The sequence below is a fragment of the Paenibacillus vortex V453 genome (assembly GCF_000193415.1).
GTDB classification, from domain to species: Bacteria; Bacillota; Bacilli; order Paenibacillales; family Paenibacillaceae; genus Paenibacillus_AQ; species Paenibacillus_AQ glucanolyticus.
Genome location: NZ_ADHJ01000025.1, coordinates 173,015 through 230,685, shown reverse-complemented (window position 1 = coordinate 230,685; position 57,671 = coordinate 173,015). Strand labels below are relative to the sequence as shown.

Here is a 57,671-nt window from a genome sequence, read left to right as displayed (position 1 = left end):
GCTTTCCATGACATCGCTGGATACATGTTCAATGCTTATTGTTACGCCATCTTCCTGATCCTGTCAACGATTTATCGTTAACTTATACTTAACGTTCCGGTAATGTCGACTGCATTGATGAAGTGTTGCATGGGACCTATACTGGGGACATATCAAGCGGTTCCCATAACAAAGGAGGAAACGAATATGTCTGGAATGATCATCAGCACTGCAAAAATAGTACGCCAAGTGGTGCTGCAGCAGGTGCAAACGATCCCCGAGGAGTTGTTCGACATCCAAGCGGCAGGGTTTAACAATACAATTCGTTGGAATGTCGGTCATATCATTTATTGGATGGATCAGTATTCTATCCTAAGCCTCGGCTTTCCATCGGTTATACCGGACTCATATGTTACGCTGTTTAGCTCTGGAACCAAGCCCTCGGATTGGACGTCTGCTCCTCCATCGAAGGAGGAACTGGTCGAGATGTTGAAGGCACAGCTTTCCCGACTATCTGAATTGACCCCTGAATTGCTGGAGAAGGAGCTTTCAACACCATATGCCTTTGGACCGTTTGAATTCAACACCGCCGGCGAGCTGTTTAACTTCGCCCTGATTCATGAATCTATTCACCTGGGAACGATATCGAGTCAGCTAAAGGTGGTTTCGTGCTAATTAAAGTTTGAATGCCGAGAGATAAAAGACGTAAGGAAAACTTGAGACTCAATTAATCGACGAATAACCATAATGAGGAGGGTAGTCATGGAAAAATCCCTAGACGCAGTCACATCTCGAACCAGCGAATGTTTTGATGCCTTCAGGCAGGCTTTAGAAACAGGGAATACCGAGAATTTTCTGCAGAAGGTTGCAGAAGGTTTTCATTTCTTCGTCCCGCTTCCGCTGGAGGGATGGAATCACAAGCAGCAAGGCAAAGAGCGGTTCGAGGAATTGATCAGATTCGAGCGCTCGGTGTTTCAGATGTTGCTCACTCCGCTCCTCTTGCTTGAGGATCAAGATCACGGAATGGTGGTATTTCGCTCGGAAGGTCCCCTCAATGGGCGGCCTTTCTCCAACGAACTTACGATTATCTTCGAGTTCGAGGGAGATCGGATCCGCTCTTTCCGCGAATATGTAGGCATGCCGTTGAATAACTACGAGAACCCGTAAAGCGATACGAGAAAAGTACGCTCGAACTTTATGAAGTAGTATGACAGACCGTTGTCATATTACTTTTTTTATTATAACAACAGATACAACAACCAAATTCATTGCACGTCAAAAGGAGACGATACGAATGACAAATCATCCAGTTGAAATGTTCGACTATCACGCATGGGCTATTCAAACCCTCTTGGGAAGAATCAAGGAACTGCCGTCCTCGGTGCTGCAGCAAGAAGTAAACACCTCGTTTTCCACCATTGGCGAAGTGTTCGCGCATGTCTATGCGCTCGACAAGTGCTGGCTTCAGGTTCTGAGTGGAACCAGTATGCCCCAAGCGCTGGAAGCGTGCCTTCCGCTGCAACAAGAAATCCTTGGGTACGCTGTCGATGAATTCGCAATTGCCTTTCGTGAGTTAGCCGAAGAATACAGAGCATGGTTCCGAAGCCAAAACGACTTGGAGCAAAGCATTGTGCTCGACAATCCCTACGCCGGAACGCGCAGCACGCGATTATCGGAAATTGTGCTTCAAGCGGTCAACCACGGCACCTACCACCGGGGCAATATTTTAACTATGCTGCGTCAGCTGGGCCATGCGTCTATCATGAACGATTATTCTCTTTACTGGTACCGGCAGCCTGCGAGATCTCATGAAGTAGAGGAGTCCGCTAAATAAGCTAACAAATGAAAGAATAAGAGGTTATTTATCATTGGAGGAACTATATGTTTAACGTCATGCAGAATTTAAATTGGATTTCGATCGTGCTCGCTACATTGTCTCTTTCTTTGCTGGGCGGCGTTTGGTTTACTGTTTTATTTGGGAAGGCGTATGCTCTGGCATTAGGCAAGGAGGGTTCGTCAAAAGTAAAACCGGCTCCTATTTATATTCTGGGACCCTTGATATGTGGACTGGTAACTACTATCGCAATGGCGATTCTGATCTATGCTTTCGAGATCGAATCTTATGTTGACGCTATTGTTTTTGGTGGAATCGTTGGACTAGGCTTATTAGCCTCAACCACCATCAATACGGGGATAAATCCTAACATCCCACGGCCGCTTGTATACGGACTTGTCAGCGGAAGCTATTTTTTGCTCTCAGGATTAATTGCTAGTATTATTCTTGTAGCTATGAAATAATCGTTGCCAAGCAGCCATGCTTTTGTAGAAAAAATCTTCTCTTCAACGATCATGGAATAGTATATAATCGACTTGATTCGAGAAGGGAGAGGTATCCATGAAGAGCGAGACAGTCGTGTTCAAAGGCTCCAAACATTTCGTGCTGAATGATGTTGCTGAGGGCGTATTTGCAGCGATTTCAGTTCCCGGTACGGGCTCATTAGGCAATGCAGCAATCATTGATCTGGGTGATTCTACGCTAGTTGTGGACACATTCACGACAATAGAGGCTGCCGAGGATTTGCAGGCAGCCGCAGAGTTTCTCACGGGAAGAACAGCTTCCTACGTAATCAACACGCATTGGCATAGTGACCATACGTTTGGCAATCAAGTGTTTGCCTCTACGGCTCAAATCATATCTACGTCAACCACTCGTAGGATCATGGATAGTTTTGCGAGAAAGCGGTTGGAACAACAGCTGGCAAATCCCGAAGCGATTTATCAGGCAATCGATGAGCTCGAAGTGAAAATACAACAAGAATTAGACGGCAAGTTAAAAAAGGAAATGGAATGGGACAATGCGACGGATCGTGAATATATAAAAATGCTTCCGGACCTGGTATATTCACTGCCTACCGTAACGTTTGATCATCAAATAACCATTCATGGCAGTCGTCGCAGCGTTGAAGTCCTAACCTATGGCGGCGGTCACACGCAAAGCGATGCCTTCGTTTACATTCCGGAAGACAAAATTGCCGTAACCGGCGATCTGGTGTTATCTAAACATCACCCATACATGACATATGCTAATCCTCAGGAATGGCTGAATATTTTGGAGAAACTCGAACAACTAGGCATAGAAACCATCATTCCGGGGCATGGGGAAGTAAGCTCCTTGAAGGAACTGCATGAAGTCAAAGGATACATAACGGATATACTGAACATCGTGACAGATGCTAATCATAACAAGGAAAGCATCGATAGGATTTCCGTACCTGAAGCCTATCAGGACTGGTACTTTACTGGATATTTTAAAACCAACTTGAAAGCTGTAGAAGACAAAATAAAGTTGGGATAACGTATGCAATGCTAACGTCCTGAAGGACGGTAAGAATCGTTGATTTGTATTGTAGAAGAGGAAACCCGGAAATAACGAAATCCTCGTTTTAAGAGACCCATGTTGTAAAAGAAAGCATCGAACCCCCAGATTCGATGCTTTCTTTTTTATTACCCATTACGCGATCTCTACTTACCGACAATCGGCACAGAAAATGAAACAAAGCAGAGCGTTCGATGGGGTGTCCGGCCATTCGTTCATAATGCTCACGTTGCTGCTCAGCAACTCCAGCCGAACAAGCAGCAACCAACTACCGTTGCCACTATTAGTAGCATCTTCAATGCTTCAGCATTGTTTTCATTGTCAACCAAAAATAATAGTTTTTATGTTTACAATTAGAAACTTGCACATTATAATTCAATTCATTAGACGTCGACGCTAATCAAATATCTTGTTATTGGTTCCCGATGGAGGTTACTACTTTGAAAACAAAAGAACTCGTATATGCTGCATTATTCGCTGCATTCATTGCGGTATTGGGTTTGATTCCGCCACTTCCTCTAGCTTTCATACCTGTTCCGATCACGGCACAGACTCTGGGCGTCATGCTGGCAGGATGCTTCCTGGGCAAACGCATGGCAGCGTTCAGTCTCATCATCTTCATCATTCTGGCAGCGATTGGTCTGCCTGTATTGGCAGGTGGTCGCGGCGGTCTCGCCGTTCTGGTTGGGCCCTCTGCAGGATACATATTTAGCTGGCCGATCGCAGCCTTTTGTATTGGGTGGGCTTCGGAGAAGCTATGGCCGCAAGTCAAGACATGGAAGCTGCTCCTCATCAATATCGTGTTTGGCGTGATTCTCGTGAGCCTGATCGGTGCTCCGGTTATGGCGCTGATTACGAATACGTCCATCTGGGCAGGACTGCTTGGTGCCGTATCATATCTTCCGGGAGACTTGATCAAAGCCATTATTGCAGCCATCGTTGCCATGCAGCTTAAAGCCATCAGTCCGATCGAAGAAAAGATGCACAATTCCTGACTCTATACGACGCTGCTAGAAGCGGAAATGCGAAGGAAAATCTGTCATATAGGTGTGATAACAAATGAATCTGATACAGCCCATCCTAAACCGCGCGGTAGAGACACCCGGCCGAATCGCCATCTCTAGCGGTCGGAAACAGCTTACCTATGCGAGCCTCATGGAGCGGGTCAAACGAATTGCACAAGGGTTCCGGCAGTCTGGCTATGTGCATGACAAGATGGCTATGCTGTCCGCGAACCGTATCGAGTTTGTCGAGGTATTTCTGGGTGCGGTGTATGCAGGATGCGTGCCTGTGCTGCTTGACCCGAAATGGAGTGTTGCCGAATTGCAAAGGGTGATCCAGCAGTGCAAGCCTCGGGTCATCGTTGGTGAGAGACGTTATGTGAAAAAAATAAACGAACAGCACGCTGCCATCCCGTGGTTAACTTTTGCTGAACATGAACACCTGGGAACCTACGATACATGGCTGTCGTCATTTCAGCCAGCAGGAGATGCGGATCTAACTAACGAGTTGCTGTTTATCGGCTATACTTCAGGAACAACCGGTCGTCCCAGGGGATATATGCGCACCCATGTCTCCTGGCTTCGAAGCTTTGAAGCAACGGGCGAGGCCTTCCAATTAAACCGGATGGAGCAGGTGCTTGCTCCAGGTCCGTTTGTGCATTCCTTGTCCCTATTTGCTCTTATGCAGTCGCTCTACAGCGGGGCGACCTTTCATATTCTGGAGCAGTTTGCTGCCCGTGAGGTCCTGAACCTGTGCTCCAAAGTACCCGATATGACTTTATTTGTCGTACCAACGATGATTGATTCCTTGTTACAATACGCTGCAGTGGATTCGGGCAAAGTATCCATTCAGGCGATGATCAGTTCAGGAGGTGCATGGTCCGAGTCATCCAAACAACGGTGTCGCGAGATGTTTCCCGATACCCAATTGTATGAATATTATGGCTCTTCGGAAGCGAGTTATATCAGTTACATAGATGTAGGCAAAGAAGACAAGCCCGGTTCTCTCGGAAGACCGTTTGACGGTGTGCAGATATCGATTCGAGACGAGTTTTTTCGGGAGGTGCCTGTGGGTGAGATCGGCCAGTTGTACATTCGCAGCGAGATGATGTTCACGGGTTACTATCAGCTTCATGAAGATACAATTGATGTTTTTCGCGATGGCTGGCTTCAGACAGGCGACTACGTGTATGTCGATCTGAACAACGATCTTTATCTCGCAGGACGTTCCCAGAATATGATTAAAAGCGGCGGCTTGAAGGTATTCCCGGAAGAAGTGGAGGCTGTGCTTGGGCGAATTCCGTCCGTACAGGAGGTTATGGTATTCGGCAAACCGAATGATCGATGGGGGGAGCAGGTAACCGCTCTGATTCAGTGGCAGGCTGGCGAGCGCCAGTGGACACTGGATGAGGTCAAGCAGTTTTGTCTGAAGTTTCTGGCCAGCTATAAGATACCCAAAGAACTGATCGACATCGATCGGTTCCAGTATACGAGCAGCGGGAAAATTGCCCGCAAAGTGATGAAGGATAATGTGGAAAGGGTGATCCTGTGACAGATGCAGTCATTGTGATGGCAAAACGTACACCGATTGGCCGCATTGGCGGAGCATTAAGCTCGCTGGAGCCGGAGGCTCTGCTGGCACCCCTGATTCGCCACATCTTAGCGGAAACCAACGTTCCGCATCACATGATAGATGATGTGGTGATCGGAAATGTGGTTGGACCGGGCGGTAACATCGGCCGCGTGGCCGCCCTTGAGGCCGGTCTTCCCGTCACGGTGCCCGGCGTAACCATTGACCGTCAATGCGGTTCGGGGCTGGAGGCCATCAATATGGCTGCGAGGCTCATTCAGAGCGGTGCAGGCGAGATATATCTGGCTGGAGGTGTGGAGAGCACGAGTCGGGCACCCTGGAGAATGTTCAAGCCGAAGACGCTGACGGGGACGCCTGAGCTGTATAAGCGTGCCCGTTTTACGCCGAACGCTTATGGTGATCCGGACATGGGGGTGGCCGCAGAAAACGTGGCCCATGTCTACGGGATATCCAGGGCAGCGCAGGATCGTTATGCGCTGGACAGTCATGAAAAGGCTGTTCGCTCCCGGCAAACCGGGCGATTCCAGCAGGAGATCATTCCACTTGAAGTACAGGGGAGCTTGGTAGATACAGATGAATGCCCGAGAGCGGATACAAGTCTCGAAAAGCTGCAGCGGCTGAAGCCTGTTTTTGCCGATAACGGCACCGTGACGGCTGGCAATGCATGCCCCATGAATGATGGGGCGGCGCTTGTGCTCATGATGTCCCGAGACAAGTGCAGGGAGCTGAACCTTCGGCCCGTGCTGCGCATCGTGGATGCAAGGGTGGCCGGAGTCGATCCGCATGTGCTGGGCATAGGCCCTGTTCCGGCAATTCGCAGCCTGTTAAGCCGCCAGCAGTTGACGGCGGATGACCTGGACGTCATCGAATTCAACGAGGCCTTCGCTTCCCAGGTGCTTGCATCATTGCAGGAGCTTCAAATCCCCTTGCACAAGGTCAATCCTGGCGGAGGAGCCCTTGCTTTGGGACATCCTTACGGAGCATCCGGTGCAATTCTAATGACGCGTTTATGCGCCGAAATGCAACATCAGCCATTTCGACGCGGATTGGCTGCGCTTGGAATTGGAGGAGGCATGGGTCTTGCCACTCTGGTGGAGGCAGCCGAATGAACAAGCTTGAATTTGCATATCACCTTACGCCAGAAGCGATTCTTGCGTATGCGCACAGCATTGAAACTCCCTTGCAGAAGATCGATGGGACATGGCTTGCTCCGCCTACGATGCCGGTTACGTTTTGGACCTTAGCCGATGTTCCGTGGCTGGACAAGGAGCGTACGTTCATCCATGGCAGCCAGTCGTTTGCTTATGAGAAACCGCTCTTAGCCGGCGCTCATCTTGACTGTGTGCTGACCCTCACTCGAATGGAACAGAAAACGGGCCACAGTGGAGCGCTCACCTTGTATACCCACTTGCTGGAATGCAGATGCAAGGGAGAGCTGGTTGTGAGTGCAGAGACGGTATTAATATCGCTGGAGGATCACGCATGGAAAAAAAGATAACAATGGAAGCGATCAGGCTGTTCGCTGCTGCTTCCGGGGATGCGGCTGCCTTTCACACCGATCCCGAAGCGGCGAAGGCCGCCGGATTCAAAGGCCCTGTTGCCCATGGCATGTACATCATGGGAATTGCCCATTCCATGTATTTGAGCCAGCACTCGGAGCAATGGATCAAGTCTTCCCGAATGAGGTTTATGAAGCCTGCATGGGCGGATACGGTGGCGCGATTTGATTATGATTGCGCAAACCATGAGATTCAGGTCACCGTGACAGGGGAGAATGGTGAAACGCTGGCGAATGGTTCGTTTTCCGTTGGCGGAAAGGTGGATGATCTTTGAATAAAACGGTTTTGATTACAGGTGCCACAAGAGGGATCGGGCGTTGTCTTGCTCTCCGATTGGCCCGTCACGGCTACCGCGTGGCTGTTAATGGAACCCGGCAGCCAGGCATCGATTGTGTAGTAGAGGACATCCGCCAGCATGGGGGAGAGGCATCGGGTTATTGTGCAGATGTTGCCAACCCTGATGAAGTAACAGCCATGGTCAACGCCATTGTGACGAAATATGGAAACATCGATGTTTTGATTCATAATGCAGGCAATTTGCGGGACCGCAAATGTATGAACATGACCGATGAGGAATGGAATTCGGTGATTGATGTGCACCTGAATGGCGCCTTTTATTGCATTCGGCGTGTGCTGCCACACATGACTGAACACGGAGGGGACATTGTACTGATGACCTCAACAGCCGGATTGAAAGGCTCTGTGGGACAAGTGAACTACAGCGCAGCCAAGGCAGGCATGCTCGGCATGGTATGGACGCTGTCAGAGGAACTGCGGCGATACCGTATTCGCATCAATGCGATTACGCCAGCAGCCCTGACCGATATGACCCGTCCTGTAATCGAGTTTTTGACCGAAAAATATGCCCAGCGCAATGAGCCATTTCCCGAGCACTGGAAGGTGGGTGAAAGTGATGATGTTGCTTGTTTCGTGAAGCTTTTGCTGGAACAGCCCGATATGGATCTTACAGGGGAGACGTTTGGTGTCAATGGCCCTGACGTGACCTTGTGGCAGAAGCCCTCGATCATTCAAAAAAGCGGCGATGCAGCAGCCATTTTCGACAGCTGGAGAAACAGGAGAGGAGGCGGGACATGTTAACGTTAAATCAGGTTCAATTTTATTATCGGAAAGGACAGTCGGTTCTTGATGAGATTAGCTTTGCCGTGAAGAAGAGAGAGTTTCTTGCCATCGTCGGCGGGAATGGTTCCGGTAAATCCACCCTGGCCAAGTTAATGAAAGGCTTGCTGCTGCCGAAGAAGGGCAGCGTCCAATTCAACAAGCTGGACACCACAGAGCCCGAAGTGGCAGCAGATATTCACCGTCGTATCGGCATCGTTTTTCAAAATCCCGATGATCAGTTCATTACAACAACAGTGACGGATGAGATTGTGTTCGGCATGGAGAACCTCCGTATTCCGCGGGATGAAATGCATGCTCGCCTGAATCTGGTTCTGAAGGCTGTTGGATTGGAGAATGAAGCGGAAGCCATGCCGCATCAGTTGTCCGGTGGACAGAAGCAGCGTGCTGCCATTGCAGCCGTCCTTGCCATGCAGCCTGACATGATCATTCTGGATGAGGCGACCTCCATGCTTGATCCAGAGGGAAGACAGCAGATGCTGCTGATCATGCAGGAGCTTCATCGTCAGGGTGTGACGATTGTACACATCACGCATCACATGGATGAGGTCCTGCATGCCGAACGTGTTCTGCTGCTGCATGAAGGACATATTGCGTATGATGGAACGCCGGCAGTACTGTTTGAAACGGTGGCATTGGCCGATTACGGACTTCATGCGCCGTTTGCCGTAAGGCTGCGGCAATCGCTTAGTAAAGCTGGTCCGACAGCTCCATTAATACCGGATTGGAAGGAGTGGACCCGATCGCAATGGTCTATGCGTTGAATCAGGCAAATGTACGCTTCGCGGATCGGGTTGCACTGCGAGATGTGAGCTGCACCCTTGGGGAGGGGAAGTGGATTTCGGTTGTTGGACCGAGCGGTGCCGGAAAGTCTACCTTCGCCCATGTACTGAAGGGGCTGCTTCCGTTATGTGAAGGTGAGTATTTCATTAATCAGAGCCCTGCACCGAAGGACGCCAAGGGACATTGCAGCGTTATAACCGATATAGGCTTTGTATTCCAGTATCCGGAGCATCAAATATTCGAAAGCACCGTATACAAGGAACTTGCATTCGCACCTCGTATGCAGGGTTGGTCATCCGTTCGAATCGAAGAGGCTATCGAGCAGATCCTGCCACTGGTGGGTATGGGGAGGGAGCTGCTGCCTTGGGTTCCCCTTCAATTAAGTGGTGGGCAAAAACGGCGGGTGGCTCTTGCCTCGGTGCTGCTCATGAATCCGAGACTGCTCATTCTGGATGAGCCGACGGCTGGATTGGACCCGGCGGGCAGGTTTGCACTCCTGCGCATGCTGCAGGCATGGCAGAAGGCAGAGAACCGAACGATCGTGTTCATTTCGCATCAGATGGAGGATGTTGCCGAATTTTCGGACGAGGTCATGGTGTTCCATCAGGGGCAACTTCTGGGACATGAGGATACCCATACGCTTTTTTTTGAGCGATCCGACCTTCTGGAGCAAGCAGGACTTCCTCTGCCTGAAGCTGTACAGCTTATGAGATTGGTGGAGGAGCTGTCTGGCCGAAGCATCGGAGTGAGCAGCTGCAGAGAGAAGGATATTCTGGACGCGGTGCTGCCGTTCTGGGAAGTTAGAGGGCAATAAATATGCAGAAAAATATACTGTTTGGACAATTCATCGAACAAGATTCCCTGATTCATCGATTGGACCCTCGAACGAAACTGCTTGGCATGGTTCTGATGATGGTTAGTTTTTTGGCACTACGGACTTGGGTCGATTACGCTGCTGCCACAGCTTTTGTTCTGATCGTCATGGGGCTGTCTCATATATCCATATGGATGTATTTGCGGACATTAAAGCCGGTCTGGTTCATTTTAGTGTTTACCTGGACATATAACGCCATTCTTACTCCGGGTACAACGATATTGTGGTCCTGGTCGTTCATATCTTTGACAGCGGAAGGCATCGAGACGGGAACGGTTGTCGTCTGGCGTATCGGCTTGATGATCCTTCTTGCCTCAATCCTTACCCTGACCACCAAGCCGTTGGCATTGGCTCTGGGATTGGAAAAGCTGCTGTCGCCGCTGTCCAGATTACATGTACCCGTTGAACAGATTTCCTTGATGGTGGTGATTGCCATACGCTTTATTCCCACCATTATGGAAGAACTGGAACGCATTATGCTCGCCCAAAAGGCAAGGGGATATGATATCACCGCCCTCAAGCTGCCCAAGCGGCTGCTCGCCTACATTCCCATTGTAGTGCCGCTCTTCATGACGACCATTCAACGCGCGGAGCAGTTATCGCTGGCCATAGACGCCAGAGCTTACGGTAACGGGAAGGGCAGGAGCTCTTACCGAGTATTGAGATTGACGACTACGGACTTTAGGGCAGGAGGATGCACGATCGGTTTCATCTTCGTGCTGCTTCTGCTCTCAGGAGGATAATAGATATGGAATGGAGCACACGTCTTACGGATCTTCTGAACATTCAGTATCCTATCATTCAAGGGGGATTGGCTTACCTTGGCTATGCCGATCTGGCAGCAGCCGTATCCAATGCCGGCGGACTTGGGCAGATTACGGCCATGAGTCTTCCTGATGCGAATTCCCTGCGCTGCGAAATTCAGCGGATTCATGCCTTAACGGACAAGCCGTTCGGGGTCAATCTTGCTCTGGGCATGCAGCGAGCGGATCTTGCAGACCGTCTGCAGGTCATCAAGGAAGAGAACGTTTCGGTGGTATCCATTACAGGAGGCAACCCGACTGACATGCTGAATGAGCTGCGGAGAACGGATATAATCACGCTGGTGCTTGTCTCATCACGCAGACAGGCGCAAAAAGCGGAGGCGCTTGGCGCATCCGCAGTCATTGTTGTGGGCAATGAAGGCGGAGGGCATCTTGGACGCGACGGAGTCGGCACCATGGTACTGGTGCCCAGCATTGCGGATGGGGTGCAAATCCCCGTCATTGCTTCAGGTGGAATTGGAGACGGCCGAGGCTGGATGGCTGCTCAGGCTCTGGGCGCGGAAGGAATCGTCATGGGTACCCGTTTTATTGCCACACAGGAATGCGTGCATGCCTCCGAATCCTATAAACGGGCGCTGGTCAGCAGCTCAGAGACGGACACAACGATCATTAAAGCGTCCATCGGTTCTCCGGGGAGGGTGCTGCGCAATGCTTTTGCCCAGCATATTGTCGATACCGAGCAAAGGACACCCGGTTATGAGCAGATCCAACACTTGATTCGCGGTCAGGTAAACCGACGCTGGATTCACGACGGTTATGAAGAGGAGGGGTTCGGCTGGGCTGGGCAGGTGACTGGATTGATTGAAGATATCCCTACCGTTTCCGAACTGATCAACCGAATGATTGCGGAGGCAGGGCGTATCCGTCATGCGTGGGGAAGTTCTTAACACTTCGTTTGAAAGTTTGCTTTTCCTTCCAGGATAGTGTTCAAAAATTTCTTTGACTTTCTTAATCGCTTCTGGATAACTTCGATTTCTTTGATTTTTTGTTCAACGATCATTTTCTTATCCTCGTATGCTAAGTCAATTTGTTGGTTAACTAGCGAACTTAATTCTTCTATAGAAAAGTCTACGGATAGGAGTACCTTCACATCATCCAGGAATTCAACAATCTCTTCTGAATAAATACGGTAATTGTTTTCATCTCTTGCAACAAACCTGTCGGGGATCAGGTTTTTGCGTTCATAGAATCTCAATGTTGATATAGGCAGACCTGTTAATTTTGAAACCTCATTTATTTTCATATTGCGGCCCCTTCTCTCTCTTGCTATAAACTTAGGTTTATAGTTCATAATACGATTATGATAACGAACGACATACACCATGTCAAAAAAATGAATGTTATCAAAAGGAGAGATTCGATGTTTAACCATATTCTGAATAACGATTTTGCCAATGTAGTTAAGGGGCGACGTTCTGTCCGCAAGTATGATGAGAGTATCAAAATATCGAGAGAAGAAATGAGCGAAATGATTACGGAAGCCAGCTTGGCTCCATCCTCCGCAAATATGCAGCCTTGGCGTGTTATCGTGGTTGATACTCCGGAAGGAAAAGAAAAACTAAGACCTCTTGTACGTTTTAATACATTACAAAACGATACTTCCTCGGCCATGTTATTAATTTTTGGCGATACTCAAAGCTATTTGAATGCCGAGGATATTTACAATACAGCTGTGGAGCAAGGGAAAATGCCAGCCGAAGTACGAGATCGTCAGCTGGAAACCATTCTGTCGATGTTTCCGACACTTCCAAAAGAAGTGAAGGTTGAAGTTGCCAAAGTCGACAGCAGCCTTTTTGCGATGCAGTTCATGTTAATAGCTCGTGCACATGGGTATGATACGAATCCAATGGCGGGCTTCGAAGTTGATCAACTGGCAAAAGCATTTGATCTAGATGAAGAACGCTATGTTCCCGTAATGATGATCTCAATAGGAAAAGCCAAAGAAGAAGGTTATGAATCAGTTCGATTAGGTTCCGATAGAATTACTTTTTGGAAGTAACCTGGCGGTGGAGATGAGGTCACATTTGATTATGGCATAATCGGATGGAGTAAATTTACGTGTTTGGCTGGGGGACAATGAGCGAGTGTTGTATGAAACTTCTAGTATACGGCAATCTTTTGGCTGGTGGAAGGCCTTACTGGGTTTCCTTGGCTGCTAGATCCTATTAAAGTTTTGGAGCTTCACCGCCAGTCATAACCCAATAACAAGAAGGGGACTCGAGTCGAGTGCCCTTCTTGTTGTCTCTAAGCAAAATTAACTTGGAAAAATTAGCACATTTACGAATGCTGTTGGATACCCAACACACCGGGCATATCTGATCGTTGTTGAATGTGTGAACTATTTCTATAATAGAAGCTCTAGAATAAAAATAACGCGTTGTTGGTTTTTTTCTATGCAAGGAGAACATAGTGGGTAACATGAACAGAGAGGATAGGGAACCTAATACGGGTTTGCCTCTTCTGGAATTTAATTATGAAGGGAGTTCTTTTTATGAGTGATTTTTCATTATCGATTCCTACACCTGTACCGTTTGATCGTATGTTATCGCTAGAGGGTAAGTGTGCAGTAGTTACAGGCGGCAGCCGCGGAATTGGCGAGGCGATTGTCACACGAATGGTTAAGGCTGGTGCCTTCGTTGTGCTGACAGGCAGAGGACAAGAGGCTCTGACACGTGTCGAGGCAAAAATCGCCGCAATGGGAGGAAAGGTTGTTGCCGTTCAGGCAGATTCCAGCAGCGTGGAAGATTCTAAAAAGTGGGTTTTCTCTATTCTCTAATTCTTCAATCCGGCCGCCGTGAATGGACCTTTCACCGTAATTGTTGCAAGAATACGAGCCATCTCTTCAGGAGATTCGGTTCCGTTGCCATTCAGCCACTGCTCAATGACACCGATATGGGCCGAAACCAAATAGGCAATTAAGTACTCGCTGGGAACAAGCAATTTCTCTTGCTTTACCAGAGGGAACTCTTTTCTAACAAACAATGTATTCCACAAGAACTCCTTCATTTTTGTTTGGAAGGATAGGCCACCTTTGGGACCGGATACGGCCCTCATAAACTTTCGGTTCTGATCCAAATACTCAAACATGGAAACCATGACATTAAGGGGCAGCGTTGGGGGTACATTCGAATCTGCATCTACATTAACGTCCGTAACTTTTTGTTTAACGATGTCCCTCATTTTGTCCATAAACTCTTCTTGGCATCGGGCCATTAAATCAAATTTATCCTGATAATGCGCATAGAAGGTTCCGCGATTAATTCTGGCCCTCGTTGTAATATCCTTAACTGTAATGGCTTCGAATCCTTTTTCCTCAATTAAATCAATCAAGGCTTCACGGATGAACTCTTTCGTTCGAATAATTCGCAAATCTTTGCTCGGTTCTCGCATTCTTAAGCCAACTCCTTTTTAAAAAATGTATACACAGACAAATAGTGCCGATACCTGGCACAGGAACGATTCGAACATGGTTGACTGTTACATGATATTATAATAAAAATCGCATAGTTAAACAACACGTTGTTTGATTTTGTGAGAAACGAAGGCTTGTCCTAATCATATAATCCAAAATCAAACCCGCCTTACAAGGCAGGTGCCGTTACCGGGTCAAGTGTCCCCACATAGGAATAAGCAGATAAGAACGGTTTATTACATGTACGAGGATGGTGAGATTCAATGGCACTGAAGCCAATAAAAGCAGGTACGAGGTTGACCGGAAGGGTTGTGGTCCCGGGCAGCCCGTCGTACCGTGCGGCCAGAATGGAATACAACAGGCGCATTTCCAAGTTTCCACGGGTCATCGTTTTTTGCAGACGAACACAGGATGTGATCAATGCCGTCAAATGGGCTCGTGAACGGGGCGTACGTCTGCGAGTGCGCAGCGGGCGGCACAGTTATGAAGGATTTTCGACAATCAATGGCGGGATTGTTATCGATGTGAGTGCAATGAATAAGGTGAAGGTGGATCGCAAGAACAGGGTGGCCCACGTGCAGACAGGCAATCCGCTTGCCCGTGTATACAGGAAGCTGTGGGATAAGGGCGTAGCGCTCCCGGCAGGGACGGCACCTGATGTGGGTGTTGCAGGGCTTACCCTGGGAGGCGGGATTGGACTGTTGTCTCGTAAATATGGACTTACCTGCGATAACCTGAAACAGGTGAAGATGGTTGTAGCTTCGGGAAGGTATGGGGCGAAGACGATCATCGCGAATAAGAAAAAAAATTCCGATCTTTTCTGGGCATCAAGAGGTGGCGGGGGAGGCAGCTTCGGCATTGCTACCCGCTATACGTTTCGGGTACGGCCTATCCGGACAGTCTCCATCTACAGCATAACCTGGAAATGGCGCGACCTGGAGAAGGTATTTCCGGCTTGGCAGCGCTGGGCACCTTCGGTCACAAACCGCTTAACCTCAACCATCGAGGTGGCTGCCAAGCAGGTGGGGACGATCGTCTCGACGGGGCAATTGCTGGGCGGTGCAGAGGAGCTGCGTCGACTGATCCGACCTTTGCTACAAGTAGGAACTCCGGTGAAAGTGATGGTGCGAACGGTACCTTTTATTGAAGCGACCCAATTTTTTGCCGCTGGAGATCTGAATTTGGAACCGAAGTTTAAAATAACCGGGGCTTTCGGATATAAGCCTCTACCTCCTGAAGGGGTACGGATGATTCGCGATTTCCTCTCGAAAGCACCTAATAAGCATGCTACCGTGTGGTGTCAAAGTTTAGGGGGTGCCGGGAGCGCGGTAAGCCGGGTATCTCCGACTGCAACAGCCTATCCTCATCGGAAGGCAGAAACGGTTTATGAACTGTCGGCGCGGTGGAGGAATGACAAAGAGCAGCAGCGGAATATTCAGTGGGTGAAAAGGTTCCGTAAAGCGTTACGTCCCTATGTAGTAGGAGACTATGTGAACTTCCCGGATCTGGGGATCAAGAATTGGCCGAAGTCGTATTACGGCGTGAACTTTGCCCGTTTGAAGCGTGTGAAACAAAAGTATGATCCGTTAAATGTATTTCGTTTTGCCCAGAGTATTCCGGTGGGGAAGCGATCCGTTCGCAGATTAGACAAAAAAGAAAAGTTAGGATATATAGGTTACAAATAAAATTAAAGTAAAAAAATGTAATAACATTGGAGTTTACTCCAATGTTATTTTTTGTATGGAAAAACAATATTCTATTAAAGAGGTTTCACGGCTGCTAATATTCCGAAGGATACGCTTCGGTATTATGACCGTAACGGAGTTGTATCCATCCCGGGAACACAATTCCTACCGTATGTATTCTAAGGAGGACCTCATCGCCAGCATTTATGGGAACATTAATCGATTCATAATACTCACTTAAGATGATAGATAATATCCTTATTTTCTTATTAATTCAGAAAAATCAGCTTTTAGAGAAGAAATAATGAAATATATATTGACATTTAGTGGGCGTTAATCAGTATAATAGTAGAAAAATATCCATAATCATATAAATATGTAATGAAACCTATCATTGAATTGGATATTTAAAGACGATTGATTTTGATTCAAGGCGGTGATGTTTAAAGAGGGACCTTGAATATACCTCATGCGTTTACACTACATGATATTCATTTATCTTAATGAGACCAGAATTTGAATCTTAGGAGGCAGAGGATGGAGACCGTAGTCAATTGGCTAAACGGAATTATCTGGAGTAACGCTTTGATTTATCTATGTTTAGCAACAGGCTTGTTCTTTACGATTGCAACCCGATTTTTGCAAGTTAGACACATCAAGGATATGCTCAAACTGATGTTTCAAGGTAAAGGTTCCGAAGCTGGCATATCATCCTTTCAGGCGCTGTCAATGGCTCTTGCCGGAAGAATTGGGGTCGGAAATATCGCCGGTGTGGCAACAGCAATCGCATATGGCGGACCAGGAGCTGTATTCTGGATGTGGTTGATTGCATTTCTGGGTGCGGGCTCTGCATTTGTTGAAGCTGCACTCGGTCAGGTCTATAAGACCAAACAAAATGGTCAGTACCGCGGGGGACCAGCATATTACATCGAAAAAGGCTTGAATATGAAGTGGTACGCAGTCCTATTTGCGATTGTAACGGTCATTGCAACGGGGATGCTGCTTCCCGGAGTGCAAGCCAATAGTATTGCAGTAAGTATGGAATCGGCCTTTAACATTAACCCTGCCATCATCGGCGCGGTGCTTGTACTGATTCTGGGTGCCATTATTTTCGGTGGCGTTAAACGCATTGCTATGGTTGCCCAGGTCGCTGTGCCCTTTATGGCCGTTGGTTATATCATTATTGCACTTATTATAGTTATTAGTAATATTAATGAGCTTCCAGCTATGATCAGCCTGATCTTCTCCAGCGCCTTCGGTGCAAATGCCTCTTTCGGTGGAATTTTGGGGGCAGCTATCAGTTGGGGAGTGAAACGGGGCATTTATTCCAATGAAGCGGGACAGGGGACAGCTCCTCATGCAGCGGCGGCCAGTGAAGTGTCACATCCCGCCAAGCAAGGGCTAGTCCAATCGTTCTCGATCTATATCGATACCTTATTCGTCTGTTCAGCTACCGCATTCATGATTCTGATCACCGGAATGTACAATGTAACGCCAGAAGGAGCCGGCGCTATTGTGAATAATCTGGGAGACGTTGGACCGGGGCCTGTGTATACGACACGGGCAGTTGAGACGCTGCTTCCTGGCTTTGGCTCTGCGTTTGTTGCTATTGCGCTATTCTTTTTCGCCTTTACGACGATCATGGCTTATTACTATATGGCGGAGACGAATCTGGCCTACATTAACCAAAAATTCAGACGGGTTTGGATGGAATATGTATTGAAAGCGGCTATTTTGTATTGTCACCTTCTATGGCTGCATCAGAACAGCCGACTTGGCATGGGGACTTGGTGATATTGGCGTAGGAAGTATGGCCTGGCTGAACATTATAGCTATACTGTTATTGACTAAGCCGGCGTTGAAAATCCTTCGCGATTACGAGCGGCAGAAGAAGGAGGGCAAGGATCCGGTATTCGATCCTGTCAAGCTGGGGATTAAAAATGCAGACTTTTGGGAGAAGGAATACACTCCAATCGATTCTCCATCACAGCAGCACAAGAACAATTCGGTGCATATGTAAGTGTCTGGTTCATATGATTGGATCAGCAAAAAGATCAGCAAAAAGAAGCTGCGTCCATCGCAGTTTCTTTTGCTTTTATGATGAGGCGGCTCTGCCAAGAAGATTAGGGTTTGGGGATGTTGAGGTTGAGCTGACATCTTCGCCATTTGCACCTGTACGATAATCGTCATTGTTTTGACATTGAAGGTTATATTTTTTCTATCAAGAGCATGGATTGCGTCTTTTTATGTTTTGTGAATAAAACCGATTTGCGGATTGCATTCTACCCTTAAGCTAAATAGAGTATTATGATAATGAATGTAAGTAAAAACAGCATGGTTGGGTGGCTGAATAAATGAAAAAGATTCTCTTCACTGGCGGAGGTTCGGCAGGGCATGTAACGGTTAATCTTGCGTTGATTCCAAAGTTTATGGATGCAGGCTGGTCAATGGATTACATAGGTTCAATAAATGGCATCGAGAGACAACTTATTACCGCTATTCCTAATGTAAAATACCACTCGATTTCAACGGGCAAGCTTAGACGATATGTAGATTTGAAAAACGTAAAGGATCCCTTCCATGTAGTCAAAGGGGTTGTCCAAGCGTATCAACTGATAAAAAAACTAAAACCAGCCGTAGTCTTTTCCAAAGGCGGCTTTGTATCCGTCCCTGTTGTTATTGGAGCATGGTTGAATAAAGTACCTGTAATTGTACACGAATCAGATTTGACCCCAGGGTTAGCCAACAGGATAACTAGCAGGTTCTCAACTGTAATATGCACCACCTTTCCGGAGACTGCTGCGGCCTTCAAAAATAATAACGGCCATCATGTAGGCCCGGTTATTAGAGAAGAAATGAAACAAGGCAAGGCAGAACGAGGTCGTGAGTTTGTTGGATTTTCCAAAATGACGAAACCTACCATTCTCGTAATGGGTGGTAGTTTAGGAGCCAGGAAAATCAACGAAGTACTTCGGGAGTCGTTAAATGAGCTAACAAAGCAATTTGGAATCATTCATCTTTGTGGAAAAGGGAACCTTGACTCTTCGATATCGAATCCGGATTATAAACAATTTGAATACATTGATCAAGAGCTGCCCGATATACTAGCTTACTGTGATTTCGTTATTTCTAGGGCAGGCTCCAATTCGATCTTTGAATTCCTGTTCCTGAAGAAACCGATGCTTTTGATTCCTCTAACTAAACAACAGAGCAGAGGGGACCAGCTTTTAAATGCCGCCTCTTTCGAACGTGAGGGTTATTGCAAGGTTCTGCATGAGGAACTGCTGGATTCTAAAAGCTTGATAACGAGTGTTAGGGAATTGGCTGAAGAAAAAGAGGTCTACATAAAAAACATGAATGGTTTCAAACATCATGATGCCTTAGGCCTTCTCTATAATCTCATTATTGAAATAGCTAAATGAAGCAAAATTATCGTTATTTATCTGTTCATGAAACCACATCACGTGCTTTCAGTATAATTAATAGATTCATATCTTGATGAGGGAGTGTGAGGACGTAATGAATGAAATCATCAATATGATTATGTCTCTGTTTGAAAAGCTAACTGATGAAGAGAAGGCATCCATAAACAGTGCCCTTTCCGGGTTGTTTGAGAGACCCATTCCATGTTTCATTTCAGAGCTCTCTACGTTTAATGAAGAGGAACTAGTTGTCACTAAGAACACAATAAACGGGTTGATTCTCACTAGAGAGAATGTACCTGACCTTTTAGAAGCGTACGAACGATTAAAGAACAAAGATCTACCTCAAAAAGTCTCCTTTGGGCACTTGACAGTAGATTAAGTTAACGGGAAAACACTCTATCTTGATAAAAAATGAAGGCAACCAATCATAATGATCGGCTGCCTTGCTATGGCTAACTCGAATGGGGTTAACTGCAACTCACTAAAGAGAGACGCTAGCCACAAATTGATCTACATGGCAAAAATGAGAGAAATTAATCCCAAACCTCAGAATGATCGTGCAATCTGCGCAGGCGGTAGGCGTTCATGGCAAACTCGCGCACCTCTTCAAGAATGGTGTAATTTGCCCATGCGCCTGCGAAAGCACCAATCCCAGGCACCATCTGTAACATTTTCCGGAAGTCAATGGCATCGCGGTACTCGATCTGAAATGTCTCCCAGTCCATATTCCGGGAGTATTCGGCGTCGGAGAGCCACTGTTCCTTTTCCATATGCCAATGCTTAATGGAATGCAATAACCTTGCACGGTTCTCCGGCCCCGAAAACGTCATTTGAAATACTTTGAGAATGAATACCCGCTCGGAGAAGTGTTTGGTGTCATAACCATAAACATGCGCCAGCTCGAACAAAAATTTCATTTTGATCGCAATTAAAGCCGGAAAGTCTACCATACTAAACATAATGCCACCGGCTCCCGTTCCAGCGCCTTCGGCAACCGCGATTTTTTGGTACAGGGCAAACAACTCTTTCGCTTCTTGATCGGCAGGCTCCAGTTCCAAAGTGCGCTGCACCGGTCGGCCGGGTGTATATTCCGCACCGAACAGTGCAGTGCGCACGATCGATCGGATGGTGGTGGTCATGATGCTGTGCATCTTCGGGGGAATCAAATGATTGATTCGAGTGCCGATGGTTTTCGATGTTTTTTCGAGCCAACCGGGCGGTTTGAATATTTTTCGCTCCCACTCGGCAACTTCCCTCTGTACTTTATGTTCGTAATTCATGCTTAACCGCTCCTCCAAAACATTTGGTTATATTGTAGCGAATAACTCCGTACTACGGAATAGACCGTAGCAGGATGCGGACCTCGACTAAAGTCCAGCGCCAGCTTACATAAAAGGATAGGCAAGATGAAAATGCTCCAAGGCCGCTTGTGTTTTTATGGCTCTGTCAATATAGAACTGCAGTTGATCTGAAATGACCTAACTTGATGGGCTGACCGACAAGAGGAAATCAACACAGGGTGAATTGAAGAGGAGGGATATTATAATTTATAACGAGGTTGTTAACATCAGTAATGCCTATTTTCCTCCAGTCATATAAATTTGCTGGAAGAGATCACGTATCATAAGCACACCTTTTATATCTGCCTGTTTGAAAAGGCCATTTTGCAGAGTCTTCGATTTTTTTGTAACTATAGAAAACAGACAACCAGTCCCCTAAGAGGCTGGTCGTCTGTGTTTACACCATGGTTTACTTGAACCGAATTGCTTTTTGTGCAGTTTCATTCGTGATTTGTGTCATAGGTAGACGAAGTCGATCTGATCGAATAAGCCTGTTTTGAGCCAGCAGCCATTTGAGCGGAGCCGGATTAGGCTCAGAAAAGAGAAATTGAATAAGTGGTGTAAGGCTATCAAATTGTTCTCTGGCCTCTTGATTTTTTCCATTACGGAACGATTCATATACTTGTACAAATTGTTGGGTTTCTAAATTGGCACTAGCCAGGATTCCTCCTTTGCTGCCGCAACATAACGAGGCATAAAACAAATCGTCTTCGCCGCACAAAATCGGTTTGGATTGGGTTCTGGTAAGTTGGAATAGACGTTTTATGTCGCCTGTGCTATCTTTCATTCCGATGACATGATCCATCTTCAATATGGTCTTCACTGTGTGCAAATCCAGCGTTGCGGCTGTACGATGCGGGATGTCGTAGAGAATAATGGGCAACCCTGTTTCGGCCAGGGCTAGAAAATGATACACGATTCCCTGCTGTGAAGGACGATTGTAGTAGGGGGTGGCGACCAATGCGGCATCGGCCCCAAGTTCTTTTGCCCGGGCTGTTTTTTTGATGGCAGCGGCCGTATTGTTAGATCCAGTACCTACAATCAAGGAAAGCTCTTCAAGTATAATGCGGGCCTCGTAAATCATCCTTTCAAGCTCTGAATCCCCTACTGTAGGCGATTCCCCGGTTGTTCCGTTGACGACCAGCCCGTGAATTCCGCTATTTCTCAAACGTGTAACGAGCCTCTTAAAAGATTTGATGTCAAGATATCCTTGTTCATCAAACGGCGTGACAATAGGAACCATGACTCCGCGCAATGACTCTTCATTTAGCATCATTTTGATTTCTCCTCTCTCAAGTCATCTCTGTGATGGACAATTGTTGTTATTCGCATGCAAGAATATCGGAGATGGCTCGAATGAGTACTGAGTTTTCTTCTATATTTCCAATTGAAATACGAAGGTGGCCGGGCAGGTTCCATATACCTCCGTATCTCACGATGATCCCATGGGCCATGAGGGCTTCGTATATATCTTTTGCTGCAGCCCCTAACTCAACTAACAGAAAATTACTTGTACTTTCCACATAAGGCAGTCCCATTTGTTGAAAAGCGTGATAAAGCTGCAGCTTCCCTTCATGATTTGATTTCAGTGTCAGACGGACATGCTCAACGTCTTGAAGAGCAGCAGTTGCTGCGATTTGAGCTAGTGTGTTCACATTAAACGGTTCCTTGACTTTGACTATTTGATGAACAAGCGTCTCATGGCCCACACCATAACCGACTCTAAGTCCAGCCAGGCCATACAGCTTTGAAAAAGTTTGCAATACAATCACCGGGTATCCGGATCGAACAAATTCAAGGCCATCGGTATAATCGGATTCATGTGCGAACGGACTATATGCGGCATCCAACAGAACAAGGACATGCTTGGGAAGTGTATCCAAGATATAGCGTAGATCTTCCCTCGGAAGGTACGTGCCAGTCGGATTGTTTGGCGAACAAAGGCAAAGCCAGCGGGTTCGGTTGGTCACTGCATTGACGATGGCCTCCCTGTCAAACTTGAACGAAGGACTTAAAGGAACCGGAACGACGGTCGCTCCCATCAGATGCGCGCCAAATTCGTACTCGCTGAACGAAGGCGAACATATAATCACTTCATCTTCTGGTTCCAGGAAAGTTTCGGCAATGAGTGTGATCAGTTCATCACCGCCGTTACTTATGATGAATTGTTCAGGAGCCATCTGATGGTGAGCTGCCAGTGCTTGCCGCAATTGGACGGTGCTCGCATCCGGATATCGATGTAAATCGGATAAGGAATCCGCAATCGCTTCAAGCGCTTTGGGCGATGGACCCAACGGATTTTCGTTAGAAGCTAATTTGATGATATCGGACAGCCCCAGCTCTTGTTGGAGTTCCCGGATCGGTTTTCCCGGCGAATAAGGCGACAAGTTACCCAGTGCGCTCCGCAATGGAATCGTGAATGAATGGTTCATGCTGGTTCCTCCTTCCTGTGAAAATGGGCCATATGGCATGAATATAAACCGTCCCATCTGAAAAGTAACCATCCAATTGGGTCCCTTTTCATCAAGCCGATTGGGAAAACGGAGCGGTTGGTACCGGAAAAATACGAAAGTGGATGGTTACGCCATGCTGGATTGCCGTTATATTCAGATTAATTTTACGTTAAGGGGTGAAGAGACAGTATGACTGTATTGGAACAACTCAACAAGGAAAAAATAATGGCGATGATTCGAGGCGTACATCCAGATGCAGCGGACCGGACCGTCGAAGCGCTGGCCCAAGGCGGTATTCGTTTCATCGAAGTGACAACCAACACCGAGGGCGTATATGCTTTGATTGAACGATGGAGAAAAACGTATGACCACGATTTAATTGTTGGTGCCGGAACCGTATTGGATGTGGAAATGGCGAAACAAGCCATAGCTTCAGGTGCGCAATTTATGGTGTCACCCAATCTGGATGAAGAGGTAATTGTCTACGGTGCCATGCATCACATCGATGTGTATCCCGGTGTCATGACGCCAACGGAAATCGTACGAGCGATCAAGTTTGGGGCAAAAGCCGTCAAAGTATTTCCGACTGGCTCGCTTGGAGGCGCTTCCTATTTAAAGGAAATCCGTGGGCCGCTCAATAATATTCCTATGATCGCGTCTGGCAGTGTTGGGCTGAATAATATACGGGAGATTCTCCACACTGGCGCGTTTGCGGTAGGGATGGGAGGAAGTCTGGTAAAACGGGATTGGATTGAATCAGGCAATTTTTCCGCTATCCAGAGATTGGCAAAAGAGTTAGTCCGTGTTGTAGCCGAGGAGCGGGCGACACACTAAATCCTGGGAAACACGCTTCAGTATTCGTGTCTGAGCGCACATCAGAGGACAACAACATGTACACCATATCTAATTTGGAAGCCGCATTCAATGCGGCTTTTTTTATCTAAGTACAAACAAACCGAAGATGTTGATGGATTTCTTTGTTACTTCAACACAGCCAGCAACCTTAATCATCCGCATTGAAATGTAACAATGCTTGATTATGTAATATGGCTTCTTAAACACTGACACACCGTGGTCAGTGTTATATGTTTATCATAAAGGTTGTAATGGATGAAGGATTATCTTGGACTCGTCTTATTTCCTACACGAGGAATAACGGCGGAATTGGGAGGGGAAGAACTATGGCAACTATCTATCGTGACATTGAAATCGACTGCAGTCTTGATAAAGCTTGGGATCAGCTTCGGGACTTCGGAAATGCGGCTAGACTATTCGCTGGCGTCCTTGTGGATTGCCAGGAGGCTTCGGGCGAACGAACGGTGACCTTCAACAACGGATATGTGGTTCAGGAGCAGCTAGTAAGTCTAGACGAGGAGAAGTGTCGTCTGGCCTACACTGTAGTGAACGGCGATTTCGCCCATCACAGCGCGTCCATGCAGATGCTCCCTTCTGCTGGAGGAGTAAAATTCGTCTGGATTAGTGATTTCTTGCCCCATGAGGCGACACAGCGCGTTGAACCTCTTGTCGAGGCAGGCTGTCAAGCAATCAAGCGATTCCTCGAATCACTCTGAATGGGAGGCAGGCGGGAGCTGCATGGTTCTGACGAATTCTTACGAGTGGGGTATATGTTATCACATTGCACGTGAAAGATTTGTATACGGTACGGAAGGACGAACTGGGTACTACTAACAAATAATTACAATGTATGATTTGCTTATGGCTGCCCCATAATATGTCTGTCTTTAAAGGAGGTGTTTCCCGTTTATTTCTATAAAGAAGACTTAATTAATATGATTGTGCCGGATAAACCTGATCCGGCTGCAGCAAAGGTCCTGCAGGAAGCCTTAGGTGGTCGATTCGGTGAGATGCGCACGATGATGCAGTATTTTTTTCAAAGCAGCAACTTTCGGGGGAACAAGGCTCAGTACCGTGACTTAATTCGCGGAGTTTTCCTGGAGGAAATCAGCCATGTTGAGCTGGTCCAGACAACCATTAATCAGCTTCTGAACGGATCGGGAGAGGAGATACCGGGGGATACCGGGAAATGCCGGGGTTGATGGAGCTCCGTTGGATGAAGCGGTGCGCCATGCCAATCCGCATCATTATATCGTGGGGGCGCAAGGGTCTTTACCTGTAGATGCAGCGGGCAATCCCTGGATGGGCAATTACGTATATAACCATGGAAATCTCGTAGCCGATCTGTTGGATAACCTGGTGCTTGAATCAACAGGGGTTTTGCAAAAATCTCGAATTTATGAAATGAGCTCCAACAAAACATTTAGAGAGACACTTGCCTTTCTGATCGTTCGTGATAATGCGCATCAGAATGCATTCGCAAAAGCCCTTGAATCGCTGGGTGTGGAGTGGGGCAAGTTGTTTCCAGTTCCTAATTACGATATCAACAAATATCCGGAATGCAAAAAATACGTGGATATGGGCTTCCACAATGCTCAATTCAACTTCAGATTGGACAATACCCGAATTGCCGAGATCTTCAGCGGAAAATCTCCAAGTCGGAATGGGGGAGAGCTTGAGATAACAGATCCTCCGATGGGTTATCCCGTCCCCGTATTGCCAGAAATGCCAAATGAGCATGCGCCGGGGCTTCACGATTTAAACACATAGCAGGTTCAACGCGAGAAACGATAAAAAACACCATTCTCAATATACATGTTCGTCTGTCGAGATTCTGGCTTAAAAGCCAGAGTCTTATTTTTTGTGTGTAAATCCTGTAGACCCCAAGAGTGTGAACATGGACCATTGGGAAATATCGAATGCAAAGCTTGGGACGATCCTGTTGTTTCAGAAATAAGCCGCAACGGTTTTAACGGACCCGGTTTATGGGCAATATAAGCGTAATCTCTCTTGCAAACCCTCCGAGACTTCTTCGGGCACTTCCCTGACCGTGATATCTCCGCCTAGGAAAAGCAGCCAGTTTGTCATTTCAGTTAATTCTTCGGTATGCTCTACATTGACAAAGGTCTGTAGAATAGCAGTGGTTTGGTAAGGATTCGTATACGAAATAGACACGTTTAAAGGATGGTATTTTTTGAATTGGGTGATCGCCTTTGGACCAAGCTCCAGGACAAGGTTAATGACATCTTCCTGTTTGCTTAGCAGTTCTAAAATTTTTTTCTTGCTTGCTCTTTTTTTCGAAGAGTATGGTTCTACATGGGTGAGATGGTCGACAGGAATTATCCGTCTCTTCTCATCCTCTAAGTCAAAGCCTTCAATTAGCCATAGGCTCTTCTCATGGTATAGGTGCAAGAGATAAATGGGATAAGATTCTATGACTTTCCCTTCATTGACGGTGACCCATAAGTAGCTATCCATCAGAAGGATTTGAATCAGTTTCTCCAACATGGGGTGGGGGAGGTCTGACAGATCAAGCAGGTCCGGATTATGAGGGTTGGTCCCTTCAAAGAGCAGTATTTGATTTAACAGTACAAGGTCATCCTGCTGATTATTTGAGATGAGGCCTAGTAATTTTTCAGCTAAAGAATGACGACTCTTCAGATAAGGGAGCTGCTGATTTCTGGTTGCCATGAAAGCAATAAATAGAGCTTTGATCTCATTATCGGTAAAACGAACCGTGGGCAGAACCGAGTTGTTCATGACAGAATAACCCCCATCCCTTCCAACTTCAGCGACAAGGGGCATTCCCATGGCTTCAATTTCCTTGATATCCCGGATTGCTGTCGAACGGGAAATGTTAAATTCCCGCATGATTTCAGAAATGGTAAAGTGAGCGCGGTTGTTGATATATCGCATGATGATATTAATCCGTTCAACCTTATTCATCGAGGCCTCCTAAACAGTATCATTTTCTGACATGGTTTAAGGTTATTATAAACCTATCAAGTGAAAAGACAAATCATTTGATCATCTTAAAACAAAGGAAGGTTTTGAACATGGCAGATTATATTCTTGAGGAAAAAGACAGCTTTACCGTTTTAGGCATTGGAACAGAGCTGAAGAGCAATTACACGGACTATGCCGGCATAAATAAAGAAAAGGCAGACTTCTGGTCGTCGGTCAAAGAAGATGGAAGACTAGACACATTGAGAGGTTTAGCCGCAAATGACTACATTTTTGCCGTGAACGAAGCGGTGAATAACAAGATGATGCACTATGCTGGTGTTATGACAGAGGCATCGTTACCGGAAGCTACGAGAGTTATCCAATTTCCTAAAGGGGAATATCTCGTGGTAAAAGGGGAAGCCAAGACGGCTGAAGAGCTCAGTAATACCCTTACTGGCATCGCCTTTGGTCAAGTTTTGCCAGAAGCTAAGCATATTGCCTATGTTGGCGGGCCGAATACAACGGTTGAGATGGGGGAGCGAAACGGCTTCATATACGGTGAATTGTGGATACCTGTCGTAAGGAAATAAAGATAAGCAGATGATGATGCGCACATATGCGAGTGTTGCTCAAAGCAGGTTGTAGAGAGCAACACTTGCTCACACTTTAAGGGGGGATAAAATGATGTCCTATACCGTTGATTTTAAACATGTGTCTACGGTTGGTTTAGAGTCTTCACCCGTAGCGGACAGGCTTGCTGGCTTACGAGCGAACGAAGCCCGCTACTTTATGAACAAATATAAGCATGAATTTACAGTTGTACCAGCGAGCGAAAGCCAGGAGACCCTTGATTATGTGAACCGAATTTTGAAAGAAGAACGTGATCTTGCGTTTGCGGCCAAACCACTTGAAACGTCGCGTTTTCAAGTGGACAACATCCAGTTTACCTATGTCTTTTATGAGGATGGTCTTGGACTCAATGTCATGTATACGGTGGATGACCCGAAGAAACGGGCCGTTGGCTTTAAGCTTTCTGAGGGAATGGAGATACCGCAGGAATTGGAAGGGAAGTTTAAGTTTGCGAGGCAGAAGTCTACCTTAGCTGGAACCATTCGGGGCTCCTTTTTTGTAATCAAAGGCGAATATTAGAGCTTAATGAGGACCCGAGGCAAGCTGAGGATTACCTTAGCGGAAAATACAAAAAAAAGAACCTGGATAAATGAACAGGTTCTTTTTTTATTGCGTATAAACAGACCCGATGATATAATCAGATCACGACTATGTATTATAAAAAGTCAAAGTTAGTTCATCTTATAATTTTATTGTATCATGCAAAAAAAACCTTGTCAAATGTTTTTTTGCAATTTAATGGTTAGGAGAGATGTGAATGAATTCGTTGGTCCTCGGCTTTTGGGAAATCGAGAAAACGCAGCTTTTGCTTGTTGGTGGTAAAGGGCTCCATCTAGGGGAATTATCAAAAATGGAAGGTATACAAGTACCTGAAGGATTTTGTATTACAACCCTGGGTTATCAAAAAGCTATGGAGCAAAACGAAACCTATCATGCTTTGATCCATCAACTGAACCTGCTAAAAGCAGAAGATCGTGATCAAATTGCCGAAATCAGCAGAAGGATCAGGCAAAGCATTGTGGAAGTAGAAATTCCTTCCGAAGTTGCAGAAGCCGTTACTCAGTATCTCTCCCGGTTTGGCGAAGACCACGCTTATGCTGTGCGTTCTAGCGCGACTGCTGAAGATCTACCGCACGCCTCTTTTGCAGGTCAACAAGACACCTATTTGAATATCATCGGCATCGATGCCATCCTGCAGCATATCAGCAAATGCTGGGCTTCCCTATTCACGGATCGCGCGGTCATCTATCGTATGCAAAACGGGTTTGACCACAGCCAGGTGTATTTGTCCGTTGTCGTTCAGAAGATGATTTTCCCGCAGGCTTCAGGGATTATATTTACCGCGGATCCCATGACTTCGAACCGAAAGCTGCTATCCATCGATGCCAGCTTTGGACTTGGAGAAGCATTGGTCTCTGGCTTGGTATCCGCCGATGGTTATCAAGTGCAGGAAGGGAAAATCGTTGATAAAAGGATAGCAACCAAAACATTGGCGATCTATGGTCGAAAAGAAGGCGGAACAGAGACCCGGCAGATTGATCTCGATCAGCAAAAGGCTCAAACACTTACGGAGCAGCAAATTTTAGAGCTGGCACGCATCGGAAGACTGATCGAAGCTTATTTTGGCTCACCCCAGGACATCGAATGGTGTTTGGACCAGGATACTTTTTACATTGTCCAGAGTCGGCCCATCACGACGTTATACCCTATCCCTGAAGCGAAGGATGAAGACAATCACGTTTACGTATCTGTCGGACATCAGCAAATGATGACAGATCCCATGAAACCGCTGGGATTGTCTTTTTACCTGTTAACAACTCCTGCCCCTATGCGCACAGCCGGTGGAAGGCTGTTTGTTGATGTTACACCTATGCTGGCTTCGCCTGTCAGCAGAGAAACGATATTGAATACTCTGGGTCAATCTGATCCGCTTATTAAAGACGCGCTTATGACCATAATTGAGCGAGATTTTATCACATTATTACCAAATGAAAACAAAGAACCGGCTCCCAGTAACAGCAAAGCTAAATCGACGCCGGGTGTTCAAGCACCGATCGAATACGATCCGTCCATCGTTTCTGATTTAATCAAACGCAGTCAAGCCTCAATAGAAGAGTTGAAACATAACATCCAAACGAAATCGGGATCCGGTTTGTTTGATTTTATCCTCGAAGATTTTCAGCAATTAAAGAAGATATTATTTGACCCGCAAAGCTCAGCTGTCATTATGGCCGCTATGGATGCTTCAGCGTGGATCAATGAAAACATGGAGAAGTGGTTAGGTGAAAAAAACGCAGCAGATACACTTTCTCAATCGGTATCAGGCAATATTACTTCGGAAATGGGACTTGCGCTATTGGATGTCGCAGATGTAATACGTCCTTATCCAGAAGTGATTGATTATTTACAGCATGTAAAAGACGACAGCTTTATGGATGAACTGATCAAGCTGGACGGTGGACCGGAAGCCCGGGACGCTATCTACGATTATCTGGGCAAATACGGCATGCGCTGTGCTGGAGAAATCGATGTAACCCGCACCCGTTGGAGCGAAAAACCCATTACACTTGTTCCGTTAATTCTTGGCAATATCAAAAACGTTGAGCCTCATGCAAGCCAGCGGAAATTTGAACAAGGGCGGCAGGAAGCTCTGGCAAAAGAACAAGCGATATTAGATCGATTGAAGTCATTACCGGATGGTGAACAAAAAGCAAAAGAAACCAAGCGAAGGATTGACCTTATTCGGAATTTCAGCGGCTACCGGGAATATCCCAAATACGGCATGGTGAATCGCTACTTCGTATATAAACAGGCGCTACTGAAAGAAGCCGAACGACTCGTACAAGCGGGCGTTATTCATGACCAGGAAGATATATATTATCTTACTTTTGAAGAATTTCACGAACTCGTACGCACCCATAAACTGGACGGCCAGATCATCAGCCAACGAAAAGAAGAGTACAGGTTATACGAAAAGCTAACGCCGCCTCGCGTCATCACATCGGATGGTGAAATCATTGCTGGTAAATACAAACGAGAACATCTCCCAGCCGATGCTATGGCAGGTCTGCCTGTTTCTTCCGGAGTGGTAGAGGGACGCGCACGTGTCATCTTAAACATGGAAGAAGCTGATCTCGAAGAAGGAGATATATTAGTCACCTCTTTTACGGATCCAAGCTGGACACCGTTGTTCGTTTCCATAAAAGGTCTGGTCACCGAAGTTGGTGGACTGATGACCCATGGAGCCGTGATCGCACGAGAATATGGCTTACCGGCCGTTGTAGGCGTGGAGAATGCAACTACAAGGATCCTAGACGGGCAGCGCATTCGCGTGCATGGAACAGAAGGGTATATCGAAATCGTGTAAAACGTACCTTCACGGATAGTAAGAAGCCTTGGCTAGAGAGCCGAAAATATGGTCTATGTGGACATAAAGCTTACCATTACATCTGCTATCAAGGAAGTAATCGTAAGATTGACTAATGGAGCATTTTAGTTGAAAAATTATCACGCAACTCTGCAGTTGCTTAAGGTTGACAAGCAACCGTAGAGTTGCATATAATCGATATATGAATTGGGATAAGGATGCTGTATTCAAAGCGCTTGGCGACTCGACTCGGCGACTTATGCTGGACGAACTATCCGAACGCAACGAGCTGACGTTGTATGAACTTACGGTTCGTCTCATTATGAAGCACGAACTCTCGATTTCAAGACAAGCGATAGCTAAACATCTTGCTGTTCTGGAAGATGCAGGACTTGTTATATCAAAGCGAAAGGGTAAATTTCGAGTCGTAATATTTAACAACGAACCGCTTAAGAATTTGCTGAATGGATGGATAGACTAATTTTAGTACAACCCATATGTCGAAGGAGGCACTAACAGTATGAAAATCGTAGTTACCAGTCTTTTTGTACAAGATCAGGACAAGGCATTGGCATTTTATTCTGAGAAGCTCGGTTTTGTTAAGAAGCAGGACGTACCTGTCGGAGAATTCAGGTGGATAACGCTTGCTTCTCCCGATGATCAAGACGGCACGGAGCTGCTGCTCGAACCGAATGACCATCCTGCCGCCAAGGAATTTCAAAAGAAGATATTCGCTGATGGAATACCAGCAACCATGTTTGGTGTGGAAGATATTCAAGCAGAGTACGAAAGACTAGTAGACAAAGGTGTAAAGTTTACGATGCAACCGACTAAAATGGGCGAGCTCACCATAGCCGTCTTAGACGATACATGCGGGAACCTGATTCAGATCGTGCAGAAGTAACTTCTCAAAAAAAAGTGAAATGGTCCCTTAAATCCAAACTGGAAGCATGACAAAACACAAAACCCAACGATCAGTACTCAAGTCCTGATCGTTGGGTTTTGTTTTGCATTTGCATTGTCCCAGTTCCCGATAGTGACAATAATGTCACACGGAATCGATTATTGTTATGTCAATCGAAGGAAATAAATGGGTGTCCCATTTATACTGGAAATTGCTTGACGAATTTATTTCCGAAAGAGGGATATTCACGGATGACTGATGTTATGAAAGCGATAATACTTGGCATAATAGAGGGCTTAACTGAATTTTTACCAGTCTCGTCTACTGGACATCTTATTTTAGCAGGGCATTTGCTTAGCTTTGAGGGACAGACTGCAATAACTTTTAAAATTGTTATACAGCTGGGTGCGGTGATGGCAGTTCTGCTTCTTTATTGGAAAAGGTATTTGGCCATCGGGGCTAATCTCATTAGAATGGATTTTTCCCCAAGTAAAGGGTTAAATGTAATTCATATGATGTTGGCTATGCTGCCAGCATTAATTCTGTACCTTCTCTTCAAGGATACAATAAAAAGCCAATTATTCGGCCCAATTCCGGTCCTGATCGGTCTGGTTGCTGGTGGCTTGTTGATGATCATCGCCGCACGGAGCAGGAGAACGGAAACTGCAGAGACTATGGATAGGATTCATTATAAACAAGCGTTTGGGATTGGTCTGTTCCAGTGTCTGGCTTTGTGGCCGGGATTTTCGAGATCGGGTTCGACGATTTCAGGCGGCCTTTTGCTTGGCACCAGTCAAAAAGCCGCCGCCGATTTTACGTTCCTTATTTCCGTGCCTGTTATGTTTGGTGCAAGCGTGTTGGACTTGTACGATAGTCGAGAATTGCTGGACTCTGACGATTTATTCCTAATGGCCATTGGCTTTATGACATCCTTTCTTGTAGCTATGATTGCAGTAGTGACGTTTATTAAATTGATTAAGCGGCTTCGATTGGAATGGTTTGCTCTATATCGTTTTGTCTTAGCAGGGCTATTCTACTTAATCGTCCTTCAGTAACCGATAAATGAGTAGCATATTGATGCAGTATAACACAAGCGTGTATAATTGATTTGATTCAAATTACACAATTCTCGTTAAAGAAAGTGTGGTACTTCCATCAATGGTTAAAGTGGATAGACGAAGTCTCAGATCTCAAGAGTCGATTAAGGGCGCTTTTATTGCGCTGCTGGCAGAAAAAAGCTTTGACGAAATTACGATACAGGATATTGCCGATAAGGCAAACGTAGGCCGAAGAACCATCTATCTTCATTATTTGGATAAATACGATCTGTTAGACAGACTCATTGAAGAGTACATTAGTGAGCTGAGGAGGCTCTGCCAATCCTCGTCGGATTTGAGCTTTGTGGATGCGATGCGGATCTGGTTTGAATTTTTCGAACAGAATTACTCCTTCTTCGCGACCATTTTGGCGAGTAAGGGCGCTTCTTCATTCCGCAGCGGTTTTATTAAGCTTGTCAGTGAAGAACTTGAGGGTGAATTGGATGTAGCTGAAGGCATAAATAAGGGCTTCAGTAAAGATATCGTTCGCAAATTTATGGTAACGGCGACGGTGGGGATCATAGAATCCTACTTTACCAAGGAAATCACCGACCCGATCGATGTCGTGGCCGAACAAGTTGGACGCTTGTTAGAGCGGAATCTATAAGGAGTTGAAGCGGAGCTCTACTGGGAGGTATGGATTTATGATCCATGCCTTTTTGTATTTTCGTAATCACGGCACAATTTCGATCGATGTGTGCATTAATGCACACGATGCGGTCATTTGATCATTGAAGATATTTCATTCCTGTTTAAAATAATACACATGAGGTCGTTATCGCACACTTACGCATTAACGAGATTTCATAACCATGATGCATCAGAAAAAGACATGGATCCATTTGTAAGTGATCCAATCGGCGAAAATAGCAGGTCAATCACAATAAAAAACAATCGGAGGACTAAAATTATGCAAAAAAACGTTAAATTTAAAAACAACCAATTGTTGTTGGCAGGTAACTTGTATGTTCCAGCTGGATTCGATGAAACCAAGAAATATCCGGCAATCGTTGTCTCCCATCCTGGCGGCGGCGTAAAAGAACAGACGGCGGGACTTTACGCGAATAAACTTTCTGAATCAGGTTTTATAACTTTAGCATTCGATGCATCCTATCAAGGAGAGAGTGAAGGGACCCCGCGTTATCTCGAAGATCCGTATGCTCGTACAGAAGATGTTCGTGCAGCAGTGGACTATTTAACGACATTATCCTATGTAGATACCCGTAAAATTGGCGCGTTAGGTGTTTGTGCCGGCGGGGGCTATACAGTAGCGGCTGCACAAACCGAACGCCGCATTAAAGCTGTAGCAACGGTTAGCATGGTCGATATCGGATCACTATTTAGTGAAGGGATTGCTCGTGCAGTACCGGTCGAAGACCAAATCAAACTGTTGGAACAAGTTTCTGGACAACGGACAGCCGAAGCCAATGGAAGTGAAACGCTCCATGGTCCGTATGTGCCTCAGGAATTGGAAGAAGGCATGACGGGTACAATGGCGGAAGGACACGAATATTATGTAACCGCACGCGGATGCCACGAAAATGCACCTAACCGTTTCGTGTTTACAAGCTTCGATAAAATTTTTACCTTCTCTGCATTTAGCCACATTGATAAGTTCTTAACGCAGCCATTTTTAGCGATTGCCGGTAGTGATGCGGATACTCGCTACTTCAGCGAAGAAGCGGTTCAAGATGCTGCTAGTCGGGATAAAGAATTATTCATCATGGACGGTGCTACACACGTTGCATTATACGACCAGCCTGAATACGTGGGTCCGGCAGTGGAAAAGTTAGAGCAGTTCTTTACAGATCATCTAAAATAATATGATTCGCTTAGATTCAATAAACAAGGGAAAGGAGTATTAATGTGACCTCTATATTAATTCTTGGAGCCGGAGGGCAAATCGCAGACCAAGCGATTGATTTATTCCTGCAGGAAACCGATGTACAGTTGACTCTATATCTGCGAAACGCAAACAGACTGAAGAAATATGAATCAAATCGTGCACGCCTGGTCGAAGGCGACGTCTTGGATCACACAACATTAAGAGAATCAATGGAAGGACAAGATGCGGTTTATGCCAATCTGTCCGGCGACGATCTGGAGGACCAAGCGAAAGCCATCGTAGATGCAATGGAATCGACGGGCGTGAAACGCTTGATTTTTATCAGCTCGCTCGGTATTTATGATGAAGTCCCGGGAGATTTCGGCAAGTGGAATAACCGCACAATCGGTGAATATTTGGGACCATATCGCAAATCAGTCGATGTTATCGAGGCCTCGAATCTCGACTACACCGTACTCAGACCTGCATGGCTGACCGATTATGACGAGATTGAATATGAGGTTACGGAGAAGGGCGAGCCGTTCAAAGGCACGGAAGTATCGCGCAAGAGCGTCGCGGCCCTAGTTGTCAAATTAATTGAATCTTCGGATCTCCATGTTCGCGGAAATTTAGGGGTCAACAAGCCGAATACCGATGGTGAAAAGCCAGCCTTCTATTAAGCAGTTCCCGCTTAGTTTATAAAGAAGATCATAGTAAAATGAGGGTGTCTCAAAAGATATTAGATCTTGCGAGATGCCCTTTTTGCTGTCTGAAGACGTCCATGAGCGAATCGTTCCACCTGTACGGTTACCCTGACCCCAAGAGTCAGGAATGGTTCTGAGCAAGATAGCGCTACTTTTTAAACGCAAAGAAACCAATCTTTGGTAAAATAGAGATGTGATTCACCTTTTACGATAGCAGCAGCAGGGAGGACGGGGAAAATGAATAACAACAGCTTTCATACATCCAACAAGCACGCCAGTGTGATTCTGAACAGCTACCTGAGATGGACAGGAAAGTCGCTTCTTGATCATTCAGTTGAATCAGGTACAGAATCAGAAGTACTGTTCCGGGCTCCACTCGTCATACTGTCCCATGGAACAGAGCCGGACCCGATTTTGAACTATGGTAATCAGATGGCGCTTGAATTGTGGGAAGTAAACAGGGAGACCTTCACCCAAACGCCCTCGAGGCTAACGGCAGAACCGATGGAGCGCGAGGAACGCGCGGCCTTCCTGAAAGCTGTCAGTGAATATGGATATGTCGATAATTATACAGGTATTCGTATTTCCAGCACCGGCAGAAGATTCTATATCATGCAGGCGACGGTATGGAATCTTACAGACGATAACGATGTATTTCATGGACAAGCTGCTGCTTTTCGTCAATTTCGTTACATAGAATGAAAGAAGCATATGACGATATGGCCACAATAGCTGTGACTTGAAGAAGGAGGAATAAGCTTTTCCTTCATTGACTATAGAATTTTAATGTTAGTAAGTGATGATGTTCTGAGAATTCAGGGGATACCAGGGTTACCGCATCAATTTTCAATATGTTTGTCGTCCATAAATAATATTCAGAAATGAGGAACCGTTATGGAGGAGCAAGATGGTCGTGTATCAAATGATACCACCGTGGAATCTATCAAAAGTTTAACAGATAAAGATGCGAAGACTTTCTTGAACCTTATATACGCAGTTTTGAAAGATAACACGAGTCCTAAAGAACAATTGATTTCAAATGTATTGTCCATTTATGAGAAGCAAATACCGAGAGTGGTTAAAGCAAGACAGAATCGTAATGATGGATCAAGCTGATAGATATAAAAGCCGTATAAGTTACACCTAAAGAAGAGGCTGGACTCTCTCACAAGGCGTTCAAAACCGGTAGTCGTGAGACGCACGATCTACGGAACGGATTTTACTGTCGCAGCAACTTTTCTAAGATCTATGTGTTACTATTGTAGTATTGAACTTTACATTAAGTGGGTGATCATTACTTGAAGATTAAGAAATGGAAAAATGCAATTGCCGTTATACTTATGATATCCGTACTTTTACCGCTGGGAGCACAAAAATCGGATGCGGCTTCGAAGTACGTTGAACTGGAGTTGCAATGGGAAGACGGCCGAATCTCTCATATTGAGACGCTGCTTAAGGACGGGGTTACTTACGCAAGTTTTTTCTCACTCGGCAGTGCGGCAGGTCTGCTGTGGAAGATGGAAGGTGACGATGTGGCCGTTCTGACAAGGGATCAGAAACGCATTGTTGTACACATGGGCAGCAAAATTGCTGAAGTTGATGGTCGAAAAGTGGATATGGGCAGAGAGCCTGTGTGGTATATCAGTCACCTTTATGTGCCGATTCAATTTCTCGCATCTGCTCTGGATGGGGAAGTGGCTGATCGTGACACAAAGACGGGGAAGGTAACCGTGACTGGACTCCACAATTATACGGATACTTTCTATGGCAGCATGATGGGATACAGCTATGTGATTCGTGCAGCAAGAGGGGATCTTGAGATTACTAATGCTGTTACGGGACAAAAGAATTCGATTCCGCTAGGCATCAAGGACATTAATGTGAATACTCACGATCTCAGCTTACAATTCAAGCGGACTCCCGAAAATTTACTTATTGTAATCATTGAGTATTCTAATCGAAAGACTGGAGAATATGATCTGTATGCATTAGTATTTAAGAATAAAGGGCTAATTCGCAAATCTGTTGCTCACGGGTTAATGGAGCAGCATGAATGGTTGAAGTCGGACGGCACCATTCAACTCATTGATGATCACAATATACGTATGATTGACGATGGAAGCGGCAATGTACTTGAAGTGATTGCTCGGTAACGTTGGACAACAAGAACATAAAGACTCTAAAAGTCGCTTAATATGCGACTTTTTTTTGAGGCTCCATAAAAAGAAGAGGGCTATGGGAACAAGGTGTTCAAGTCCCAAATCCATAAAAAAACTTGGCGCTTCAGCCTTCTAATCTTTTTATTTACGCATGTAATGGGTAATAAGATGATGTTGGCTCTGATGGGAGGGATACGCGCATTACCACGTATGAGGGAGATGAATCAATAGCTCCTTCGAGTGCATTCTGTATTTTTCACCAAGTTGTCAGAAAGAGTTGACCCTTTCTTGAACGTTTAGGGACGAAGACGTGTCAGTGATTGATTTGCTAAGAGACAAAGATATAATAATTTTAACTATTAGGTTTCATCTAGTCATTTAAATGCATGTAGTACCAGGTTTATACAGGCTCGCAAGATCTCGCTTCAGTCGGGCAAACGGTAGTCAAACGAAGCAACCAACGTTTTGCCCAACACAGTGCTGTCATTTACGTTACTTTGTGAAAAAATTCTCTTTTTATATAACAGAGATCGAGGAACGATTCATAAAAACGCAGCTTGCAGCGATGTCGCCTAAAGCCTATCCAAACCTGATATTGAATGCAGCCCAACGGGTGGCAGGCCTAATCCAAAGTTTAATTTATCACAATAATGGAACAGAGTTTAAAAGGAGGCAGTATAAAATGGCAATTGATACGGTAATGTGGAGCAGGCTGGTGACAGGTATGACACTCGCATTCCACGTTATTTTTGCGACACTTGGTGTCGGTATACCCTTAATGATCGCTATTGCAGAGTTCATCGGGATTCGCAAGAAAGATCCCCATTATACACTGATGGCGAAGAGGTGGGCACGAGGTTTTGTCATTTCTGTCGCGGTTGGTGTCGTGACCGGCACCGTGATCTCCCTGCAGCTGGCCCTGGTGTGGCCGAATTTTATGAAGCTGGCTGGGAATGTCATTGCACTGCCATTATTCATGGAAGTGTTTGCGTTCTTTTTTGAGGCCATCTTCCTGGGCATTTATTTGTATACGTGGGATCGATTCAAAAATCCGTATATCCACTGGCTGCTGACCATTCCGATTGTGATCGGGGCAGGCATGTCGGCTGTCTTCATAACAACGGTGAACGGATTCATGAACCAGCCTGGAGGCTTTGTGATGGAAGCAGGCCAATTCACGGCGGTTGACCCGGTGCAAGCGATGCTGAATACGGCAACGTTCTCCAAGGTGTTCCATGTATTAAGCTCGGCTTATTTGACAGGAGCAGCCCTGTTAGCCGGTATCGCAGCCTTTGCGATGCTGAGAAAAGGGGTATCCGCCTACCACAAAAAAGCCTTGAACCTCATGATGGCCGTTGTTTTACTGTTCGGGGTGCTGAACACGTTAGCCGGGGATGTGTCCGCCAAGTTTTTGGCTGAGCATCAGCCGGAGAAGCTTGCTGCGGCAGAGTGGCATTTTGAGACGGAAAGCGGCGCGGATTTGATTCTAATGGGATGGCTGAATGCAGAGCATGAAATTCTAGGGGCTCTTCACCTGCCGAAACTGCTCAGCTTCCTGGCCTTTGGAGACTTTAATGCAGAGGTAACGGGGCTGGAGGAATTTCCCCAGGACGAATGGCCGCCGCTTCTCGTTCATTACCTGTTTGATTTGATGGCCGGAATCGGATTTGCTCTGCTCGCTATTGCGGTGCTATATTTCCTGTTTGTGTTCTGGAAAAAACGCAATGAGCTTAACAAGTGGATGCTTCGCATTATCGCACTGGGCGCACCGCTTGCTTTCCTGGCTGTTGAGCTGGGCTGGTTCTATGCGGAAATTGGGCGACAGCCGTGGATTATCCGCGGGATTATGCGGGTGGAGGAAGCTGCTACGTCTTCACCGAATATAAGAATTTTATTCTTCGTTTTCTTGCTCCTGTACATCGTACTGGGCATCATGTGTGTAATCGTGTTAAGACGCTTGTTCAACAATAATCCGGCGGAAGTCGAGATGGAGAAATGGCTGAAGGAAAAGCCTGATCCATCTACGGAGAAGGGTGGTCCTGCATCATGAGTTACGAATTGATTGGCATCTCGGTGCTGTGGCTGTTCTTGTACGGCTATCTAATTATAGCCTCTATTGATTTCGGGGCGGGCTTCTTCGCTTTCTATGCACGCTTGACGAAGCAGGATCATCTGATTAATCGTTTGATCTCCCGTTATTTATCACCCGTTTGGGAGATCACGAATGTATTTTTTGTCTTTTTCTACATTGGTATCGTCGGATTTTTTCCGGACACGGCCTTTTATTATGGCTCCGCGCTGCTTGTTCCGGCCAGCATAGCCGTAATACTGCTTGCGATTCGCGGTTCGTTTTATGCTTTTGAAAATTACGGCTCCAAGAAAAACATTGTGTATCTGTTCTTATACGGAGCAACAGGTTTGCTTATTCCCGCTTCATTATCAGTGGCGCTAACGTTGTCTGAAGGCGGCTTTATCGTGAAGCAGGGGGAGACGGTTTCTCTGGATTACTGGGAGCTGTTTACCAATCCGTTATCGTGGAGCATTGTGGGACTCGCAATAGTGTCCGTGTTGTTCATTAGCGGCACATTTTTGACATTTTACGCTTCTCGGGCAGAGGATCATTCTGCGCTGAAGCTGATGCGGAATTATGCCCTGTTCTGGAGCACACCGACCATTATTCTCGCACTGACAGCATTTATTTATTTGGGTCAGCACAATGAGCGTCATTTTCAAAATATGATGGATTTATGGTGGCTGCTCGCGCTTTCCGTTGCTTTCTTCATGATTACGATGTGGCTGTTATACAACGGACGACGTTATGGTTTAGCTTTTATATGCGTCATGCTGCAATTTTTCTGTGCCTTTTTCGCTTACGGGATTGGGCAATACCCTTATATTCTTGATCCGTACATCACGATTCAGAGCAGCGCAACTTCACCGGCCATGGGCTTCGCACTGGTTGTTGTGTTTGTCGGTGGACTGCTCCTGTTGATCCCATCCCTTATTCTGGTGTTCCGACTATTCCTGTTTGATGCGGATTATGTAAAAGGGAAAAAATAAAGAGAATTGATCCATTACGGCTTGTAACAGGTTTCTATACAGGCCTATATATATAAGGAGGAGAGATCTGTGAAGAGGAGATCCAGTCTGATTTCTCAGCAAATGTCTTCACAACGGAAAAGTATGACCCTCCTCGCGGTCATTTCGCTCGCGCTTGGTGTTGCTATTGTGAGTCAGGCTGGACTGCTTGCTGAAGCAGTCCAGCGGGTTTTTGTAGAGAGTGCTTCCTTTTCATCGGTTGCCGTGCTGCTCGGCCTGCTTCTGGCTGTTATGGTTATACGCACATTGTTGTCGTATGGAAACGGTAAAGTTGGCTTGCGTATGGCTGCCACTGCGAAGACGAATATGCGAGCAGCTGTGCTGCAAAACTTGACCCATGCCTCCATGCCTTCAACCCTTCTTGGACAGACGGGAGGGAAGGTCAGTATTGCTCTGGATGCTGTGGATGAGGCTGACAGTTATTTCAGTCAGTACATGCCGCGTATGATGGAAGCTGCCATGATCCCGCTACTGATTCTGGTCGTTACATTTACCCAACATGCCAACACAGGTTTCATTATGCTGTTTACGGCTCCGTTTATCCCGTTGTTCATGATTCTGGTGGGGCTGAAAACGAAGAATAAATCCGAAGAAAAATATGCGCAGCTGGCCGAGTTTTCAGGTACGTTTCTGGATTCTCTGCAAGGGCTGGTGACGTTGAAACTATTTGGACGGGCCCGCCATCAGCAGCAGGAGATTGAACGCAGCAGTCTGGGCTACCGTGATGCCACGATGGGCATTTTGAAGATTGCGTTTACGAATACCTTCATGCTGGAATCGATCGTGATGCTAAGTATCGGTATTGTCGCGCTCGAACTGGCTATCCAGCTGCTCGTTTTCAAATCGATGACGTTCCATACTGCATTTCTCGTTCTGCTGCTCGTTCCCGAGTTTTACAGTCTGTTAAAGAACACGGGAACGGCCTTTCACAGCGGACGAACCAGTATGGGAGCGGTTCGCAAGGTGGAGCAGATGCTGGAGGAAACGGCAGGGGAGAGCTGGAACGCGAATGGCAATGAAGGAGAAGGTACATCCGAAGGAATCGACAAGATCATTGCTCATTTCGACCCAATTCACATGCCGCCATCGTTGGAACTGGACCATCTCCGGTTTCGATATGCTCCCGATTCTTTCGAGCTGGAGACTGGACGGATCACGCTGGGTCCGGGAGAACACATTGCCATTGTTGGCAAGAGCGGTTCCGGCAAAACGACTTTGCTCCATCTCATTGCAGGTTTGCTGAAACCAGCCTCGGGAACCGTACTGGTGAATGGAAGCCCACTCTCACAATACGATGAGAGCGCATGGTTCGAGCATGTTAGCTACATTACACAGCATCCGTATATTTTTGCAGGCACATTGGCTGAAAATATTGCAATTGGGGCTGGTGGAAACATCACCAGGGCTGAAATTGAGCGAGCGGCAGAGGAAGCCGGACTTGCCGCGCTTACCGCCCAATTGGAGCATGGATTTGATACCTTTGTGGGTGAAGGAGGCAGGGGGCTGTCCGGCGGGGAGAAGCAGCGGCTTGCTCTGGCACGCGCTTTTTTGAAGCGGCCTGCCATCATATTGTTTGATGAACCTACAGTTGGGCTGGATTTGCACACCGAGCGGGTACTGCAGCGCTCCATTGCCAAGCTGGCCAAGTCGGCTACGATGATAACGGTGGCTCACCGATTATATACGATCCAACAAGCCGACAAAATTTTGTATATGGACCGTGGAGTGCTGGTGGACGCCGGACGGCATGATGAGCTTCTGGAGCGTCTGCCCCAGTATGCCGAGATGGTGGATGTAGAGCGGAAAAGGGGGGATGACCATGAATGAGCTGGCTGTTCTGTCCAAAGCGATGATGCAGGAGCGCAAGGATATTGTCCTATCGATTTTGGGTGGTTTTATCGCTGGCATAGCCGGTGTGGCACTCTTTTCCGCGAGCGGTTATTTGATTTCGCAAACGGTATTTGCGCCACCGCTCTATACATTGATTGTGCTCACCTCGCTGGTCAAAATGCTGGGTCTGCTTCGGGCGGCGAGCCGTTATGGAGAACGCTTGTATTCTCACCGGGCGACGTTCTCCATGCTCAGCCGTTTGCGCACATCCTTTTTTGCCAAGTTAATTCCTTTAACGCCCGGTATACTGAACAAAAATCGAAGCGGGGATTTGCTTGCGCGGATCGTTGGGGATGTGGAAAGCCTGCAAAATTATTTTTTGCGTGTTGCTTATCCTCCGATCATGGTAGTCATGGTGTTTTTGGCTACAGTGTTGTTTACTTCTGCCTTTTCACTCTGGATTGCCCTTCTGTTTGTGCTGGGCATGCTGGTAACGGCATTCGTTGTACCGGGAATTGTTTTGCTCGGGCAGCGGAGAATCCATGGACGCGTTCGCGAGCAGCGGGCGCAGCTTTCCACGGAAGTTACCGAAGTGTTGTATGGATTCCGGGATTTAAAAGTGTACGGGCAATTGGCACAGCGGGAGCAGCAGCTTCAGCAGGCTTCCTCAACACTGGCGGCCGAGCAGCAGCGAGCAGCCGGGCACTTGCTGCGCGGGCAATCGATGCATGCTTTGGTTACGTTTCTCATTTCCTGGGGGGTGCTCGCGCTGGGTGCCTATTTAATAATGGACGGGGCGCTCGCCGGGATGTTTCTGGCTATGCTGGTCATGGCCTCGTTAACCGTATTTGAAGAAGCGGCGGCAATGGCGACATTACCCGCGTATAAGGAGGATAGCGAACACGCAGCTAAACGACTGACGGAAACGGTTCAGTCCACCGCCGTGCAATCCTCGCAGCCAGGTGGCACGTTGGCTGTGGATCATGCTGTTTCGATTGAGCTATCCGGTGTTACGTTTCAATATGAAGGTGAATGGAGAGCGGCGCTCAGGGATATGTCGCTGCTCATTACACCCGGATCCAAAACGGCGATTGTCGGGCCGAGCGGTTCAGGAAAATCAACGATTATCGACTTGCTGCTCAAGCTGCGTACACCAATGGATGGTGATATACGATTAAACGGCATTTCGGTGAAAGAACTGGATGAGGCGAGCATATGGCAAGCGGCTAACGTGGTGCTGCAGCAAAGTCATTTCTTCCGGGGAACGATCCGGGACAACCTGCTGTTGAATGGAGAAGAGCACACAGACGAACAATTGTTGGAAGTGCTGGCTAAAGTGCAGCTGCCCGATACATCGTTGACCGATAGGGTGTATGAAAAAGGGGAGAATCTCTCAGACGGGGAGAAGCAGCGGCTGGCTCTGGCACGGGCGATGCTTCGCAAAGGACGGTTATGGCTGCTGGACGAACCCACTTCATCGCTGGATTATGTGACAGAGCAGCGCGTTATGAAGCATCTCTATACACAGGCAGCTCATGATACACTTCTCCTGATATGTCATCGGCTTACCGGATTGGAAGAGATGGACCAGATTGTGGTCATGGACCAAGGCAGGGTAATCGAAACAGGTTCTTATCCGGAGTTGATGGAGCAAAAAGGCTATTTTTATGAGATGAAGCAAATTGAGCGGCAAATGATCGGAGAAGTGGGAGCGTAGACAAGACGACAACTCGCCCATAAGGTGTAGCCTACTGCCCGCACTGTGATGGTCCTCTGTTTGCAGGCAAGGACGTAGCGGTTATTGGCGGAGGAAACTCCGGCATCGAAGCAGCGATTGATCTTGCAGGCATTGTAAGTCATGTGACGGTTCTCGAATACAATACGGAGCTAAAAGCGGACGCCGTTCATCAAGATCGTCTTTACAGTCTGCCTAACGTAACGGTCCTGAAGAACGTTCAGATAAAAGAATTTACTGGAACAGATAAGTTGAACGGTGTTTCTTATATTGCCACCATGGCGCTACCACCTTGCCAGGTGTGTTTACTGCCGGCGATTGCACAAACAGTCCGTACAAACAGATCATCATTTCTATGGGATCGGCGCAAATGCTGCTTTAGGCGCATTTGATTATCTTATCCGCAATTAATACAATATCTAATGTTTAAGCGGTCGCCTAACTACCAATCAGGTAGTTAGGCGACTTTTATTATTTTGATAGGAATCAATCCCAGCACCATGTTCACGTATAATCTTTAGTAGATAATGAAGGTATATTTAGGAAATTAGTGTATAAAGAGTCATTATTTCCTACGAAGCAAGTGCAGTATTGATTGACCTTGAGGGAGGCAATCCCCGAGGTTTTTTATTCATATGGACGTTCGCCTTGTCAACGAGTAAGAAACTGAATACCTTATGACATATAACCATAAAAGGAGGAAAACACATGAGTGAAGTTCTAAGACACGGATACCATCATTGTCATCAGGGTCACGGTTCAGTTGGGGCAATATTGGTTCTTTTTATCTTGTTGGTGATAATTACTAGTTCTTTCTGTGCTTGGGTATAATTCTCTCGCCCAAGGCTGTTATGCCCGTTTCTTTAATGGCATAAGTGTCATGCATGATTGCCTTCATGGCTTAATTCCTATTCTGAACTGTTGCCTAAGTGTGATAAAGTCCCCAAGACTTTAACTTTCATATCCATTCAAAAGGCCATGAAGCCCATGCCTACATGGCCTTTCTTCCGAATTTACCATATGCAACACCGATATTCACCTATCACTTCGCTCATGAATCATTCCACCTACCTTATCGTATGATGGTTACATAGAAAGGTAAGGGTGTACAAAAAAAGTTGAATGTGGAAGGGGGGAGCAGCATTTAGTACTTATCAACTACAGCCCCCAATGTAATCCCTCTCACATAAGGTTTTCCACTGAGTACCTGAAACTCTTCTGCTGTCCCTGTAACAACCACGCCCAAAATACGAACATCACTCGCATCCGGTTTAGATTTATCTTTCTTTAAATAATTGTAGATTCGCTTGAAATCATAATGGTAGTTTCCTTTCAGCTGAACTCCCCGTTCCAAAGCATCAAGAAACGGCTGTTCCGTTGCTTCAATTGCAGGTTCGGTTGGGGAGATGCCAAATCCGTGAGCCCATGACTCTGAATGAGGAATTGCGTAGCTCTTATTCCCGTTTCCATCGATATAGGGTTCATAAATTTTTTTGTTATCGTAGGTGTCCACCCAATACCAAGTCTGGGTTAGTCCTGAAGGAGTCAGCTGTTTCACCTCACTTAATGAATAGCTTTTGTCAAAAGAAATGGCCATTTCAACCAGCTTTGCTGGATCCATTTCCTGAAGCAGGGGGAGATCATTAAGGATTTTGTCGTTATAATCTACTCCGGGAATATAAAACAGCATTTCTCGTTGCCCGTTCAGACCATTGTAACTGCGTGAATACTCATAACTGTTTTTTTGCATGTGAGCATCGGGTATTGAAATGCTTTGCTTGGTACTTCCAGACAAGGAAGCGAAACTGCTTTTTGTTATACCATTTTTGTTTTTAACGCAAGCGATAAATCCCTACAATATTTTAGGTTTTTTTAATATTTTCCCACTTTTTTCTTAAGCAATCTTTTCTATTCTTAATGCATTGGGAAACGTAACAAGCCAGGATGGAGGTCTGAACTTAACTGAGAAAGGATGGATCGGTCAATCATGAAAAAATGGCTCCGTAAGGATGCTTCGGCGGCCATGTTGTTTCTCGTGCCAAGCGGTATCGGATTTGCACTCTTTTATCTTATTCCATTTGTCATGGGCGTGTACTATTCCTTTATGAGCCAATCGGTGGACGGTCATTTTGTGGGGCTCGATAATTACGTGGAACTGCTTGGAAGTGGTTCCTTCCGCAAGGCGGCATCCAACACGTTTTACTTCAGCGCGGTCAGTGTTCCGCTTATGGTCATGCTGTCCCTGGGATTAGCGATGCTATTGAATAAAAATATATATATTCAAAAATGGCTTCGGACAGCTTATGTCATGCCGCTTGTTGTGCCCGTCGCCTCCATCATCATGATTTGGCAGCTGCTATTTGATTGGAACGGCTCCTTGAACGCCTGGCTGAACAGCTATGGATATGAACGGGTGGATTGGATGAAGATGGAATCGGCACGTGGGGTCGTAATCATTGTGTATCTATGGAAGAACATCGGTTACAACGTCATTTTATTCCTGGCGGGGCTGCAGCAAATTCCGAAGGATTACTATGAAACGGCCCGGATTGAAGGGGCTGGTCGTTTACGACAATTCCGAAGCGTGACGCTGGTCTATCTGACTTCCACCATGTTTTTTGTTGTAATTATGTCCATTATCAACTCATTCAAAGTGTTTCGGGAAACGTATCTGATCGCAGGTGATTATCCTCATGACAGCATTTACATGATGCAGCATTATATGAACAATATGTTTGCATCACTCGACATTCAGAAGCTGACCGCAGCGGCATCCTTGATGTTTGTCTGTATTATGCTGATCGTCCTGGTGCTTTTTGCGATTGAACGACGGCATCGACAGTACATGGAATAGGAGGTGGAGCGAAGTCTGTGCGAGTAGTCTACATATTGAAAAAAAGTGCTTTAACGTTTCTCATGGGCGTTATTGCTGTGATCTTAATATCACCTCTTGTGATTACATTCACAAATTCATTGATGACAGAACTGGAAATTGAGATCAATTATGGCCTCATCGGGCAAATGAATGAAGCGACTCCAGGTAGAGACGACTCCTTTGCAAACCTGAAACTGATTCCGGACAAGGTGTCTTTAGCACAATATGGGAAGGTGTTCATCGACAATCCGAAATATTTGAGCATGTTTTGGAATTCCGTGTTCATGGTGGTGCCAATCATTGCGGGCCAGACCCTCGTAGCAGCCCTAGCTGCCTATGCATTCTCCAAGCTGAAATTCCGCGGCCGGGATCCTATGTTTCTTGTATATGTCATGACGATGCTCATGCCATTCCAAGTAACGCTGGTACCCAACTATATTATGGTCGATAAGCTTGGCATGCTGAATACCACAGGCGCCATCATCTATCCTGGCATTTTCGCAGCATTTGGCGTGTTTATGCTCAGACAGTTCATGCTGGATATTCCCTATGCCTACATTGAAGCTGCCAAAATGGATGGCGCCGGGCACTTGCGGATATTTATGACAATGATCGTTCCGATGATTAAGCCAGGACTGGCCGCTCTCGTGATTTTGCTGTTCGTTGACTATTGGAACATGGTGGAACAGCCGCTTGTTTTTCTGGACGACCCATTCAAGCAGCCGCTGTCCGTTTTTTTATCCAGTATCCATGATAGCGAGCGGGGGATTGCCTTTGCTGCATCCTTCCTCTATATGGCCCCGATGGTGATGTTATTTCTGTATGTGGAGTCGTATTTTATTGAGGGCATTCAATTGTCAGGAGTTAAGGGTTAACTTTTCAGGGCGGTTTTTAGGAGGAGAAGAAAAGGATATGGAGTTAGGAAAAGGGGTTGCTGACCTAAGACGAAAGCGAATCATTCAAGTCGTGTTCATGGGTTTTATGGGATTGCTGCTGTTCTTCACGTTATTCAGTAACACGCTGCAATCACTCACCTTGCCGAAGGTGACTACGGAACAGCCGAAAATGGGAGGCATCGAGTTAGCAATCGAAGGAAGCGGAATCCTTCAGTCGATTGCTGATACTAAACTATCCAGTTCAACGGACTGGAAGGTTCAGCAGATTCTCGTGAAAGAAGGGGAACGTGTTAAGAAGGGGCAGAAGCTCATCACCTATGATAGTCAATCGGCAAGACAAGAAATAGAACTTGAAGTAACGAATCTGGAAAAGCAGAGAATCGAGCATCAGAATCTTCAGGACCAGTTTATTCAGTCGTCCATCGATGAAGATGAACTTAAGCAGCGCAGCGCAAAACGTGAAATTGAAAAAGGTAAACTTGATATGGTTGCGCAGGAACGCAAGATCAACCAGATGAGAGAACGTCTGTCAAAAGATCAAGTACTGACGGCTCCGTTCAACGGGATTGTAACCAAGCTGAATGCAGTAGAAGGACTGTCATCTGCGGGCGAGCCGGATGTCATTATCTCGAACAGCAGCCAAGGCTACCGATTTGAAGTGGGTGCGGATGCCAAGCGCTTGTCCAGCATAGGGGTATCCATCGGAGAGCGGATTGAGGTTGAGGTAGATACAGATAACAAGCAGCGAAGCAGTGTCATGGACGGTGTCATTGAAGAAATAACCAATGCGGAGCCGCTTATAGAGGGGGGATCGGATGAAGGAGCGGTGACGACAACCGTCCCTCAAAAGATCATTCGCATTAAGATCATAGATGCCAAGCTGAAGGGAGGTGAGCAGGCTCGAATCAAAATCGAGAAAAGCTCACGCGAAAAAGGGCTGCTTGTTTCAAGCGGCGCTGTTCATCAGGATCGGGAAGGGAAGTATGTTTTTGTGGTTGAAGAGCAGCCAGGTGCACTCGGTAATGTATTTGTTGCCCGTAAAGTGAACATTGAATTCAGTGAAAAGAATGACAAAGAAACGATGATCCAATCCGATCGCATCTATGAAGAGGATAAGATCATTCTGAAAAGCAGTGAGCCTCTGCAAGATGGAAACCGTATTCGATTGGAATAGTGAGGAGTTCAATAAGAGAAGACCAGGAGGAATTTGTATCATGAAAAAATGGCTATCGATCATTTCAATGGGTGTTATTATCGCGAGTTTAACCGCATGCGGCTCTGGAGAAAGCGGGAAGGCGGATCAGTCCACAACGAAAGAGGGAAAAACGGTGCTCACCCTGTCGCTGTTAGAGTCGAGTCCGTTCTATAAGACGCTGGAAAAAAAGTTTGAAGAGAAACATCCGGATATTGATCTGCAGATCCATGAATCTAAAGACTATGAGAAGTATCGAAACACAACGAATACAGCCATGTTATCGGGAAAAGGCATGGATATCATTGAAGCTGACGTCCTGCCTCTTAATGAATATGTGAGCAAAGGTTTTCTTCTCGATATGAATGATTTACTGGAGCAAGAACAGACGTTGAACAAAGACGATTTACAAACCACTATTTTGGACGGTTTGAAGGTGAATGAGGGGGTTTACGTGATCCCTTCGGGCTATTCCTTCAGTGTGTTTGTAGGTGACGGGGACATGCTGGGCAGCGCCAATGTGAAGTTCGATGATCAGACCTGGAACTTGAAGGAGTTCGAGCAAGTTTCGAAGGAAGTTATCCAAAAGAATCGTGGTGCCGATGAACTTTATGCGTTGGCAGACTATCCGCCGGAATACCTTTTTCAGGAGATGTTATTTACGAACTACACTGCGTTTGTTGAGGCTTCCGCCAAAAAGGCAAAGTTCGACTCGCCCGAATTTGTGGATCTGCTCCAGCAAGCTAAGAAAATGTCTGACGATAAAATCATCACATCAGAAGTGGCAAAGGCGGGCAATCAATTGTTCTACTCCAGCCGGATCGGATCACCAACTGATTTTATCGAAGGCCCTTATACGATTTTTGATAATCCCAAGCTATTGCAAATACCGCAAGCGGGAGAAGTCGGAGATCGTACAGGCGCGAGAGTTGTTCCTTTGTCTCAGTTCGTAATCAATGCCAAAACGCCGGTAAGAGATGAAGCCTGGAAGTTCATCACTTTCTTATTGTCTGAAGAAGCACAATCGATACAAGAAAGAACAGGGTTCTCGATGCTTAAATCCGTGAATGAAAAGATGATCAATGACCTTCAGGAAAAAGTGAAAAGCGGCGATTATACGCTTTCGAATGGGGAGCAGGCAAAAGTATCTGATGAACAATTTACCGTGTTTAAACAAATTGTTGAATCCGCCGATCAATACGTGGAACTGGATGCTAAAGTGTTAAACATTGCCCGTGAAGAGTCCTATGCGTTCTTCAGCGGACAGAAGACTGCGGAAGAAGTGGCTAAGCTGATCCAGAACCGGGTAACCACCTATTTAAACGAATAGGAAGATGACAGGAAGCAGCCCACATACGTGCGCTGCTTCCTATTTCACAGAAGAGGGAAAGCGAAATATAGATTTTTTTATCGGGAGGTACATTTATGCACAGGCCAAAAAAATACATGGCAGTAGTGCTATGCGCTGCGGTGTTGAGTCAATCTTTTGCCTTTGACACATACGGGGCATACGCAGCTGATTCGTCCCTTTCCAAATCTGCTGCAGCCGCGTCGATGTTCACACTGGATCAACTCGGCTCGGTCGCATTGAAGCAGAGCGTCAGTGTGAAGCTGACGGATATGAATATTTTTGCACAACCTGACGGGAATATCCTCACGTACACGCTTCGTTACAACAATAACAGTGGCAGCAGAGTAGATCTTATCGATTATTTTTCCAAGGTTTCCACGCCAAGTGGCGCCATCGTAAAAGGAAAAGTTGTGACGAGTGATGCTGGTAAAAGAACGGTGCCTGCGAACAGCAGTCACTCCGTGACGTACTATGTGAACATTGGACGATCGGCACAGGTAAACGGAATGAAGGTTTCCATATTCGGATGGGATTTTAGCAGCGCCACTTATGAGAAGAAGCTGGGAGGTTTCACGATTCCGGCCCAGTACGCATCTGTAGTTCCTGTAGGCAAGAGCAAGAAGATGAAGATGAATAATCTTTCAGTTACGGCCAAGGCAGATACGGTACAGAGGTATACAATCCATGGAAAAGTATATATAAAACTGGGGATGAAGCTCTCCAATGGAGGAACCGAGGTGCTTAGCGATCCCGGATATAAAGCATATCTAAAATCGGCCGGCGGCTCGATATTTGAACTCTTGCCCGAATCGGGTAGCACTGGCTACAAGCTCCAGCCTCAGGAGAGCAGAACCATCTACTGTTGGGCGGAGATTCCTTCCACGATGAAGACGAATGGTATGACATTGCAGCTGGCGCAGGAAGACGAAGCATTGAAAATACATCTTCCGGTGCAATCGTTTAAACTTCCTGCGGCAGCTTCGGATATCGCCGTGGCTAAAGGCAACAGCGCAAAACTTATGATGAAGCAGCAGCCTGTTACGGTCAAGGCAGAAAAAATGCAGCGTATGAAACATAATGGGAAAGTGTATTTGAGAGTCGGGGTCAATGTTGCAAACGGAGGTAAGAAGGTGCTAAGTGACCCTGGATATAAAGTACAACTCAAGTCGGCCGGCGGCTCGGTATTCGACCTTGTGCCTGAGGACGAAACAGGAGGCAGTTTCAAGATCCAGCCAGGGCAGAAGCGAACGATTTATTATCTGGCAGAGGTTCCGTCCACACTCAAAACCGATAATATGACGATGCAATTCATGCAGGAAGATGAAGCTTTAAAAATGACGCTGCCAGTAAAAACCTTCAAGCTGCCTTCCGTTACGGCTGATGTACCTGCGGCGGATTATGCAATCAAAAAAATATCCGTTCATCATCTTATGATTGAAACACAGTTGAAAAGTGCTTCCGTATATGCTGAGAACGATACCGGGAAATGGAGCCTGCAATTCCGAGTTAAAAATCTTGGTGAAAAATCATTGAAGCTGCCGGCTTATGAGCTTTCGATCCTCACCCATGAAGGCTACAGCATCCCGGTGAATGCGAAGGTACTCGCCAATGTTACGCTGAAGCCGTTAGAAGAGAAGCTGATGGATCTCCGTGCAGATGTACCATTGCACATGCAACAGAATATGCTGCAGCTGCAATTAACGGAGCCTGCGGTGGAGGGGAAGATCAGCTTCCCGGCTGCCCACTATAAAATTCCTTATGCTCAGGAAGGTAAAAGCCATCTGGGCACAGAAAACGTCATCGAGAACGACCATGGGACATTCGGCGTAAAGCTGAGCTCATATCAGCGGCTGCCATGGGGAGATGGGGATCAAATTGCAGCCCGTATCAGCATTCGTAACACCAAAGCGTTAACCGTACACCTGCCTGAACTCAAAGCCCAAGTTAAGGCAGATATGCGAGACCTCAGCAGTACAGCTCAAATCGTGATTCCGAATGATCAGACGACTCTGGCGCCTAATGAAACCGTAGAGATGTATGTACTTGCCAACGTACCGTATTCCTACAATTTCAATCAATTACGAATTGAGCTGCAGGAAGTTTCAGGAGAGGACGTCACGAGGTTTCTGTCGCTAAATACCCGGGCGGTCAACAATGTGGTGAACCAGGTTACTGCTGGCGAATCCTATCGTATCGATACTCCTGGCAAGAAAGCGGAGGTCCGTGAACGAATGAGTACCGTTTACCAGGACAGCAGCTCCAATTTGATCTACACGGAACTGGAGATGACCAGTCAGGAAACACGTCAATCCAAGCAGGCGCAGCTGGTGGCTTACTACAAAACACCGGACAACGAGTATTTTGAGGCAGAGGTCAATCAATCGTCCGTCAAGACAGGCCCGAACGGAAAAAATTTGGTTACCGTTTGGAGCAAGCTTCCGCTGAATGTGAATACTTCACAGCTTGTATTGTATATCGGCGAAGGTGTAGCAGGCGAAAAGTTGACAGATCAGCGGGAAGAATCAACGGAAGTTATTGGATCGATCAATACGGTGGGATTAGCACTTAGCCCTAGAGCTTTCCAACCAGCAACGAATCTAGGAAATGTGGAATTGTTTCCTTATAAACTCTCCATTACGAGAGGAGAAGCTAGACTTAGTGAAGGGAAAGACATGCTCCATACCGCTATTCATTATAACCTCTCAAGGAATGGCGATTACGAGACAGGTGAATATGAACATAAACTCATTATGGAGATGATTGACCCGACCGGACAATCCACGGAGAAGACGTTAACACTCGGCACCGATTTGACCATCGGCAGCAATAAATCATACACCATTACAGTGAATAACAACTTCAGCAAAAACGTAAGTGGTGGGGGAGTTCGCATCAATCTGTATGATGAGTTCCAAGGGCGGAGAATGCTGCTTGGAAGCCAGTCGTTTCCGATTATTTATGAAGAGAATCAGGCGAACAAGTCGGATAGCGATTAAATACGATCTAGACATAACTCTTTAAGAATTCTAAAAGGATTATTGAGATATTCCAACTAGACTGGTATAGTCGGGAGGTGCTTACAAGCGGTTGGATTGAATTACTGAATCCTCCTGCCTGTAGTCTCAAGTTTCAATAATGTTGCAAAGTGAACGAAGAGGATGGATACCATGAAGCGGATTACAATTCTCATTGCGGACGATGAGGCAGAAATTGCGGACCTGATTGAGCTGCACTTAAAAAAGGAAGGCTATGATGTCCTTAAAGCGGCGGACGGGCAGGAGGCGGTACAAGCAGCTCAGACGCATTCCGTCGATCTGGCGATACTGGATATTATGATGCCCAAGCTGGATGGTTATGAAGTCATCCGGCAAATTCGGGAACAACATCACATGCCGATCATTTTTTTGAGCGCCAAAACGTCCGATCTTGATAAAATTGCTGGGCTGGTGAGAGGCGCAGACGATTATATGACCAAGCCCTTCAACCCGATGGAGCTGATCGCGCGCGTGAATGCCCACCTTCGCCGTTATATGCAAATGAGTCAACCGACGACTTCCGGCAAACCCGCGCTGGAAGCGGGAGGGGTGATCATTTACCCCGATCAGCGGATTGTGACCCTGTACGGCGAAACGATCGAGCTGACGCCCAAAGAATTTGACATATTGCACTTACTGGCCAGTTACCCAAAAAAGGTGTTTAGTACCGAAAATATATTCCAGCACGTATGGGGCGAGGCCTACTTTGAAACAAGCAATACGGTTATGGTGCATATTCGGACATTGCGGAAAAAGCTGCATGAAGATACAAACAAAAACAAGCTGATCAAAACGGTTTGGGGGGTAGGCTATACGTTCAATGGCTAACTTGATACGAAGCTTCCGCTCCAAAATGATTGTGCTCTTCGGCTTAAGCATGCTTATATCCGGCATCATCATGTTCGCATTATACAAAATTCTGCAATACTATTACCGAACTCAGGTCAAATTCGAGGATCCGCTGGCTTATGTCCGCTTGTTCATAAGAACGGTCGGGGACATTAATTTTTTTCTGATATTTTTTATCCCGTTGGCGGTCTTTTTTTTCTTACTGCTTACGAAGCCTTATGTGGCTTATTTTAATGAAATTTCTGCGGGGATTCGGCATCTCGCCAACGGTGATTTTGACAAGCGGGTTTCGATCGCGTCCCGGGACGAATTCGGGGATATCGCGGCGGATATCAATCTGACCGGTGAGATGCTCAAGCAAGCTGTGGCGAGAGGGGATTTTGCCGAGAGCAGCAAAGATCAGCTGATACTGAATTTGGCCCATGATTTGCGTACGCCCCTCACTTCCGTTATCGGTTATCTGGATTTCATTCTCAGGGACGAGTTATTCGACCCCGGAACAGGTTCGGCATTATACAGGCATTGCTTTCGCGAAGTCGAAGCGCCTGGAGAAGCTGATCGATGAATTGTTCGAAATCACGAGAATGAATTACGGTATGCTGCCGGTCGAAAAAGCACCCATCGATTTAAGCGAGCTGCTGACGCAGTTAAGCGAAGAATTACTTCCGGTTTTTGAGAAAAACAAACTGAAAGCCCGATTGTTTGTTACTCCGCATCTGATCATTTCGGGTGATGGTGACTTGCTGGCACGCGTGTTTGAAAATTTGCTGACCAATGCGATTCGGTACGGCAACGACGGTCAGTTTGTCGATATTCACGCTTTCCTTGAAGCAGAAGTAGCGGTAGTTCAGGTGATTAACTTTGGCGACCGCATCCATCCGAACGAACTGCCGCATCTATTCGACATGTTTTATACTGGCGATAAATCCCGGAATCATCGGGAGGGCAGCACAGGCCTCGGCTTATTTATCTCGAAAAATATCGTGATGCAGCATCATGGAACGATTACGGCCGACAGCAGCTTGATTCGTACAGCTTTTGAAGTACGGCTGCCGCGAGGCATGCAGATACCTGAATAAAAAATGGTAGGGACTGACTATGGAAGGGGGCGCGGAGGGCGATTTGCGGAAATATGTATGGGTATGGATATGGTTCGGTTTATTAGCTGTTATCGGCTTGGCCGCTTATGGCGCAAGCTCCTCGATTGACTTCCAGTCATCCGGGAAATTTGAGATTAACGGTAAAACCGTGAGGCTTCCTGTAATTAACTACAACGGAAACGTCTACGTCCCGCTTCGCCTTGTAGGGGAAGAAATGCATTCCGAAGTTTATTATGATGAGAACAAGGAATTAATCTCGATCAAACAGCACAGCTTAGCATTCGATGAGCAAATAGAGGCACCCGTTCCATCCATTGCTTATGAGCACGAGTATAAGGATGGTAGCGTATGGATGCAGGAGATTCCGCTGCTGCAGGGAAACTCCTGCTGGAATGGATGTCTGGAAATGAACGATCCGGTAGTACAATGGGTGTCTGAAGCCGGGTATCCACCGGTTCGCATGAAGCCTGGATCAAATCTTGTCATCACTTATCCGACTGGATTGGAGCCTGACGGATTGATGATATCTAACGTCCTTGATACGGGCAACGGCACAGAACAGTATATTGAGATGATGGCGGATAATCATCGAGTACAGCTGCCAACGGAACAGGGATTTTATACGATTTTAGTTAATTCGGACTGGGAGAGAGGATTCACCTCGTATGCTTTTGTTATCCATATTACGGACTCCGATGATCTAGGCGATTCATCATGAATCAGAAGCGTTAGCGAATGCGTCGGTGTCACTTTTCAAAATTAAAAGTCTAAAAACCCCATCATGTTTTCATGATGGGGTTATATTCATTGTCAAACTGCCTGACTGGACACTTCAATGCTATTCATGATCTATCCGTTTGTACTAAGCGCCAACAACCGTTTTAGATTATCGTCGATAAATTGATTATCGGCACTGTTGATCCCGCGTCCGGCAAAGTGGCCCCAGATCGACTCGATCGGATGAAGAACAGCATTAGGCATAAGTTTAGCCTCGTATTCGTTATCGTCGGCCGAGCAGAAGAGATCCGTGCTCCCTGGCATGATGCAGGCCAGTGCTTGAATACTTCTGAGCGCCTTATCGAAATCTCCGTTATAGGAGGGGGTTGCGCTAATATCTGCATGTTGTCCTGTCCATAACATGGCCAGGACATTGTGCGGATCCATCTTCATAAAGCTATCTTCCCAGACGCCAGTCATAAAATCCGCCAAGGATTCAAACCCCATCTCACGATAAAGTCCCTCTCTGTAAAATGCCTGCGATACGCCCCATCCTGCATAGACTCGACCAACGGCACGCATGTCGGCAGAAGTCAGCTGATGGAGTTTACTTGAGTCGAAGTGGACTGCAGCCAAGAGCGCGGCTTTCATTCCGTCCAGGACTACATTCGTGTGGGGCCAGGTCTTGGCTAAGCCGGCGAAAGGTGCAATTCGTTCCACCATGTCGGGATAACTTGCCCCCCATTGGAAGGCTTGAATACCTCCCATGGACCATCCCACTACAAGCGCGATCCTTTGAATGCCGAATTTTTCGGTTACCAGCCGATGTTGTAATGTAACGTTGTCATAGATGGTTACCTGCGGAAAATGGGCCCGGTCGAACGGGGGAGGCGTGTTGCTGGGTGACGAGGATAATCCATTGCCCAGCAGATTTGGAACGATGATGAAATATTTGTGCGGATCCAGTGCCATGCCGTGTCCGATCAGCCATTCGTTCTGGACATGCTGGTCGCCAAAAGCCGTTGGATAGACGATGACATTATCTTTCTTTTCATTCAATGTTCCA

53 protein-coding genes and 4 pseudogenes (1 of these 57 cut by a window edge) are annotated in these 57,671 nt (G+C 46.4%); 49 read left to right on the top strand and 8 right to left on the bottom strand.

What is annotated here, in order from left to right; genetic code table 11:
- Nucleotides 1-186 precede the first annotated feature (186 nt).
- From PVOR_RS15960 to PVOR_RS15890, 15 genes are all read left to right on the top strand, one after another.
- Complete coding sequence (locus PVOR_RS15960; RefSeq protein WP_006210391.1) at nt 187-654, top strand: DinB family protein; 468 nt, start codon at nt 187-189, stop codon at nt 652-654.
- Nucleotides 655-741: 87 nt separating this feature from the next.
- A complete protein-coding gene (locus PVOR_RS15955) occupies nt 742-1,146 on the top strand; it encodes a nuclear transport factor 2 family protein (protein WP_006210389.1) in 405 nt (134 codons plus the stop codon).
- A 127-nt stretch (nt 1,147-1,273) separates the two neighbouring features.
- Nucleotides 1,274-1,813 (top strand): DinB family protein, encoded by a 540-nt coding sequence (locus PVOR_RS15950; protein WP_006210387.1) that lies wholly within the window; start codon nt 1,274-1,276, stop codon nt 1,811-1,813.
- Nucleotides 1,814-1,860: 47 nt separating this feature from the next.
- Nucleotides 1,861-2,277 carry a DUF1761 domain-containing protein gene (locus PVOR_RS15945; RefSeq protein WP_006210386.1) on the top strand — a complete coding sequence of 139 codons (417 nt, stop codon included), beginning with the start codon at nt 1,861-1,863 and terminating at the stop codon, nt 2,275-2,277.
- Nucleotides 2,278-2,374: 97 nt separating this feature from the next.
- Nucleotides 2,375-3,334: an MBL fold metallo-hydrolase gene (locus tag PVOR_RS15940; protein ID WP_006210385.1), complete on the top strand. Its 960-nt coding sequence runs from the start codon at nt 2,375-2,377 to the stop codon at nt 3,332-3,334.
- A gap of 461 nt (nt 3,335-3,795) precedes the next feature.
- A complete protein-coding gene (locus PVOR_RS15935; RefSeq protein WP_006210384.1) occupies nt 3,796-4,350 on the top strand; it encodes a biotin transporter BioY in 555 nt (184 codons plus the stop codon).
- 64 nt (nt 4,351-4,414) lie between these two features.
- Nucleotides 4,415-5,908, top strand: coding sequence for an AMP-binding protein (locus tag PVOR_RS15930; protein ID WP_006210383.1), 1,494 nt, complete (start codon nt 4,415-4,417; stop codon nt 5,906-5,908).
- Nucleotides 5,905-7,056, top strand: a complete 1,152-nt coding sequence (locus tag PVOR_RS15925) for a thiolase family protein (protein ID WP_006210382.1) — start codon at nt 5,905-5,907, stop codon at nt 7,054-7,056. The genes PVOR_RS15930 and PVOR_RS15925 overlap by 4 nt, the downstream gene beginning before the upstream one ends.
- Nucleotides 7,053-7,445 (top strand): FAS1-like dehydratase domain-containing protein, encoded by a 393-nt coding sequence (locus PVOR_RS15920; RefSeq protein ID WP_006210381.1) that lies wholly within the window; start codon nt 7,053-7,055, stop codon nt 7,443-7,445. Before PVOR_RS15925 ends, PVOR_RS15920 begins: the two co-directional genes overlap by 4 nt.
- Nucleotides 7,430-7,780: a MaoC family dehydratase gene (locus PVOR_RS15915; RefSeq protein WP_006210380.1), complete on the top strand. Its 351-nt coding sequence runs from the start codon at nt 7,430-7,432 to the stop codon at nt 7,778-7,780. Before PVOR_RS15920 ends, PVOR_RS15915 begins: the two co-directional genes overlap by 16 nt.
- Nucleotides 7,777-8,604, top strand: a complete 828-nt coding sequence (locus PVOR_RS15910) for an SDR family NAD(P)-dependent oxidoreductase (RefSeq protein WP_006210379.1) — start codon at nt 7,777-7,779, stop codon at nt 8,602-8,604. The genes PVOR_RS15915 and PVOR_RS15910 overlap by 4 nt, the downstream gene beginning before the upstream one ends.
- Nucleotides 8,598-9,407 carry an energy-coupling factor transporter ATPase gene (locus PVOR_RS15905; RefSeq protein ID WP_006210378.1) on the top strand — a complete coding sequence of 270 codons (810 nt, stop codon included), beginning with the start codon at nt 8,598-8,600 and terminating at the stop codon, nt 9,405-9,407. The genes PVOR_RS15910 and PVOR_RS15905 overlap by 7 nt, the downstream gene beginning before the upstream one ends.
- Nucleotides 9,377-10,240: an ATP-binding cassette domain-containing protein gene (locus PVOR_RS15900; protein ID WP_234972967.1), complete on the top strand. Its 864-nt coding sequence runs from the start codon at nt 9,377-9,379 to the stop codon at nt 10,238-10,240. The genes PVOR_RS15905 and PVOR_RS15900 overlap by 31 nt, the downstream gene beginning before the upstream one ends.
- A 2-nt stretch (nt 10,241-10,242) precedes the next feature.
- Nucleotides 10,243-11,043, top strand: a complete 801-nt coding sequence (locus tag PVOR_RS15895) for an energy-coupling factor transporter transmembrane component T family protein (protein ID WP_006210376.1) — start codon at nt 10,243-10,245, stop codon at nt 11,041-11,043.
- Nucleotides 11,044-11,048: 5 nt separating this feature from the next.
- The gene (locus PVOR_RS15890) at nt 11,049-12,011 is read left to right on the top strand and encodes an NAD(P)H-dependent flavin oxidoreductase (RefSeq protein WP_006210375.1); all 963 of its coding nucleotides are present in this window, start codon (nt 11,049-11,051) and stop codon (nt 12,009-12,011) included.
- Here PVOR_RS15890 and PVOR_RS15885 read toward each other — a convergent pair.
- Nucleotides 12,008-12,367: a MerR family transcriptional regulator gene (locus PVOR_RS15885; RefSeq protein ID WP_006210374.1), complete on the bottom strand. Its 360-nt coding sequence runs from the start codon at nt 12,365-12,367 to the stop codon at nt 12,008-12,010. The genes PVOR_RS15890 and PVOR_RS15885 overlap by 4 nt on opposite strands.
- A gap of 117 nt (nt 12,368-12,484) precedes the next feature.
- Here PVOR_RS15885 and PVOR_RS15880 point away from each other — a divergent pair, with 117 nt between their 5' ends.
- Both PVOR_RS15880 and PVOR_RS15875 read left to right on the top strand, forming a co-directional pair.
- Complete coding sequence (locus PVOR_RS15880; RefSeq protein ID WP_006210373.1) at nt 12,485-13,123, top strand: nitroreductase family protein; 639 nt, start codon at nt 12,485-12,487, stop codon at nt 13,121-13,123.
- 492 nt (nt 13,124-13,615) lie between these two features.
- Nucleotides 13,616-13,900, top strand: coding sequence for an SDR family NAD(P)-dependent oxidoreductase (locus PVOR_RS15875; protein ID WP_006210370.1), 285 nt, complete (start codon nt 13,616-13,618; stop codon nt 13,898-13,900).
- Here the strand turns inward: PVOR_RS15875 and PVOR_RS15870 are convergent.
- Nucleotides 13,897-14,514, bottom strand: a complete 618-nt coding sequence (locus tag PVOR_RS15870; protein WP_006210368.1) for a TetR/AcrR family transcriptional regulator — start codon at nt 14,512-14,514, stop codon at nt 13,897-13,899. The genes PVOR_RS15875 and PVOR_RS15870 overlap by 4 nt on opposite strands.
- Nucleotides 14,515-14,799: 285 nt before the next feature.
- Here PVOR_RS15870 and PVOR_RS15865 point away from each other — a divergent pair, with 285 nt between their 5' ends.
- From PVOR_RS15865 to PVOR_RS15850, 4 genes and pseudogenes are all read left to right on the top strand, one after another.
- Nucleotides 14,800-16,221 carry an FAD-binding oxidoreductase gene (locus PVOR_RS15865; RefSeq protein WP_006210367.1) on the top strand — a complete coding sequence of 474 codons (1,422 nt, stop codon included), beginning with the start codon at nt 14,800-14,802 and terminating at the stop codon, nt 16,219-16,221.
- Between the two features lie 537 nt (nt 16,222-16,758).
- A pseudogene (locus PVOR_RS15860) lies at nt 16,759-18,241 on the top strand (alanine/glycine:cation symporter family protein).
- Between the two features lie 334 nt (nt 18,242-18,575).
- Nucleotides 18,576-19,643, top strand: coding sequence for an undecaprenyldiphospho-muramoylpentapeptide beta-N-acetylglucosaminyltransferase (locus PVOR_RS15855; RefSeq protein WP_006210365.1), 1,068 nt, complete (start codon nt 18,576-18,578; stop codon nt 19,641-19,643).
- Nucleotides 19,644-19,740: 97 nt separating this feature from the next.
- Nucleotides 19,741-20,025 (top strand): hypothetical protein, encoded by a 285-nt coding sequence (locus PVOR_RS15850; RefSeq protein ID WP_006210363.1) that lies wholly within the window; start codon nt 19,741-19,743, stop codon nt 20,023-20,025.
- A gap of 154 nt (nt 20,026-20,179) precedes the next feature.
- On the opposite strand, the gene PVOR_RS15845 is transcribed toward PVOR_RS15850, so the two are convergent.
- The 3 genes from PVOR_RS15845 to hisC all read right to left on the bottom strand — a co-directional run bounded on the left by PVOR_RS15845 (nt 20,180) and on the right by hisC (nt 23,418).
- Nucleotides 20,180-20,926 carry an EcsC family protein gene (locus PVOR_RS15845; protein ID WP_006210362.1) on the bottom strand — a complete coding sequence of 249 codons (747 nt, stop codon included), beginning with the start codon at nt 20,924-20,926 and terminating at the stop codon, nt 20,180-20,182.
- 469 nt (nt 20,927-21,395) lie between these two features.
- Nucleotides 21,396-22,262, bottom strand: a complete 867-nt coding sequence (gene dapA / locus PVOR_RS15840; RefSeq protein ID WP_327196551.1) for a 4-hydroxy-tetrahydrodipicolinate synthase — start codon at nt 22,260-22,262, stop codon at nt 21,396-21,398.
- A 46-nt stretch (nt 22,263-22,308) separates the two neighbouring features.
- Nucleotides 22,309-23,418 (bottom strand): histidinol-phosphate transaminase, encoded by a 1,110-nt coding sequence (hisC, locus tag PVOR_RS15835; protein WP_006210359.1) that lies wholly within the window; start codon nt 23,416-23,418, stop codon nt 22,309-22,311.
- Nucleotides 23,419-23,628: 210 nt separating this feature from the next.
- Here hisC and PVOR_RS15830 point away from each other — a divergent pair, with 210 nt between their 5' ends.
- From PVOR_RS15830 to PVOR_RS15820, 3 genes and pseudogenes are all read left to right on the top strand, one after another.
- The gene (locus PVOR_RS15830) at nt 23,629-24,273 is read left to right on the top strand and encodes a bifunctional 4-hydroxy-2-oxoglutarate aldolase/2-dehydro-3-deoxy-phosphogluconate aldolase (protein WP_006210358.1); all 645 of its coding nucleotides are present in this window, start codon (nt 23,629-23,631) and stop codon (nt 24,271-24,273) included.
- A 347-nt stretch (nt 24,274-24,620) separates the two neighbouring features.
- A complete protein-coding gene (locus tag PVOR_RS15825) occupies nt 24,621-25,010 on the top strand; it encodes an SRPBCC family protein (RefSeq protein WP_006210357.1) in 390 nt (129 codons plus the stop codon).
- 219 nt (nt 25,011-25,229) lie between these two features.
- Nucleotides 25,230-26,064 (top strand): annotated as a pseudogene (locus PVOR_RS15820) (manganese catalase family protein).
- Between the two features lie 213 nt (nt 26,065-26,277).
- Here PVOR_RS15820 and PVOR_RS15815 read toward each other — a convergent pair.
- Nucleotides 26,278-27,240 carry a helix-turn-helix transcriptional regulator gene (locus PVOR_RS15815; protein ID WP_006210349.1) on the bottom strand — a complete coding sequence of 321 codons (963 nt, stop codon included), beginning with the start codon at nt 27,238-27,240 and terminating at the stop codon, nt 26,278-26,280.
- Nucleotides 27,241-27,350: 110 nt separating this feature from the next.
- Between PVOR_RS15815 and PVOR_RS15810 the strand changes: the two genes are divergently transcribed.
- The 17 genes and pseudogenes from PVOR_RS15810 to PVOR_RS29690 form a co-directional block, all read left to right on the top strand.
- The gene (locus PVOR_RS15810; RefSeq protein ID WP_006210348.1) at nt 27,351-27,830 is read left to right on the top strand and encodes a GyrI-like domain-containing protein; all 480 of its coding nucleotides are present in this window, start codon (nt 27,351-27,353) and stop codon (nt 27,828-27,830) included.
- A 94-nt stretch (nt 27,831-27,924) separates the two neighbouring features.
- A complete protein-coding gene (locus PVOR_RS15805) occupies nt 27,925-28,389 on the top strand; it encodes a hypothetical protein (protein WP_006210347.1) in 465 nt (154 codons plus the stop codon).
- 238 nt (nt 28,390-28,627) lie between these two features.
- The gene (ppsA, locus tag PVOR_RS15800) at nt 28,628-31,237 is read left to right on the top strand and encodes a phosphoenolpyruvate synthase (protein ID WP_006210346.1); all 2,610 of its coding nucleotides are present in this window, start codon (nt 28,628-28,630) and stop codon (nt 31,235-31,237) included.
- Nucleotides 31,238-31,439: 202 nt separating this feature from the next.
- Nucleotides 31,440-31,718, top strand: a complete 279-nt coding sequence (locus PVOR_RS15795; RefSeq protein WP_006210345.1) for an ArsR/SmtB family transcription factor — start codon at nt 31,440-31,442, stop codon at nt 31,716-31,718.
- 39 nt (nt 31,719-31,757) lie between these two features.
- Nucleotides 31,758-32,141 (top strand): VOC family protein, encoded by a 384-nt coding sequence (locus PVOR_RS15790; RefSeq protein ID WP_006210344.1) that lies wholly within the window; start codon nt 31,758-31,760, stop codon nt 32,139-32,141.
- Between the two features lie 251 nt (nt 32,142-32,392).
- A complete protein-coding gene (locus tag PVOR_RS15785; RefSeq protein WP_006210343.1) occupies nt 32,393-33,196 on the top strand; it encodes an undecaprenyl-diphosphate phosphatase in 804 nt (267 codons plus the stop codon).
- Nucleotides 33,197-33,299: 103 nt separating this feature from the next.
- Complete coding sequence (locus PVOR_RS15780) at nt 33,300-33,845, top strand: TetR/AcrR family transcriptional regulator (protein ID WP_006210342.1); 546 nt, start codon at nt 33,300-33,302, stop codon at nt 33,843-33,845.
- 303 nt (nt 33,846-34,148) lie between these two features.
- Nucleotides 34,149-35,060 (top strand): alpha/beta hydrolase, encoded by a 912-nt coding sequence (locus tag PVOR_RS15775; protein WP_006210341.1) that lies wholly within the window; start codon nt 34,149-34,151, stop codon nt 35,058-35,060.
- Nucleotides 35,061-35,104: 44 nt separating this feature from the next.
- Nucleotides 35,105-35,743, top strand: coding sequence for an SDR family oxidoreductase (locus tag PVOR_RS15770; protein WP_006210340.1), 639 nt, complete (start codon nt 35,105-35,107; stop codon nt 35,741-35,743).
- 261 nt (nt 35,744-36,004) lie between these two features.
- Nucleotides 36,005-36,469, top strand: a complete 465-nt coding sequence (locus tag PVOR_RS15765; RefSeq protein ID WP_006210339.1) for an MEKHLA domain-containing protein — start codon at nt 36,005-36,007, stop codon at nt 36,467-36,469.
- 192 nt (nt 36,470-36,661) lie between these two features.
- A complete protein-coding gene (locus PVOR_RS15760) occupies nt 36,662-36,883 on the top strand; it encodes a hypothetical protein (protein ID WP_006210337.1) in 222 nt (73 codons plus the stop codon).
- A gap of 182 nt (nt 36,884-37,065) precedes the next feature.
- Complete coding sequence (locus tag PVOR_RS15755) at nt 37,066-37,920, top strand: stalk domain-containing protein (RefSeq protein ID WP_006210335.1); 855 nt, start codon at nt 37,066-37,068, stop codon at nt 37,918-37,920.
- 688 nt (nt 37,921-38,608) lie between these two features.
- Complete coding sequence (locus PVOR_RS15750) at nt 38,609-39,976, top strand: cytochrome ubiquinol oxidase subunit I (RefSeq protein WP_006210334.1); 1,368 nt, start codon at nt 38,609-38,611, stop codon at nt 39,974-39,976.
- Entirely contained in the window at nt 39,973-40,986 is a 1,014-nt protein-coding gene (locus tag PVOR_RS15745) for a cytochrome d ubiquinol oxidase subunit II (protein ID WP_006210333.1), read from the top strand. The genes PVOR_RS15750 and PVOR_RS15745 overlap by 4 nt, the downstream gene beginning before the upstream one ends.
- A 69-nt stretch (nt 40,987-41,055) precedes the next feature.
- Entirely contained in the window at nt 41,056-42,852 is a 1,797-nt protein-coding gene (cydD, locus tag PVOR_RS15740) for a thiol reductant ABC exporter subunit CydD (RefSeq protein WP_006210332.1), read from the top strand.
- Entirely contained in the window at nt 42,845-44,572 is a 1,728-nt protein-coding gene (cydC, locus tag PVOR_RS15735) for a thiol reductant ABC exporter subunit CydC (protein WP_006210330.1), read from the top strand. Before cydD ends, cydC begins: the two co-directional genes overlap by 8 nt.
- Nucleotides 44,573-44,595: 23 nt before the next feature.
- Nucleotides 44,596-45,001 (top strand): annotated as a pseudogene (locus tag PVOR_RS29690) (FAD-dependent oxidoreductase); the annotation flags it as partial.
- 733 nt (nt 45,002-45,734) lie between these two features.
- Here the strand turns inward: PVOR_RS29690 and PVOR_RS15730 are convergent.
- The gene (locus PVOR_RS15730) at nt 45,735-46,340 is read right to left on the bottom strand and encodes an anti sigma factor C-terminal domain-containing protein (protein ID WP_052649285.1); all 606 of its coding nucleotides are present in this window, start codon (nt 46,338-46,340) and stop codon (nt 45,735-45,737) included.
- 237 nt (nt 46,341-46,577) lie between these two features.
- Here PVOR_RS15730 and PVOR_RS15725 point away from each other — a divergent pair, with 237 nt between their 5' ends.
- The 8 genes and pseudogenes from PVOR_RS15725 to PVOR_RS15690 all read left to right on the top strand — a co-directional run bounded on the left by PVOR_RS15725 (nt 46,578) and on the right by PVOR_RS15690 (nt 56,606).
- Nucleotides 46,578-47,444: a carbohydrate ABC transporter permease gene (locus PVOR_RS15725; protein ID WP_006210328.1), complete on the top strand. Its 867-nt coding sequence runs from the start codon at nt 46,578-46,580 to the stop codon at nt 47,442-47,444.
- Between the two features lie 17 nt (nt 47,445-47,461).
- The gene (locus PVOR_RS15720) at nt 47,462-48,340 is read left to right on the top strand and encodes a carbohydrate ABC transporter permease (protein ID WP_006210326.1); all 879 of its coding nucleotides are present in this window, start codon (nt 47,462-47,464) and stop codon (nt 48,338-48,340) included.
- Between the two features lie 37 nt (nt 48,341-48,377).
- On the top strand, nt 48,378-49,535 hold the full coding sequence (locus tag PVOR_RS15715; protein WP_006210324.1) for an efflux RND transporter periplasmic adaptor subunit: 1,158 nt from the start codon (nt 48,378-48,380) through the stop codon (nt 49,533-49,535).
- A 40-nt stretch (nt 49,536-49,575) separates the two neighbouring features.
- A complete protein-coding gene (locus tag PVOR_RS15710; protein WP_006210323.1) occupies nt 49,576-50,883 on the top strand; it encodes an ABC transporter substrate-binding protein in 1,308 nt (435 codons plus the stop codon).
- 95 nt (nt 50,884-50,978) lie between these two features.
- Nucleotides 50,979-53,900, top strand: coding sequence for a hypothetical protein (locus PVOR_RS15705; RefSeq protein ID WP_006210322.1), 2,922 nt, complete (start codon nt 50,979-50,981; stop codon nt 53,898-53,900).
- Nucleotides 53,901-54,071: 171 nt separating this feature from the next.
- Nucleotides 54,072-54,767: a response regulator transcription factor gene (locus tag PVOR_RS15700; protein ID WP_006210320.1), complete on the top strand. Its 696-nt coding sequence runs from the start codon at nt 54,072-54,074 to the stop codon at nt 54,765-54,767.
- A pseudogene (locus tag PVOR_RS15695) lies at nt 54,760-55,867 on the top strand (sensor histidine kinase). The gene PVOR_RS15700 and the pseudogene PVOR_RS15695 overlap by 8 nt, the downstream one beginning before the upstream one ends.
- Before the next feature lie 43 nt (nt 55,868-55,910).
- Nucleotides 55,911-56,606, top strand: coding sequence for a stalk domain-containing protein (locus PVOR_RS15690; RefSeq protein ID WP_100086502.1), 696 nt, complete (start codon nt 55,911-55,913; stop codon nt 56,604-56,606).
- A 131-nt stretch (nt 56,607-56,737) separates the two neighbouring features.
- Here PVOR_RS15690 and PVOR_RS15685 read toward each other — a convergent pair whose 3' ends face one another.
- Nucleotides 56,738-57,671 carry the 3' portion of an alpha/beta fold hydrolase gene (locus PVOR_RS15685; protein ID WP_006210318.1) on the bottom strand. It continues 86 nt past the right edge of the window, so only the last 934 of its 1,020 coding nucleotides appear in the window; the start codon falls outside the window, past its right edge — the gene reads right to left on this strand; its stop codon occupies nt 56,738-56,740.

Excerpts from the sequence above, each read along its gene's own strand:
- PVOR_RS15960 (WP_006210391.1), top strand. The coding sequence starts at position 187 with ATGTCTGGAATGATCATCAGCACTGCAAAAATAGTACGCCAAGTGGTG.
- PVOR_RS15955 (WP_006210389.1), top strand. The coding sequence starts at position 742 with ATGGAAAAATCCCTAGACGCAGTCACATCTCGAACCAGCGAATGTTTT.
- PVOR_RS15950 (WP_006210387.1), top strand. The coding sequence starts at position 1,274 with ATGACAAATCATCCAGTTGAAATGTTCGACTATCACGCATGGGCTATT.
- PVOR_RS15945 (WP_006210386.1), top strand. The coding sequence starts at position 1,861 with ATGTTTAACGTCATGCAGAATTTAAATTGGATTTCGATCGTGCTCGCT.
- PVOR_RS15940 (WP_006210385.1), top strand. The coding sequence starts at position 2,375 with ATGAAGAGCGAGACAGTCGTGTTCAAAGGCTCCAAACATTTCGTGCTG.
- PVOR_RS15930 (WP_006210383.1), top strand. The coding sequence starts at position 4,415 with ATGAATCTGATACAGCCCATCCTAAACCGCGCGGTAGAGACACCCGGC.
- PVOR_RS15920 (WP_006210381.1), top strand. The coding sequence starts at position 7,053 with ATGAACAAGCTTGAATTTGCATATCACCTTACGCCAGAAGCGATTCTT.
- PVOR_RS15915 (WP_006210380.1), top strand. The coding sequence starts at position 7,430 with ATGGAAAAAAAGATAACAATGGAAGCGATCAGGCTGTTCGCTGCTGCT.
- PVOR_RS15905 (WP_006210378.1), top strand. The coding sequence starts at position 8,598 with ATGTTAACGTTAAATCAGGTTCAATTTTATTATCGGAAAGGACAGTCG.
- PVOR_RS15895 (WP_006210376.1), top strand. The coding sequence starts at position 10,243 with ATGCAGAAAAATATACTGTTTGGACAATTCATCGAACAAGATTCCCTG.
- PVOR_RS15890 (WP_006210375.1), top strand. The coding sequence starts at position 11,049 with ATGGAATGGAGCACACGTCTTACGGATCTTCTGAACATTCAGTATCCT.
- PVOR_RS15885 (WP_006210374.1), bottom strand. The coding sequence starts at position 12,367 with ATGAAAATAAATGAGGTTTCAAAATTAACAGGTCTGCCTATATCAACA.
- PVOR_RS15880 (WP_006210373.1), top strand. The coding sequence starts at position 12,485 with ATGTTTAACCATATTCTGAATAACGATTTTGCCAATGTAGTTAAGGGG.
- PVOR_RS15875 (WP_006210370.1), top strand. The coding sequence starts at position 13,616 with ATGAGTGATTTTTCATTATCGATTCCTACACCTGTACCGTTTGATCGT.
- PVOR_RS15870 (WP_006210368.1), bottom strand. The coding sequence starts at position 14,514 with ATGCGAGAACCGAGCAAAGATTTGCGAATTATTCGAACGAAAGAGTTC.
- PVOR_RS15865 (WP_006210367.1), top strand. The coding sequence starts at position 14,800 with ATGGCACTGAAGCCAATAAAAGCAGGTACGAGGTTGACCGGAAGGGTT.
- PVOR_RS15855 (WP_006210365.1), top strand. The coding sequence starts at position 18,576 with ATGAAAAAGATTCTCTTCACTGGCGGAGGTTCGGCAGGGCATGTAACG.
- PVOR_RS15850 (WP_006210363.1), top strand. The coding sequence starts at position 19,741 with ATGAATGAAATCATCAATATGATTATGTCTCTGTTTGAAAAGCTAACT.
- PVOR_RS15845 (WP_006210362.1), bottom strand. The coding sequence starts at position 20,926 with ATGAATTACGAACATAAAGTACAGAGGGAAGTTGCCGAGTGGGAGCGA.
- dapA (WP_327196551.1), bottom strand. The coding sequence starts at position 22,262 with ATGATGCTAAATGAAGAGTCATTGCGCGGAGTCATGGTTCCTATTGTC.
- hisC (WP_006210359.1), bottom strand. The coding sequence starts at position 23,418 with ATGAACCATTCATTCACGATTCCATTGCGGAGCGCACTGGGTAACTTG.
- PVOR_RS15830 (WP_006210358.1), top strand. The coding sequence starts at position 23,629 with ATGACTGTATTGGAACAACTCAACAAGGAAAAAATAATGGCGATGATT.
- PVOR_RS15825 (WP_006210357.1), top strand. The coding sequence starts at position 24,621 with ATGGCAACTATCTATCGTGACATTGAAATCGACTGCAGTCTTGATAAA.
- PVOR_RS15815 (WP_006210349.1), bottom strand. The coding sequence starts at position 27,240 with ATGAATAAGGTTGAACGGATTAATATCATCATGCGATATATCAACAAC.
- PVOR_RS15810 (WP_006210348.1), top strand. The coding sequence starts at position 27,351 with ATGGCAGATTATATTCTTGAGGAAAAAGACAGCTTTACCGTTTTAGGC.
- PVOR_RS15805 (WP_006210347.1), top strand. The coding sequence starts at position 27,925 with ATGTCCTATACCGTTGATTTTAAACATGTGTCTACGGTTGGTTTAGAG.
- ppsA (WP_006210346.1), top strand. The coding sequence starts at position 28,628 with ATGAATTCGTTGGTCCTCGGCTTTTGGGAAATCGAGAAAACGCAGCTT.
- PVOR_RS15795 (WP_006210345.1), top strand. The coding sequence starts at position 31,440 with ATGAATTGGGATAAGGATGCTGTATTCAAAGCGCTTGGCGACTCGACT.
- PVOR_RS15790 (WP_006210344.1), top strand. The coding sequence starts at position 31,758 with ATGAAAATCGTAGTTACCAGTCTTTTTGTACAAGATCAGGACAAGGCA.
- PVOR_RS15785 (WP_006210343.1), top strand. The coding sequence starts at position 32,393 with ATGACTGATGTTATGAAAGCGATAATACTTGGCATAATAGAGGGCTTA.
- PVOR_RS15780 (WP_006210342.1), top strand. The coding sequence starts at position 33,300 with ATGGTTAAAGTGGATAGACGAAGTCTCAGATCTCAAGAGTCGATTAAG.
- PVOR_RS15775 (WP_006210341.1), top strand. The coding sequence starts at position 34,149 with ATGCAAAAAAACGTTAAATTTAAAAACAACCAATTGTTGTTGGCAGGT.
- PVOR_RS15765 (WP_006210339.1), top strand. The coding sequence starts at position 36,005 with ATGAATAACAACAGCTTTCATACATCCAACAAGCACGCCAGTGTGATT.
- PVOR_RS15760 (WP_006210337.1), top strand. The coding sequence starts at position 36,662 with ATGGAGGAGCAAGATGGTCGTGTATCAAATGATACCACCGTGGAATCT.
- PVOR_RS15750 (WP_006210334.1), top strand. The coding sequence starts at position 38,609 with ATGGCAATTGATACGGTAATGTGGAGCAGGCTGGTGACAGGTATGACA.
- PVOR_RS15745 (WP_006210333.1), top strand. The coding sequence starts at position 39,973 with ATGAGTTACGAATTGATTGGCATCTCGGTGCTGTGGCTGTTCTTGTAC.
- cydC (WP_006210330.1), top strand. The coding sequence starts at position 42,845 with ATGAATGAGCTGGCTGTTCTGTCCAAAGCGATGATGCAGGAGCGCAAG.
- PVOR_RS15730 (WP_052649285.1), bottom strand. The coding sequence starts at position 46,340 with ATGCAAAAAAACAGTTATGAGTATTCACGCAGTTACAATGGTCTGAAC.
- PVOR_RS15725 (WP_006210328.1), top strand. The coding sequence starts at position 46,578 with ATGAAAAAATGGCTCCGTAAGGATGCTTCGGCGGCCATGTTGTTTCTC.
- PVOR_RS15715 (WP_006210324.1), top strand. The coding sequence starts at position 48,378 with ATGGAGTTAGGAAAAGGGGTTGCTGACCTAAGACGAAAGCGAATCATT.
- PVOR_RS15710 (WP_006210323.1), top strand. The coding sequence starts at position 49,576 with ATGAAAAAATGGCTATCGATCATTTCAATGGGTGTTATTATCGCGAGT.
- PVOR_RS15705 (WP_006210322.1), top strand. The coding sequence starts at position 50,979 with ATGCACAGGCCAAAAAAATACATGGCAGTAGTGCTATGCGCTGCGGTG.
- PVOR_RS15700 (WP_006210320.1), top strand. The coding sequence starts at position 54,072 with ATGAAGCGGATTACAATTCTCATTGCGGACGATGAGGCAGAAATTGCG.